The sequence below is a fragment of the Methanofastidiosum sp. genome (genome assembly GCA_020854815.1).
Taxonomy (GTDB): Archaea; Methanobacteriota_B; Thermococci; order Methanofastidiosales; family Methanofastidiosaceae; genus Methanofastidiosum.
In genome coordinates this window covers 1-57,671 of the sequence record JAHKLW010000019.1, presented here as the reverse complement: position 1 = coordinate 57,671, position 57,671 = coordinate 1, and the positions used below count along the sequence as shown (strand labels likewise).

The following is a 57,671-nucleotide window of genomic DNA, read 5'->3' as shown; positions in this document are numbered from 1 at the left end:
TAATGCATTCGGTATTGCCCTGCCCTTAACACTATTTGATAAGATTTCTAAAGAGACGCCACACCTTGTAAATCTAAGGCCAGGTGGACCTTTCTTTATGAGAGACTTTGATGATGCCGGCGGTATTCCACAAATTCTCATAAGATTAAAGAACAAACTAAATCTTGAAACAAAAACAGTTATGGGAAATACACTTGGTGACGTACTAAAGAAAGTAAAGATAATAAAATCTCAAACAATTCGAAATGTTGATAATCCTTACCACAAACAGGGTGGAATTGCCATTCTTAAGGGAAATCTTGCTCCTAAAGGCTCTGTTGTGAAACAGACTGCTGTTAGTGAGAAGATAATGAAGTTTGAGGGTAAGGCCAAAGTCTTTGAAAGTGAAGAGACAGCTACAAAAGCCATACTTTCAGGTAAAATTAAACCTGGAATGGTTGTTGTCATAAGATACGAAGGGCCAAAGGGTGGACCTGGAATGAGGGAGATGTTAGAGCCAACAAGTTTGATAGCAGGCATGGGGCTGTCTGAATCAGTGGCCTTAATTACAGACGGAAGATTTTCAGGAGGGACAAGAGGCCCATGTATAGGCCATGTATCCCCAGAAGCCTTTGACAAAGGGGCAATAGCTGCTGTAAAGGATGGGGATATAATCAAAATAGATATACCAAAGAGAAAACTTGAAGTTGCACTTACAGATGAAGAAATAGAACAGAGACTAAAAAATGCAAAACTGCCGAAGAAGAATATTCCAGGAATGCTCTTGAGATATAGAAAACTAGTGTCTTCATCTGATAAGGGTGCAGTGTTGGAATAAAATGGGGCTCGAATCTCTAGGATTTCACTATTCAATATTAAGCTCTATATTGAGCTCTTTTTTAATTATTTATTCTCTTTTTTTAAGGGAAAATAATTACAAGAAAGCAGAAGAGTTATTCCTTTTTGGCGTCATTTTTATTGGTATCAGCTGGAGCGGTATTGAGTGGTCACTTTACCTGATGGGGTATAATCTATTTTTACTAGTCACGATGCCTATATTTCCATTATTATGTTACTTTATTTCAACATCTGCTTTTGTTATCTATATTTCTGAGAAGTATTATAGAAGAAGAATTTGGATTATATTTGCAATTGCTGCATTTGTAATTTCAGTTGTAGCTGTTAATTGCATGAACTGTCTCTTTGAGTGAAGTTTTTAAACTGAATTTAATTAAAAAAGTTAATGTACTTTTATAATAGAGAAAAAGTTCAGGGTAAAGAATCCAAAGCACTTTCAATTATTCTCCCAACTGTTGGGTGCAGGTGGAGAAGGTGTAATATGTGCTCATATTTTGAGGATTCTCCAAGTGATTCTTCAATTGATATATTTAGCATATTTATTGATGAATTTAATAATGCTAATGATGAGGAAATAAGGAAGGTCAAACTGTTCACATCTGGAAGTTTTCTTGACCTAAAAGAGGTCAATTCTGATTGCGCAAAGAAAATAATTTCATTTCTTTCTGAGAATGGAATTTCAGAGGTAACAATAGAATCTAGGCCAGAATATATTGAAGAAGATTACTTGAATGAATTAATAGGAAATAATGATCTTCAAATTGAAGTTGCTATTGGATTGGAATCATCAAATAACAAAATACTAAAGCATTCAATCAACAAGGGATTTACCTTTGAAGATTATATTTCTGCAAGTGATATTTTAAAAAATCTAGGTGTTAAAAATAAGGCCTATTTGATGATTAAGCCTCCATATCTAACTGAGAAAGAAGCCATACATGATGCGATAAACTCTGCAAAAGCTATTGAAAATATTGCTGATGTGATTTCATTTAATCCTATGACAGTCCATAAGAATACCCTTGTTGAGTACCTCTGGAAAAAAGGAGAGTATTCGCCACCTTGGGGGTGGAGTATATTGGAAATTCTAAAAAAGACTTCAAAATTGAGATCGGATATTATTTGCCATCCTGTGGCATTTGGTAGATCACGTGGCCCTAAAAATTGTAAGAGGTGTAATAGAGAAATTGAAAAAAAAATTTTAGGATTCTCAATTAATAACGATGCAAAAATATTAGAGTACGATTGTGAATGCAAAAAAGAATGGGAAGAAGAACTAATGAAGTTTTGATTTGGCCCTAATTTTAAGATTAGAAATAACTATGCCGTAAAGATTTATTCTAGAAAGAAATAACATCATTGATTCTTTGAATAATATCCAAAAGTTCCATATAATGATTTTTACCTGTTTATGGAATATTTTTTTATTATTTTAGATATCTGTATAGCTTATTAGGTGAAGGAAATAATTTTAGGCAATCCTAGAATTGTCGATATTAATATTTATTTTTAATGTAATTGACGAAAAATTTATAAACATAAAAAGAAAAATTAATGTGGTGATACACATGCCAGTAGAAAAAAATTATACAGATTGGTTACTAATATTAAGAGAGAATAAATCAACGACGAAACCTAACGACATGAGTGGTGAAATTGGTGAAGCTTTGAGGGCGATAGACAAGATGTATGGTCTTGGTTCGGCAGATAGGGCAATGATGCAAGCTGAAATGCCTGAATTAGGTTGGAAAAGTTTTGCAGAGTTAAAAGATAAAAAATAATCTATTTTTCTTTAATTATTCTATTTTTTGACTAATCTCTAACTCAAAAATATTCAGGGCCATCCTTCAACTTACCCCACTCGTTCTTACATCTCTTGCAGTGATATCTTGGCGCTTCTGGTTTGGTCTTACAGCCACCCAGGATAAATTCTCCTTTTTGAGAGTTTTTTAAAAGACCATGGCCTGGAATTCCTTAGATAATTACAAAAATCTTTTCTGAGCCATATATAAGACACTTTGGTTCTTTTGTTGTAATAATACTAATTATAGTATGGGTCTTTTATAAATATTTTACTTGGATAATTAAAATTATTTTCATCACAAATGTTAATAACTAAGAGGCCATTTAAAATATGAATAAATAATTGGAAGTAGTCCGGTGTATGATTTAAGAAAAACTGCTCTGGGAAAATTAGGTATATTGGAATACAGATATTCTAAAATTATCGTAATTGTAATGTTAATACTAACTGTATTTTTCGCTGCCCAGTCTCTAAATCTTAGTTTTGAATCTGATTTAATGAAAGAAATACCTTCAAGAGTTTGATGTAGTAAAGACTCAAGAGCTAATCACAAATGAGTTTGGCGCAGAAGAGGCCATAATTATCCTTTTAGAAACTGATCTTAATGAAGTTTCAGATATAAGAAACAAAAAATCATTAGAAAGTATATATAGGCTAGAGCAGAGGTCAGAATCTCGTCCGGAAATTCTGGACTCTTTAGGCCCCGGGACAGTTTATTATTCTATTTTTGGAGAAATTCCTGATAATGATACATATTTGAAAAATTTTGCAGATACTATTCCCCAATTACTCTCAAGTGACTATTCAGCAGCAATTGTATTGGTCAGGACTACTAGCTTTGTTTATGATCAAACAAGCATTAATTCAATAATTAAAATAGTCGAGGAAGAAGTAGAAAAAGAAAATCTTTATGGGTTAAATTATAATGTTACTGGATCCCCAATTCTGATTAAAACTTTGCTAGAAATTCTATAAGAGGATATAATAAAAACTGTTGCCTTTGCATTGTTAATCATACTTATACTGTTGACTTTGATTTTTCATTTAAAATCATTTTTAGTTATAGCACCTCCTCTTCTTGGAATGATCTGGACTACAGGACAACTAGCCCTTATGGACGTACCTATAAGTATGGCCACGGGGACTTTTGGGGCCATTATTATTGGTCTTGGAACTGAGTATGGAATATTTATGATGTCAAGGTACAGAGAGGAAGCAAAAAAAGGAGCAACGAATGAGACAAGAGTAGTCGCAATGGTTGCGGGTGTTGGTAAAGGTACTATTGGATCAAGTACCACTACTATTGCAGGTTTTGCGGCCCTTACTTTTTCTAGTATGCTCTCAGTTGTGCATCTTGGTCAGACGCTATCGCTAGGCATAATAAACTGCTTGATAGGGGCTTTTTTCTTTTTGCCATGTCTAATGCCTTTGAAGGAATGGAGTGTTAGTGGAATTGAAATAAGAAATAAAAAATTAGATAAAAATATTGTCAGATTTACTGAGCTACAGGCTAAAAGACCAAAATCCTTTCTTGTGGCCGGTATTTTTATAACACTATTACTCGCATCAGGCATAAATTATCTTAAATTCATAGAAGAAACTGAAGAGAGTTCATTGCCAGAAAATTCTGAAGTGATAAAGGTATTTAATATCTTAAAGGATAAATTTCAGAGATATGACTCAATGTTAGTTCTAATAAAATCAGAAAATGTGCTCTCTTCAAATGTACTAAAAGAGGTATATCTACTAAATAATCAGCTGATTAATGTTTATGGTATTGAAGGCTCTTCATTCAACTTAGATATTAAAGACATATATCTACCAAAGGAAGATTTAAAGAGAAGACTTGAAGTGTCTGATAGTTTAGGATATCTCATCATAAGATTAGATGTTTCTAAGGGTGCTGATCAGCTTCAAGTTTATGATGATGTTAAAAAAGTATTAAGTTTGACCCCCCTTTCAGTTCAGCCTGGTGGCACTATGGCAATGATTAGAGAATTAACAGACATTATTATGCCAGAGATGTCAAAACTTTCAATTTTGGGATTAATTGGGATCTTAGCATGTGTAATGTTGACTTTTATGTCAGTTCGATATGGAATTATCCCTCTACTATCCGTAGGAGTAGGTGTTATCTGGATGATGGGTATAGCAGGATTTATGGGTACAACTATAGACTCAGGACTTGTTGGAATTATGTCAATTATGGCGGGGATTGGAATTGATTTTGCCATTCAAACAATAAACAGATTTAGATTAGAGAAAAGCCCCATTATGGTTGAAAGGATAGTAAATACTGTTAGAGGTGTATTTGAGCCAGTTATTCTCTCTTCTTTTGTATCCGGATTTGGATTTATGGCAATTCTAGCTGCAACTCTTAATTTCCTTGATGTTATGGGTAAACTTCTCTTTGTTGGTGTATTCAGCTGCGCGGGGATAACTCTGTTGTTTTTACCCTCTTTTTTAGTAATTCAAGAAAGATTTTTTAAAGATACTAAAAAATTATTCGATATTAAAAAGAAGAGAGTAGGAACATGAATTATTAATTCTCAAAGTAAAGAAGATAATAATAATTACTGTTTATTTCTTTATTGCTACAATGCTCAAACTTTCAATAGGCAATCCATAATATTGCCTTATGCTTATTTCTTCATCACTAGAGGTAGTAAAGATTTCAAATCCTGTATCTTTGATTATTTTAAGGTAATCTTCTTTTAATATTGCACCCGCAATACAGCTAACAAGAAGCATCTCATTTTTTCTTAAATCATCACTTAGATCTTGAAGCAAGACTATATCTGATATGTACATTTTTCCTCCTTTCTTTAGAACTCTGTGAGCTTCATTGAAGGCTTTGGCCTTATCAGGCACAAGATTAATCACACAATTACTTAATATGACATCTACCGAACCATCATCAATTGGAAGATTTTCTATGTCGCCATGTCTAAATTCAACGTTCTTATATCCATATTTTTTTGCATTTTGCGTTGCTTTTTGGACCATTGTCTCAGTGAAGTCGACACCTATTGTCTTTCCTTTTTCTCCAACTTTATCTGCAGCAAGAAAACAGTCAAGTCCTGCCCCTGAACCAAGATCTAGTACAGTTTCTCCTTCCTTTATCTCGCCAAGTGCAGTAGGATTTCCACAACCCAATCCAAGATTGGCCTCAGATACATTTCCAATCTGTGTGTCTGAATAACCCAATGATTTAGCAATTAGTTCATTATTATTCCCACCTCCACATCCGCAATTGCAATCACAGTTAGAAGATGCTATTTTTGAATAATTTTCTCTTACAATTCTCTTAATATCTTCATCTCTCATATTTAATCTCCCTCACAACACGCCATTCCTTCAACGCCAAAATTTTTTAACATGTCGATTGTGGCCTTGTCTTTTATACTGTAGATAATATTCCTACCTTTCTTTTCAGATTTTAATATACCCGCATCGACTAAAATCTTAAGATGCCTCGATATTGTAGTCTGGTCTTTTTGAATATCAAACGTGAACTCGCATGCACAGTACTCTTGAATTAATAGGCATTTAACAATTTTAAGACGAGTTTCATCGCCTAGTGCTTTGAATATCTCTACCTGCATATCCATAATATTTATGTATATATGCGCATATATAAATATTTCTATTATAATAAGAATTCTTTTAAATAAACCTAATAACGTTAGACAAGAGATTATGAAGAGAATAGGTATAGTTGCATGTGAAATCTTTGAAGAAGAACTGTTAAAGTTACTATCTGAATATGATAATATAGGAAGGATCATACTTGTATCAAGTGATTCTTCAAAAGAGTTTCAAAAAATGCTTGAAACTAAATACAACTATGAAAAAATTACAATTGCAAGGGAGTTATGCTCAACAAGATTTCTAAAAAGACAAGCCCCTCTTGAGGTAGTTGTTAATATCCTGCCTTTTGCACTTCACTTATATGCAGAAGATATCAAAAGAGAAGTGGTAAACGCCTCAAAAGAAATTGAAAAGCATGTTGATTATATACTCCTACTTTATGGGCTGTGTGGTAATGCCTTAGGTTCTATACGAGAATTACTGATTAATAACAAAATAATAGTCCCGTTTGATATTCTAACTAATGAAAAGGGAGAGATAATGGATGATTGTATCTGCGCCCTTATAGGGTCAAGTGAAAATTATCTAAAAGAGTTAGAACAGACCACAAATAATTTTTTTATGACTCCTGGTTGGGCAAAACACTGGGCAAGACTTTTGGAAGAAAAGACTAGAAATCTTGACTCAAAAAGAATGGCCGAGTTATCTGAGATGAATATTAAAGAAAAGTTTAATCTGACTCTTGGAAGCTCTGACTATAAAAGAGTAATAGGTATAGAACTTGATTTTATTGATAAGTCTAATTTTAGGGCCAAATGCAAAGAGTTTGCATCGCATTTTAATAGTGAAGTTGTAATAAGAGAAGGAACTATTAATTCATTAAGAGATTCATTCAATAGAGCTTTGAAAGAAATAGAAAAATAAATTAAAAAATAGATTTATTGGCACTTTTTTTGCATTGTGGCCAAGGAAGATCGCATCCTGGGAATAAGTAGCATGTTTTTTTACAGATTGAAACTAAAAGTAACATTGTTGGCACTTCTATTAAAACACCTACAACTGTTGCAAGTGCTGCACCAGATGAAAGACCAAACAAGGTAGTAGCTGTTGCAATTGCAACTTCAAAGTGATTAGAAGCACCTATCATTGATGCAGGAGCGGCATCTCTATATCCAAGTTTTAAGATTTTTGACAGAGCAAAATATCCTAATGCAAAAATAAATAGAGTCTGGATGAACAAGGGTATGGCAATCCAAAATATAGTCAGTGGATAATTAATTATTAATTCTCCTTTGAGAGAGAATAGTAGCACTAATGTTATTAAAAGAGCAATAATACTAACAGGAGTAAGTCTATGTAAGAATTTTTCTTTAAACCATTGGAGTCCTTTTGATTTAATAAGTTGTTTTCTTGTAATATAGCCTGCAAGTAGTGGCAATCCAACATATATTGTAACAGATAATAGTATTGTTTGCCAGGGTATTGGCATTGCGTTTACTCCAAGTAATAGCCCACCTAAAGGCGCATATAAGAATAGCATGGTAAGTGAATTTATGGCGACCATTACTAAGGTAAGGCCATCGTTTCCTCTAGCCAAATAACTCCAAACTAAGACCATTGCAGTACACGGCGCAATTCCCAAAAGAATTGTTCCAGATATGTAACTTCTCCAAAGTTCAACTTCTTGGCCTGTAATTAGTATTTCAGTTCCTGGTAAGTATCCTTTAAATAAAACTCCAAGAAAAAATGAAGCTATGACGAACATAGAAAAAGGCTTTATCGCCCAGTTGATAAACAATGTCATTCCAACAGGTTTTGGAGTTTTTGCTGCTTTTACAACTTCTGAAAAATCAATCTTAACCATTATAGGGTACATCATGAAGAATAGGCAGATTGCAATAGGTATTGAAACTTGATAATATGAAAATGAATCTATGGCTACTGCAACTGTCGGTGCTATTTTTCCTAAAACTATTCCAGCGCCAATACAGAGGAATACCCAAACAGTGAGATATTTTTCAAATATACCCAATCCTTTCTTATGTTTATTTTCTTCCATATATACACCGTACAAAGGATTGAATAAAAAAATATAAATATTAAAATATTATCCGCTTGCACATCTACTGCAACCGCCAGAACTGCTTCCGCCTGCAGAGTTTGAGGATACAAGACCCATGGCATCATAGTCTAATGCAAATAAGTTTGATTTTGCAGTAGTTACAGGACCATGCCCATCGTTAGTTCTAAACCAGTATTCAATTTCCCAGCCTCTTGCCTTTGGGGCCATTTTAAATAAATCGTTTTCAGATAATGGTACTACATATAAAATGCCGTCTTTTGAATTATTATCTGAAATATCTTGTTTTTCCATTAATTTCCTAGAGCCGTTAATGTAGACAAACATATATGCAGGTAAATCTCCATCGGCATCTTCATACATAACTTGAAATTTGTAAGAAAAGGTATTTCCCTGGAAAGTATAGAATAGAACCCCGCCTTCGAGAGTTGGCGGAGTATTTTGGGCTGCATATATTGGCGTTATCAACATCGAAACAGTTAATATAATTGCTACGAATATTCCAATTAGTTTTCTCATAATTTTACCTCCAATCGTAAGTTATTAAACTATTATTACTAATTATAAAAGGCTTTTTATTATAAATTAAATTAACCATTATTTAATCTACTTATTATTCCTAAGAAAGAATAAAATCTTATAGGTTTATCTTCATATAAGGAACATATAATAGACCCCAACTAAAATAAATATAAATGCAACGGCTTTTCTCATCCACTTTTCAAAAGTTTGGACTTTTTTCATAACATCTCCAATCTTTGAAACACTGAAAACTAATATTAGTGAAAATATGATTACAGGTAATCCTGTTGCAATTGCAAATATCGAAGGTATAAGGATTGGATCACTGTTCTGAAGTGCCAAAGGTATAAGCATGCCAAAGTAAAATACACCGCTTATTGGGCAGAACGCTAAAGCGAATAACATTCCCAATAATAGACTCCCAATTAGTCCTTTCTCAGACAAATATTCCTTAAGCTTAGACATTCTTTCGCTACTTTTCCCAAAACTAATATTGATGATGTTAAGCATTAAAATACCAAAAACTAACATAAGTGGCCCTAAAAGTAATTTCCCATATTTTTGAAGCATAATTGATATTGAAAATGTACTAATTCCAATCCATACTATTACTGCGGCTATACCTATGTATACAATCATTCTACCAATAGTATAAATAATACCTACCAGAATTGTGTGTTTACTATTCCCTATTTTTTTAGAGATATAAGCTATAGCGGTGATGTTAGTTGCAAGTGGGCACGGACTTATTGTAGTCATTAAACCTATGAAGAAAGCTGCTATAAGAGGAATATTACTTCTACCTAAAGATTCAAATAAAGGCATTAAAGATATAGTATTTCCTTTGGTAAAGAATAAATATCCTGCCCCAATAATTAAAACAAATAATGGAATTATTAATAAAATTTTATTTGGATATTTATTTTTTGTAGGGAGTTCTTTGTTCTCGTCTTTAATAACATCTGTCGAATATGAGGCCAGTATCCCTTTCTTTCTAGATTCAAATTCGTCTTTGGAAATAGCATGAGAAAGATATAACTTTGTCAAGTGTTGAATTTTATCATCCAGCATCTTATCATTGTTAGATTGATCCACAATATCACCAATAAAAAAGGACTATTATATTTTGGTAAGATCCCCATTCAGTCTCATTTCAATAAGCTGTTTCATATAGGGAAAAAAAGTATCTTTATTGTTAAGTCGATACCAGCCACCATAGTTTTCTTCAATGAAAAGGTGACCTTGATCATCGTATACCCCTATACACAATGCAGAGCCGGGTGGTCTATATAATAAGACAAGTTCCTGATTTTCTGTTAGCTCATAATTAACATGTCTAAAAGTAATTCTTCCAGATTGGAGCTCTTTTGAAAAATATTTATTAACTGTTTCTTCTGTGTATGCACCTAATGTAGTACAACTGACACATCCTACTCTTGGATGAAAATGAATTACTTCAACTTTTAATACATTTACTTTTTCTGGAACAGTGTTAGTGTTTCCTTGATTTGTATTTGGTTGTGTATTCGTTTGTGGCTTCTCTGCGCTGTTGCTAACACATGCAGAAAATATTAATAAAGTTGTAATTATAAGAAGGATTGATAAGTATTTTCTCATTATTTATTCCTCCAGAGTAGCATTTCATATATAAACATATAAGTAGTTATTTATAATATATTTATAAATATTTTGGTATTATCCAAAACAATACGTTTTTGATAATTCAAAATCAAAGATTGTTTTATAATTTAATCCAACAAATCATCTTTTGAAAATATTTTTGAAAAACTTTATATATCAATATATAAATAATGGCACATGACTTCAAATGAAAAAAGAAATATCCTACTTCTTAAAGGTATGGGAGAGGCTACAAGATACAAAATCCTAAGTATACTTGTCTCTGGAGAACGATGTGCATGTGAAATACCTGAATTGATAAAAAGATCTCAGCCAAATACTTCTATGCACCTCTCAAAATTACAAGATTGGGACATTATTGAATCAAGAAGAGATGGAAAAAAAATATTATATAAAATAAAAGACCCTAGGGTTGGGAAAATTCTAAATATAGTAAATAAGGAGGATTGATTCTATAAAAATAAAAGTTTTGGGAAGTGGATGTGCAACGTGCGAAAATCTGTATGAAAAAATAAAAAGAATGGCAAACGAGGAAAAAATAAATGCAAGTGTTGAATACAGCTCTGATATTAATGATCTTATCAATGAAGGTATAATGGGTAGCCCAGCAATATTAATAGATGGAAAAGTTGTAAAAGTTGGAAATCCATCAGAAGAGGAACTTAATAAGATTCTTGGAATCAAATAATTGGAGGATTATATATGAGAATGTTAGAAGAATTCTTCCCTGAATTTACAAAATTATTAGACGAGATGGACGAACTATACAAAGATAAAAGAACAATAGATGAGAAGACGTATCAGTTCATATGCTTTGCACTTTCTATTAAGGCTAGATCAAAACCATGTGTCTTAAAACATTTCAAAGGGGCTCTAGAAGCGGGGGCAACAGTAAAGGAACTCAGTTATATTTTTGCTTTGGTGATGAGAGAAGCTGCAGGCGCCGACGATTGTTGGACACATGATATACTAGGGGATTGGAAAGAAATACTAAAAGGTAACATAAACTGTGAATGTAAGAAATAATTAAATATAATTTATAATCACAGCCCTATAGGAAGTTATCTAATGAAGAATATTATTGAAACTATTATAGATATAGGAATTTTTAATACTTTTGTCAATGCAGTAAAAATTGCTGGATTAATGGATTTTTTAACAAGCCATGGTCCATTTACAGTCTTTGTTCCACAAGATAGTGCATTTGCAACAATAGAAGAAGGAGACCTAAAGGATTTCTTAAATAATAAAACTAAATTAGAAGAAATATTGAAGTTTCACATAGTATCTGGTAAATACACCGTATCTGATCTTATAAAAATAGCAGAAATAAAGAAGGAAGAAAAAAATAAGTTAATCACCCTAAATGGGAAAGATGTTAGTCTGACCCCAACAATATTATGTTTTTGCGCAAATGACGTTGAAACTGTCAAACTTGAAAATTCAACAGTTATAAGTCCGGATATAAGCTGCTCAAATGGAATAATCTATACTATAGACAAAGTTTTGATGCCATAATCATAAAATATTTATACATATTTAACAATAAGAAATTATAAAATACCAAATATAAATCCGGCGATTGTGGAGTATATAACAACTAGGATTACATAAACTATAGTTCTTTTGGAACCCAATACCCTTCTAATCACGAGCATATTAGGTAAACTCAAACTAGGGCCAGCCAATAATAAGGCCAGAGCTGGGCCTTTGGCCATTCCTTTTGATATTAGTGCTTGTAATATAGGTATTTCAGTCAACGTTGAGAAGTACATAAATGCTCCAAAGACAGAAGCGATTAGATTTCCTAAGAGATTATTTTTACCTACTATCTGCTCTATCAAATGTTGTGGGAGTAATGGCATTATGAATCCGGCTATAAAGACACCAATAAAAAGAAGAGGGATTAACATTTTTGCAAAATGCCATGTTTCATTGAGCCATGACTTTGAAGTTTCTTTAGAAAACTTAAAAATCACGATTAAAGCCACGATTAAAACTAGAATCCCTGTGAGAGTATATTTCAGAGGCAGGCCTATTGATAAACCATTTACTACTAGGATCATTATTAATGATAAGAAAAACATAGATAATATTTTTGAGGAAACTGAAACTTGTGCACTTTCTTCTAAATAAAGTTTGCCACCTTCCGATCTCTCTCTAAAAATTAAGGCCATTGATAAACCAACAATAATGGACAGCCCAACTGCAGAAATAACTCTAGCTAATCCAATATCAAATCCTAAAACACTAAAAGTAAGAAATATAGCGGCGATATTTATTGCAGGTCCTGAAAACAAGAAAGTTATTGCAGGCCCTAATCCTGCACCTCTTTTCCTAATTGATGCAAATAGTGGGAGTATGGTACAAGAACATACCGCAAGTATAGATCCTGAAACAGATGCTATTGAATAAGAATAAAGTTTACTACTTTCACTGCCAAGATATTTCAATACAACATCTTTTTTTACAAAAATACTTATTGCGCCAGCGATAAACATTGCAGGAACTAAACATGTCAGAAAATGTAATCTTGCATAGTCGTGAAGAAGGTAAAAGGCGCTAAATAATGATTCTTGAAATACTGGAGAATTGATTGGCATGAAAAATATTCCTAAGAAAAATAAAATTAAAACTATGAAAAATGATTTATCCTTCATAATAACTACCACTATTTAAACATATAATTATTAGTTTATATATAAACTTTTCTATTATTAATAAACTGAGTAATTAAAGAGATATTAATGAAATATAATATAAAAATAGTTGATTTAAAAATTAATTAAAATAGAAAAATATATTTTTTTAAGAGTACTCTTCTAATCCAAGTCTTTTTAATGTTGCCTTTGTTGGAACTCCTTTTCTGTCCCAGCCCCTAAGATCATAGTATTCATCGAGCATTTTGTCAAGTTCTTCTTGTGTAGTATACATTCCTTTTGAAGTTCCTGATGGGATTGGCTCGTTCATGACTCTCCATGGAAGCGTGTCACCAGTTCTTGCTTTTCCCGATTCTCTGATAGTAAATAATCTTTCAAGATTATATATTCTCTCTGCCATTAATTTTACTTCGTCAAGAGTTGTGTCCCACCCAGTTACTGCATTTATCCAGTCCGAATGCACTTGAGCAACAGATGTGCCATATATCTTCTCTTCAAAGTGGCAAACTACAAGTGAATCCCCTAGGCATGTCCAGTTCTGTGTATTAAAAGCATTCAATGCTCTCCCTTCTGTCGTGTTTCTCTTCTCAGGAGGTAATCCATATTCAATTGGTCTTGCATCGTGGTGGCTTCCTCCTCTTGGTGAGGTTGCATATCCTACCGACATTGTCTTTTGGGCTCTTGGGGAGTGACCTGCAGGTTCAAGGCCTTTAACATTATATGCGTACTTATAAGCGTCGCCGCCTAATTTTTCTGCTAGTGCTCTTGTCCCTTTTCCAAGTAATTCTCCAAATTTCCCTCTCTTTTCTCCAATTATTCTAACTAGTTCTAAGAGATCTTCCCCATTGCCAAATTTGTATGTTTTGCCACCAGTGTCCTTTTCTGTTAAGAGACCTCTCTCCATTAACTCCATGACCATTGAAGCAGTTACGCCTGTAGAAATGGTATCTATTCCATACTCATCTGAAAGTCTGTCTGCCGCAATTACATAATCAGCGTCAGCTATAGCTGGCATACTACCATAAGAAAATTGAGTTTCATATTCAGGCCCTTCAGAAACACTGTCCCATTTGTTGACTTTGAAGTCTTTTGCACAGTGGATACAGCAACTAAAACATGATCTATGTCTAATTAAATGTTGGGTATTAAGTGTTTCTCCTCCGATCCCATCAACATGCTCAAATATTTCGAACTGATTATTTCTTGTTCCCATACCTCCAAATGCATTAATACTTGCAGGGAGAGCGGTAGTTCCGTATTTTGAAAGACCTACTAAAGTTTCCTTCGCCTTCTGAGCAAATTCAGCATATAATGTTTTTACTTTTTCCATGTCCGCTACTTTAACGTCGTTGTCCCCATATATAGCTACAGCTTTAAGATTCTTTGATCCCCAAACAGCCCCGTTACCACTTCTTCCGGCAACTCTAGTATCAGTAATAACTGAAGTCATAGGTACCAACTTTTCACCTGCTGGTCCTATACAGGCTATTTTATATTCTGGCGTTAATTCTTTTTTGAGTCTGTGTTGTGTTTCTATTGTCAAAAGCCCCCAGAATCGCTCTGCTTCTCTTATCTCAACTTTATCGTTATTAATAACTATCATTACGGGTGAAGCAGCTTTTCCTTTAATTACAACTGCGTCATATCCTGCATATTTTAACATTGCAGAAAGCCCTCCACCAGCGCTACTATCGGCAAGTAATCCCGTCTGAGGAGATTTCGCTCCAAAGTGGGTTCTACCTGCACCGTGCGACAAAGTACCACTCAAAGGGCCAGATGCAAAAACAGAAACTGCTTCAGGAGCTAGAGGATCAGTTCCTTTTTTTAGACCATCATAAAGGTATTTTATAACAAATCCATTTCCACCAAGCCATTTTCTATAAAATTGTTCATTTGGAGTTTCTACTTCAGTTTTTCCTGTTGTAAGATCTATATGTAATATTTTACCTGTATAACTATAAATCATTTTATTCACCTACCTCAAGGGCTTTTTTGGGACATATCTTTACGCATTCGGGATCCCCTTCACATAAATTACATTTAATTGGGAGTTTGTAATCTTTATGCCAATAAATACCATCATACGGGCAGGCTCTAACACATAATCTACAACCAATACATAAATCTTCAATGAGAACGACTCTTTCTAAGTCTTGATCAATTACTAATGCATCTGTTGGACATGCTTCGACACATGGGGCATCGTCGCACTGTAAACAAACGCTATAGTTAGGCTCAACATAATCTTCCGTTTTAATTCTAATTCTAGATTTTCTTGGATTAAATGCATCGTACCACTTGGATGAACAAAATAATTCACAGAGGTTACAACCGGCGCATTTCTTTTCGTCGAAAACAATGTGTTTCATTAAAATTACCCCCTAGGATTGTGTTTTGTTAATAATTATTCATATAAAAGAGTTTCGGAATTAGCGATATGTTTAAATAAATATAACGAATAGTATATTTTATTTAAATTTTTTTCCAGTTTTTATGCATTCTTTGCAGATTTGCCCTTCTAAAACACATGATATGCATATTGTTCTTCCACAAAGTCTGCATATATATGGGTAAATGACCTGTTTTCCACAAATCATACATATCATATTATCTAGGTGTATACTTCACAGCCACTTGAAGTTACAATCAAGCTATTTTCAGCCTGAGACACCAATCCTCCTTCACTATCTAATAATACATTATAAGGATAAATAACATTTGCCCTAATAAGTGTTCTCAAAGAGAAGTTAATTTTAAGGCCAGCATGATTTTTTTCAAGCCATCTCTCTGCAAAAGGCAAAGTTCTATAGTTTTGTTTAATAACATTCAATAGTTTCTTTGAGCCAGGATCTCTTAGGGGTCTATCTTGAAGATATTTAAAAATGTAAACTTCTTCAGAAGTCTTAAGCTTTCCAGCTTTAGTGGATGCAAAAGGCTCTATTGCTAAAGTGTCTCCTTCCTTAAGTTTTGTTCCAATGTTACTATTGTAATTTGGTATTGTGATCCCTGAATGGAGAACATAAGGCCTAAGACCATGACCACAAAGTTCTTTTATCGGATTAAAATTAAAATCTTTAATTGTTTCTTCTATTATCTTTCCAATATAATTGGTCTTAACGCCGGGTTCGACTGCTGCTATTGCGTTTTTTAAGGCCTCTTGTGAAGCCTTTATAAGATCATCATCATTCTCATCGACTTTAACAGTATATGCAGTATCAGCAATACATCCATCGATATGGCATCCAATATCGATCTTTACATAATCGCCACTCTTAAGAACTAAATCTGAATCGATATTCGGAGTATAATGTGCAGCTACGCTATTAATAGAAATATTACATGGAAAGGCTGGCAGCCCACCCATTTCAATGACTTTATTTTCTATAAATTCTACCAAGTCAACTACTTTGTAATTATTTAAAACTAGTTTTCTTGATTCTTCTTTTACAATCTTAAGTATATCTCCAGCTTTTTGATAGCTTTCAAAGTAAGTATCATTGTCTTGCATAATAGAATAATGGAATATTCATTTAAATTATTATTTACAGGGATACCCCTCTACTTCCACTCGAAACAAATTTTTATTATTTGTTTTTACTAACTAATACAAATTTTTATAGATTCCTAATTAAATATGTTTTTTTAACTATATAAATTTTTCCTATCATAAAAATCATTTGAGCAAACAAACACAGATTAAATCTATATAATCTTAAATTTTAACTAAAAGATATTATTATAGAAAAGGCCAAATTAACCTCTGTTTCTTTAAAATAGTGCAGATTCTTTTCTTTTCAATCAAATTTTTTTTATTAAAGTAAATCTCCAAAGGAAATAAGGGGGTGGGAGAAATATATAAAAAGGATAGTTATTAGTAAAGTAGTAGTGTGATATAATTGAATGGTGACAACGCAGGAATACCTTTAAAATACGACGAAAATTCTAAGACAAAAACTTTCTCTGAAGTTTCAGACAAAGAGGAGCTACAATATACTATTGCTTCAAGTGTTGAAGATTTCATGTCAAATAAACAATCATCACTCGATGACTTATTTGATGAACTTCTTTTGTCTAATTCAATTTTTAAAAATAAAGAAGTTTTACGCCATTCATATACTCCTGAAATATTACCACATAGAAAAAATGAAATTGAAAAACTTGCAGCTATATTAGTATCCGCACTTAAAGGTGAAACACCTTCAAATATTTTTGTTTATGGTAAAACTGGGACAGGTAAAACAGTCGTTGTAAAATATGTTGGAAACGGCCTTGTAAAAAAAGTTGGTGGGAAGGCATTTTTGAAAACTTCTCCTTCAATTGATTGTAATACAGGACTTCCAAAACCTGATCTTAATTCAAATGTTAAAATGGATATGCCAATTACTTTTATTTATATTAATTGTGAAGTAGTAGATACTCAATATAGGCTACTATCAAAATTATCCGAATACTTTGGTCAGTCAGTTCCCCTTACGGGTTGGCCTACAGATAAAATCTATGACGTTTTCTCTCAGAGTCTTGATAGTGAAAAGAAACTTGTTATTATTATTCTTGATGAAGTTGACCAGCTCCTCAAAAAAGGAGGAGATGATGTTCTTTATAATTTAACGAGAATTAATGGGGACTTGGAAAACGCTAGGGTCAGTATCATAGGCATTTCAAATGATTTAAAATTCATCGAGTTTTTGGACCCTAGAGTGAAGAGCTCTCTTGGTGAAGAGGAAATTATATTTCCGCCTTATGATGCACCGCAACTAATGGATATATTGGAAGATAGGTCAAAAATATCGTTTAATGAATCAGCAATCACTCCTGGTGTAATACCACTTTGTGCAGCTTTCGCAGCTCAAGAGCACGGAGACGCTAGGAGGGCTCTTGACCTCTTAAGAACAGCCGGTGAGATAGCTGAAAGACAAAATGCCAAAAAAGTTACAGAACCTCACGTAAGAGTTGCAAAGGATAGAATTGAACAGGATAGAATTTCTGAAGTAATTAAAACACTTCCCACACAATCAAAACTTATTCTTTATTCTGTATACCTTTTAGAAAAATACATGCCTGGGGAGATTATTACAGGAGATGTATTTAACATATACAAAGACTTAAGCAATATTTTGAAACTTGATAATCTTACTCAAAGAAGAGTATCTGATTTGATATCAGAACTGGATATGCTTGGTATTCTAAACGCAAAAGTTGTTAGTAAGGGAAGATATGGGAGAACAAGAGAAATATCCTTGGGAGTTCCGCCATTACAGATTAAATCTCTTTTAGAAAATGATTTTAAAATCAAGAAAGTAGCTAGTTATGTACCTCCAATTCAACATAGACTTGTTTAGACTAAATAATTAAAAAAATAAAGTAAAATTATTTGACATTTACTTTTAGCGCCTTTTCTTTTTCTTCTGCTTTCTTCATCGTTATCTCTAGTATGCCATTATCAAATTTAGCTTCGGTTTCTTCAGCCTTTATTCCAGATGGCAATGGAATTGATCGGTAAAATCCTTGATATCTTCTTTCCTGGAAAAAATATCCTTTTTTCTCATCTTCTTCCTTAGTTTCATATTTCTTTTCTGCTTTTATCTCAATTGAGTCTTCTGTTACTTTTATGTCAATGTCATCTTTTGTTATACCGGGCATTTCAAGAACCATTATTAATTCATTTTCAGTTTCTTTCAAATCTGTCAATGGTCTTCTATATTTTACTACTTCTCCTTCTTTAGACTCTCCAGGAATTAGCAGAGGAGTTCTTCTCCAAAACTCAGGAAACGCTCTCTCAATTTCTTCCTGCATTTTTCTCATATCTTCCATCACATCAAACCAAGTCATTTGATTCACCTCGTGTATTTCCTACACTATATGTTAACCTAACATTAAGTATATAAATCTTTCGCTTTCAATTTATAACTCTGTAATTTAATAGAATAATTAATTATTGGAATATAAAATACAAAAACTATTATGTGATAAATAATTCACGGAAATTATTATAAATATTAATGCTTTGTGCTTTGTATGGATGAAAAATCTTCTATAAATAAGGATACATCTTGTTCAACAGTAGGATGTCCTCTATGTACTAGAGACGGAATGATATTGGCAGGTATAGGCATACTTGTAGCATTTATTATACCTCACCCATTTGGATTTTTGGGATTTATACTAATGGGCTCAGCATATTTTCTACCTTCAATAAAAAAGTTAAAATCGCAAAAAAATCTTAATTAATTTTTTTAATATCAATTCAATTGATAACCTTTTAATATTGAACTTATATTATCTTTTGTGATTAAATGAGTGAAGATTTACGCAAACTTGCACTTAAATATGCTCTTATTAATGCCTTTCAGTATGGCGGTACTCCAAATTCTAAAGCCGTTACTGGAAAAATCATGGCTGAGTTACCTGAAATGAGAAAACAGGCAAAGGATGTAATCTCATCAGTAGAAGAAGCAATTACTCAGATTTCAAAAATGTCTAACAAAGATATAGAATATAAACTAAGACAGGTATATCCTGAACATTTTTCGGAAAAACCAAGGGAAAAAGAAGGCCCAAAAGCACTCCCTCCACTTGAAGGGGCAGAAATGGGAAAAGTCGTAACAAGACTCCCTCCAGAGCCAAATGGATATCCACACATCGGGCATGGCATGTCATTTTATTTCAATTATTATTATGCTAAAAAATACGAGGGTAAAGTAATTCTAAGATTTGATGATACAAATCCCAAAAAGGAAAAACTTGAATATTATGATGCCATCAAACAAGACTTAAAATGGCTGAAAATAACTTGGGATGAAGAACGAAATATGTCAGACGATATGGAACTTTACTATAAGTATGCCTTAGATTTAATTAATTTGGGTAGGGCTTATGTTTGCAATTGTGATGCAGAGTATGTATCCAAACTTAGGTACGATTCAAAAGATTGTCCGTGTGTTTCTAACTCAATTCAAGACAATCTCTCTCTTTGGAAAGAAATGGAAACTGCCGAAGAGGGAAAATATTCTCTTAGACTTAGGGGAGATATGACTTCGAAAAATACTGTAATGCGAGATCCAACTATGCTAAGAGTCGTTGATCATCCTCACCCGATACAAGGAGACAAATACAGGATATGGCCTGTTTATGACTTTGCATGCGCAATTGAAGATTCTGTTCTTGGGGTAACACATGTACTCAGAAGTAATGAATTTACACTTAGAATAGAATTACAAGATTATATAAGAGGTCTTCTAAATTTAAGAAATCCAAAGATTATTGAATATTCTAGATTTACAGTAAAGGGAGCGCCAACATCTAAAAGACTAATTAGACCTTTGATTGAAGAACATGTTGTCTCCGGATGGGATGACCCACGACTTGTAACAATTCGTGGTCTTAAAAGAAGAGGCATAACCCCAGAAGCTATTCATATGGTGGCCGAAGAGATTGGCCTTTCAAAATCAGAACCTGAGATAGATTGGTCACTTATCGAATCTCTTAACAGAAAAGTAATCGATTCTACTTCTGATAGGTACTACTTCGTCGCCGATCCCATGGCTCTTGACGTCATCGATGCGTCATATCAAATTATTCAATTAAGGCGCCATCCAGATATAGATAGGGGCTTTAGAAATATTAATATAAATGGTAAATTTTACATTTCAGGAAATGATTTCAAGGAAATAATTAAAGGTCAGATACTCCGATTGAAAGATCTATACAACATCTTCGTTATAGATATCCAGCCTAATTTGATCAAAGCTATGCACACAGACGAAAAATCTTCTAAAGATGAACTTTCTAAAATAAAAAAGATACAATGGGTATCTAATAAATATGTCAATGTATCTGTTATAGTCCGTGGAATTTTATATGAAGGGGAGGATATTAATCCAAATTCTCTTACCACTATTAACGGATACGGAGAAGAAGGCATTGCATCTCTAAAAGAAGGCGACATCGTGCAATTTGAACGTTTTGGATTTATAAGAGTCGACAAAATAGATTCGAAGGGAGTTACAGTTATTTTAACTCATAAATAAGGTGATTTATGGAGTTTAAGGAAGCTTCTCTCAGAGAGAGAAAACTATATTACCATGAAGAATGGAAAGAGAAAGATGTTCCTGAATTTATAGTCGAACGAATAACTGAAAGGGAATTTGCGTTTGATCATGATGGAAACGGATATAATGACAGGTACAAAGGATTTGATAACGTTGGCCAATTTTCAGATTTTCTGATTAAAAACTTTCCTTATGCAGTTTGTACCAGTGTTTCATATTACTCTAAACCTAAAAATCGAGAAGATTGGAAAGGCGCAGAACTAGTTTTTGATATTGATGCAAAAGATCTAGTAGTTAAAACCTGTGATTGCAAACAAGGAAATGTATGTGAAAAATGTCTATCGGAAGCCAAGGAAATCGTTTTACATATACGGGACACAATGATGGGGGATTTGGGAATAAAACGATTATTTTTAGTATATTCTGGTAGAGGCTATCACTTAAGAGTAGTTGATAAAGAAGTACTCCCGCTTGAGAGAAGATCAGAAGTACTAGAATATGTAACAGGTTCCAAAAAACCCAAAGACCTTTTCTTGTCTCATGGGTATCCCGCCGTTTACAGAAAAATGTTTATTCTGACCTTTGGTAAAATGAAAGATAAGGATCTTCCTTTTAGTAAAAATATCGTAGATACACTTCTTTTAGAGAAAGAAAATATTATCTCAAAAATAAAAGACCGCCACGTTGATTTTTTAGATATTAAAGGGATTGGGGATAAGACAAAAAATGAATTCTTACAACATATAGAGCGAATTAATGGGTCTCTAGTTGATGGAAAAGTCACTGTTGACGTAAAAAGAATATTGAGACTCCCGTCTACGCTTCATTCTAAAGTTTCAATGAAATGTGTTGAAATAAAGAATATAGAATATTTTGATCCATTAAAACACGCAGTGCCAAAGTTCGTTTTAGAGAGAAAAGATTAGATTTACCAAAAGGCTTTAAAACATTTATAGTTATTGACTTCATGGTTTCTGAGGTTCCTGAAGACTATAATCCTGTTTCTTTAGAAACAAAAATACTAAAGGATTGGGGCGATATAGACATCTATGCTAAATTAAAGCAGTTAAGAGCAAATGGCCCTAAATATTTCTTTCTTGATGGGCCACCGTATATGAATGGATTGCCACATATTGGTCACGCTAGGACAAGAGCTTTGAGAGATCCTGTCCTGAAATACAAGTCAATGAATGGATACAATGTTTGGCATCAACCAGGATTTGATATGCACGGGCTACCCATAGAGGTAAAAATTGAAGAAATATTAGGCACCCAAACAAAAAGCGATATAGAAAAAATAGGAACTGAAAAATTCATAAAAGCATGCAAGGAGAGGGGCTTATCTTTCCTTAAGATATGGATTGATTTTTATAAGAGATTTGGAATGATTGGAGATTTTGAAAATCCTTACATGACCTTATCTAATTCATATATAGAATCCTCTTGGTACTTCTTTAAGAAAGCATGGGAAAAAAATCTTTTGTATAAAGGCAAGGCCACAGTTGCTTGGTGTCCAAGATGCGAAACACCACTCTCCGGCTATGAGTCAACTGATGAGTACAAAGATGTAGAAGATGACTCAATTTATGTCAAATTCCCCTTAGTTGACAGAAAAGATGAATATATTATTATATGGACAACAACTCCATGGACTATTCCAGCAAATGTTGCTATTGCAGTAAACTCAAGGTATGATTATGTCAGGGTAAAAGCAGGGAATGAGGTATGGATAGTTGCAAAGGAGCTTTTGGACAAACTAATGAACTTATTCGAAGTTGATGATTATGAGGTCATTGAAACTTTGAAAGGAGAGGCTCTATTGGGCCTTAAATATAGGCACATACTTGATGATGATGTACCAATACACAAACAGTTCAAAGAGCCAAATGCACATACTATTATCCTTACAAATTATGTAACATTGGAGGATGGTACTGGTTGCGTTCACACAGCCCCAGGGCACGGGCCTGAAGATTACAGTGCCGGGGTAGAATTTAAGCTTCCAATATTCTCTCCTGTAAATGGGACTGGAAACTTCACAGAAGAAGCTGGGAAGTATAAGGGCATCTACATCAAAGATGCCAATGATCTTATTATCGATGATATTGAAGACAAAGGATTTCTTGTTTTCAGAGATTCAGTCTTTCACAGATACGCTCACTGTTGGAGATGTAAATCTCCTTTGTTATACAGAGCTTCTGACCAGTGGTTTGTAAAGGTAGAGGCTATCAAAGACCAGATATTGAAAGAAAATAAAAAAGTAAAATGGGTACCTGATTGGGCCGGTGAAAAGAGGTTTCACAACTGGATTGAAGGTGCAAGAGATTGGTGTATCTCAAGACAGAGGTTCTGGGGTATACCTTTGCCTATATGGGAATGCTCATGTGGAAATATTACTGTTGTTTCTTCTATTGATGAGATAAAATCGTTAGGAGGAAAAGTTCCAGAGGATCTTCATAAACCCTATATCGATGAAGTTTCTCTAAACTGCCCTAAATGTTCTGAAAAGATGAAGCGTGTTCCTGATATAGCGGATGTCTGGTTTGATTCAGGAGCTTCAACATGGAGTTCTCTAGGATACCCTCAAAATAGTGAGAAATTCAATGAACTTTTTCCAATGGATTTCATAACTGAGGGGCTTGATCAGACCAGAGGTTGGTTTTACACATTAATGCTTGAAAGCTTCATAGTTTTTGACAGAGCCCCATACAATCAAGTTTTGATGAATGATTTCGTCTTGGATCAGTTTGGGCAGAAAATGTCAAAGTCTCTTGGAAATGTAGTTGATCCAAAAGATGTCATAGCAAAATATGGTGCTGATGTCACAAGATTCTATTTACTATGGGAGATTGCACCCTGGGATAAACTAAAGTTCAACTGGGAGAACGTTGAAAGTATTTACAGAACCTTTAACATATTATGGAATGCCTACAAGTTTGTTACCCTTTACATGTCTCTTGATAACTTTGATATCAATACACCCCTAAAGGATCTAAAAAAATATCTAAAAGACGAGGATAGTTGGATACTCTCTAGAATAAATACTCTTACAAAAGAAGTTGAAGAAAACTTTGATACACTTGATTTACATTTTATACCTAGAAAATTAAAGGAATTCATATTAGAAGATCTTTCAAGATGGTATATTCGTCTTGTGAGGGAAAGGATGTGGCTTGAGGGTGACGACAAGGAAAAGATAAGTGCTTATGTTACTTCATTTTATGTATTCAAGAGATTATCAAAACTATTAGCGCCTATATCACCCTTTATTTCTGAAGCTATATACAAAAACTTTGTCGGAGAATCCTCAATCCATCTTTCAGACTGGGATGCGCATGATTCCTCGTTGATTGATTCTGAGTTGGAATCAAACATGTCCATACTTAGAAACATAATTGAGGGCACTCTTCACGCCAGACAAAAAGCTGGTATTAAGTTAAGATGGCCGATTTCGAAGGCCATAGTTGAAACTCAAGACGAGAATGTGAAAAGAGCTGTTCAGACATTATCTGGCATAATGAAGAAACAGATTAATGTTAAAGAGATAGTAATTGGTGAAGTAATACAGGAGCTTGAAATCCTTCCAAATCATAAATCAATTGGCCCTAAATTTAAGGGAGATGCAAAAAAAGTCGTCGAGCTATTAAAGTCTCATAATCCTTGTCTCATAAAATCCGGATTTGAAAAAGACGGCCTCTTCAATCTTGATGGATTTGAAATATCCCTTGAAGATGTTAACTTTAACTATCTTATACCGCAAGGGTACGAATTAAGCGAGTTTGAGAATGGAAAAGTCTATCTTTACACAGTAATTACAGAAGAACTGAAGTCTGAGGCCATAGCAAGAGAAGTTATAAGAAGAATACAGGAAATGCGAAAACAAGCAAATCTAAATGTAGAGGAATACATCAACTCTTACGTTGAATCTAGCTTTGAATCCGACTTAAAGAATCATGAAGACTACATTATGAGAGAAACAAGAAGCAAAATCTTACTATTTTCCAAAGATAATAACTATATTGATAAAGAATGGGAAATAGACGGTGACAAGTTCTTGATTGGAATCAAAAAACTAAATTGATACAGATATATGTTTATGTTTTACTCTTCCTATATTTCTACATTACGCTATAACTTATAATCTCAATTTTTTTAAAGGGGTATAAATAAGTTTTTTATATCAATATGAATACTCTGGTTTGATATCATGCCCTCAAATGTTACCCCCGAATACCTAAAGGCAGAAGACGCATATAAATCTGCTAAATCTCCCAAAGAAAAACTTGTTGCTCTCGAACTTATGCTTAGCACTATCCCTAAACACAAGGGTACAGAAAAGATGCAGCTTCAGATAAAAAGAAATTTATCAAAGCTAAAAAAGGAAGTCGAAAAGGAAAAGGAACTTAAGAAGGGCGGTTCTGGGGGGACTAGTTTTTTTGTTAGGAAAGAAGGTGCAGCTCAAGTTGCTTTGGCAGGTCTTCCAAATTCAGGGAAATCAACCATTTTAAACAAGCTTACAGGAAAAGATGTAGATATTGGGCATTACGCTTTTACTACAGTTAAGCCTACACCTGCAATGCTTCAATACAAAGGTATACAGATACAGCTAGTTGATATGCCTGGGTTAATTGAAGGAGTTTCCCTTGGGAAAGGCATGGGCGGGCCATTGATTAGTGCAATAAGAGCTGTCGATGCTATAGTAATTCTAGTTGATTTGTCAGTTGATCCTGCAAAAGACCTTGAACTAATATTAAAAGAGCTCGAGGCAAAAGGTTTGAGGATTAATAAAAAAGTTCCTAACATAGAAATTCAAAAAATCCCAACAGGAGGCATTGAAATCATCGGTGAGAATTTTCTAGTTGAATGCAATTCTCAGGATGTTAAAAAGATTCTTCAAGAAGAAAGAGTTCACAATGCCATAATTACTATTAAAGAGCCTGTAACCTTAACTGATATCTTTGAAGTCTTGGATAGTTCTTTAGAATATAAAAAAGCTATTATAATTGGAACTAAAGGGGATTTGCCTGGAAGTAAAGAAGGCCTGGAAAGACTCGAGAAACATGTAAAAAATTTCAAAGTTATCCCAGTTTCTGCAATTAACAATGTTAATCTCGATATCTTACCTTTTGAAATATTTTCTATTTTGGGAATTATTAGGGTCTATACACGTTCTCCAGGTAGTGAAATTGATAACGAAGCCATGCCAATGAAAATAGATTCTACTGCACTCGACGCTGCCAAAAAAGTTCATAAGAATCTCTACAAAAACTTCAAATTTGCTAGGGTCTGGGGGGATTCAGCAAAATTTGATGGCCAGAGAGTAGGGCCAGATCATGTATTACGGGACGGAGACATCATAGAAATTCACATCTGATTTCTTTATTAATCTACCAAATAAGATTGGTGTAATTAGTATAGAAAGCAGCGTAACTATCACTATTGATGAGTATAAGTCACTTGATATAACACCGTTAGAAAATCCATACCTTACAATTGCAAGTTCTAGAGATCCTCGGCCACACATTCCTACCCCAATAAGAAGTGAATTTCTGTTGTTCAGTCTACAAAGTTTACTGGCCAAACCACATCCTATTATCTTTCCACCCATGGCCCCCATGAACAATAAAATTATGAGTGGAATATTTATCTGAGTATTTTCACGATTAAACAAAAGCCCGATATATACAAAAAATAGTGGCATAAATAAAAATCTCATTAAAGTATTCATCTCACTAGTTACCTCATTAAATCTAATCCTAAAAGATAACATTGGGTCCTCTTTTTCTTTTATCCTGCTAAGTACAAGGCCGGCAAGAAATGAACCAATGACTTCATGAAGCCCTATAAAAGATGCGAAAAGAGCAAAAACCAGTGTGAAAATAAATACAATCATAATGGACTGGTGTTGGTCACCTTCAACTAAATATTTAACAATTCTTTTACCCTTAGAAGAAATTAAAAATTCACTTATCAGAATAGTAATTACAAAAAAGATTATTATTTTTAGTGTCACGTTTCCTATATCTACTAGACTAAATGTTGATTGATTAACTGTAATAGTTGACAGTAATCCAACTAGGTATATGGCAATTATATCATCAAAAAAAGAAGCCCCAAGGAGGATGTGGGATACGTTCTGATTGCTTTCATTTGCTACCATCCCCCCTATAATCTCAACAGCAGTGTTTGTAAGGATGATTCCAACAAATAAGGAAGGAATTAACCCAAACCCTAAAAGCCAGGGAACTGAAAAACATAAAACAAAAGAAGTAATGACACCGAATACCCCAATAATAATGGCTGTATACTTGGCTTTTAATAATTCCTTATACTCACTTGTAAGTCCAGCATAAAGCATTATCACTAAAAGCCCGATATCGGCCAGCACTTCTATTTCTTTACCAGGATAAATTATCCCCAATACAAATGGCCCAAATGCTATACCACAAATAACATGGCCTACAATACTTGAAATATTTTTCCTTTCTGCAATATCGCCAAATATCTTTGCGAATAAAAATATCAACAAGATATTTGTAAGGTCAATCATCTAATACCTCTTCTATGGCCTTTCCAAGGGCTTTCTTTAATATATTTATGTCTCCTTTTTTATGACAAACTGGTAGATTGAAAATCTCTGAAAACTCTTTACATCTTTCATAATAAAGCTCTTTGTCTCCAAAATCAAGATCTACAGCAACAGTTCTTTTATATCCTGTTTTATCAAACACAAGCTTCATTTTATTGATGTCAAAGGACCCCACAGTCTCGCATGACAACTCTCTCCAATATTTTGCCCAGCCGTATGTCATAAACCATGTGCCAGGTTCCTCATTTATTGTTTCTACGTAGCTGTTTCTTGATCCTATCAATGCACAAACACAATCATCAACAATTTCTCCTTGACTATCTTTTAATATAACAACTGGAACTTCTACCTTGCTTTCTTTCATTAAAGCTTCAACATCCCCAAGAGAATTCCCGCAAAGTCCAAAAAACACTACTAGGTAATCAACATGTTTTTCTAACTCTTTTGCTGCCGAAGCCACTTCATTTTTTATCAATGGAGGATCTACATGCAAGGCAAGAGGGAGTAGGTACAAAAGTACTTCAAAGTCACTTTCTCTCTTCAAAAATCTCACAGAACATAACTCTCTTACTATCCTAAATTTTTCTGGAGGGAGATTTTTGGCAGCTATCTCCTGAAATGCTTTAGAGGCTTCATTATAATAAATCAATATCTTGTCTATTTCGGGGAAACTCCCAAGTATTTCTAGTAATTCATCCTCAAATATCTGGCATACTACTATCCCTATTCTTTTCATGAGAATTTATCCCCTTACCCACCTTAATACTTCATTGAAACTGGGCTTAGTTCCATATCTCAATATACCTATTTTGAATATTTTCGATGCAATTTTTACTGAAACTATCAGAGAAATAGAAAGTATGATTACTGAGATGATTATGTCGACTACTGCAACTTCAGAAAGTAGAATCCTCATCATCATTATTGTTGGAATAAAAGGGGGCACCATACCGAGCAATCTTATGAATGCCATATTTGGATTCTGAACTATCCCAAAAAACAATAATAGAGGGATAAAGACTAAAAACGATACCAATGCAGATATCTGCTGGGAGTCTCTAGTGCTAGTTGAGATAGAACCGATTATTGCAAATAATGACGAATAGAATAGGTACCCCAAAACGAAGAATACCATTATTAAGATACCTTTTTCTAGAGAAACTAAGGGGATTTTTAAGAATGAAGTTATGATTACTATCCCACTCATCCAAATACTAATCTGTAATATCCCTAAACCCCCTAAACCTAAAATCTTTCCTGAGAGTAGTTCATTAGACGATATTGTTGAAAGTAATACCTCAACTACCTTGTTTTCTTTTTCTTCAATTATCCCATTTAGGAGGTATCCTCCTGCATTCATAATTGACATGAATAAAAATAGTGGAAGAAGATAATTCCCGACAAAAGAAAAAGGCGTTTCAACTTCTTCACCTTTCTTAGTTACTGTAATTCTTTCCATTTCAATCGGATTCTTAACTTTTGTTATGATTTCTTTAGAAACCCTCTTTTCTTCTAGGAGGCCTTCAATAACGATGTCAGAGAGTATAGCCTCGAGATTCATATTAGCCGATGAAAATGTCGATAATTGAACTTTTGAATAATATGAGACTTTCCCAACGTTTATAAAATCGCTTGGAATTATTAAATAGCCTGATATGTTATTATTCTCAAGGAGTTGTCTGGCTTCTTCAGCGCTTAATAGGTCTTTTATAATATAGTCGTTATACCTTTCTTTAAGAATTGGTAAAACAATACCTGTTTCATCGACTACCCCAAGTGATTCCTTCTCGTGAGATATTGTCTGCATGAAAAATACCGGAATAATCATTGACATTACTAGTATTAAAGGAAGAAGAAAGGTGAGAATAATAAATTCCTTTCTTTTTACATTAGTCAGAAATTCAGTTACTGCAACTATTTTTGTTTTAGATCCCATTTGTCACTACCTCAACAAAGATGCTCTCAAGTGAAGATTCAGAGATTTCATACTTAGTTATATCTCCCTTGTGTATCAAGACTTCCAAAAGATCATTATAATTAGTATTTTTTCTTAGTTCTATCTCAGCTTTATTCCCTTCATAATAAACATTTTGAATTATATCTATGTCGTCTAGATTTACTAACCTATTTCTAAACTCAACCGAAATAAAATTCTTTGAATATTTCTTTTTTACTTCCTCTATAGGCTCGTCTATTATCTTTGTCCCTTTATTGATTAGTAATATGTGATCGCAAAGTCTCTCAGCTTCATTCATTTGGTGAGTAGAAAAAATTATTGTTTTGCCTGATTCTTTCAAAGAATAAATAATTTCCTTCATATTCCTTGTATTGATCGGATCAAGTCCTACAAAAGGTTCATCTAATATTACTAGATCCGGATTATTTATCAGAGATACAATAAGCTGAATGTTTTGTTGCATTCCTTTAGAAAGTTCTTCTATTTTACTATTGGCCCTATCTTTAAGGCCAACTTTATCAAGCCATAGCAACGTGTTTTTTCTAGCATCCTCTGAATTTAAACCTTTAAGTCTCCCAAAATAAAGCAAAAGATCTGAAACTTTATATTTCTTATAAAGACCTCTCTCTTCAGGTATATACCCAATTCTTTCTTTACTTTCTTCGGATAATTTTTTTCCAAATACTTGGATACTACCCGAATCTGGAGCTATTATTCCCATTATCATTCTTATTGTAGTTGTCTTCCCCGCTCCATTTGGACCTAAAAATCCATAAATTTTGCCACTTTCAGCAATAAAAGAGAAATTATTCACGGCTATTCTGTCATTGTATTTTTTCGTAACATTGTCTATTTCTATCACTTTCATTTTATTACCTGGATTATCTATTAAGTATTAAAGCTACATTTTCTATATCTTCAGGGATATCTTTCAATATAATAATTAAGTCCTTGAATGACTCGGATAAATTTTCTTTTTCTGCTTGTTTAGTATAATTATTTAATAGTAATCTAGATATCTCGTCAACTTCCATTTTCTTCTTTATTATTTTCTTAGAAAATCTATTAATTTTCTCTTCGTCAATATCTTCTACTTTTTTCATCGTAAGATATATCTCCCTTGTGATACTCTCATCAGTTTCTACTAACTTTACTAAATCTCTAATAATATCTTTAGTTAGTTTATCATTTTTCAAATTAATCAATAAGTCTGAGGCTGATCTGGCCTTTGCACCAATACTTCCCATAATTTTAGATATTTCAGCATATTTCGATCCGTTCGGACCTAGTAATCGACCCTTTTCAAAGCTTTTTTTTAGTTTATCTTCATAGAATTTGGCTTCATTTTCTAGCTCCATTACTATTTTGCATTTGTCATCCATTTCAGAAATACATTCTTTTTCTAGAAGTTTTATCGCCTCTTCAAGTGTCAAAACTGAATCTTTTACATGCTTAATTTGATGATTATAATCGTTAATATAATCCTTAGAAAAAACATCATTAATTAAGTTCATTTTGAAACTTACCATTTTATTGGCCCCTAGATATCTATAATTATGTCTACTGTTACTCTGATATTCAGTTACATTTATAATTTTATTTAATTTTTATGGTGTCTTAAGTGATAAGATGGATATATATGATTTTATAATAACCCATGATGAAAGAGTATATCCTCCAAGTGAGGATTCTTATCTACTGATAGAGTCGATTGATCCTAAAAATTCTATAAATGCTCTTGAAATAGGTATCGGAAGTGGGATTATTTCTATGCATCTTGCAAAGGAAATAGATACAGTATTCGGTTGTGATGTGAATCCGTTTTCTTTATCTCAATCAAAAATAAATGCCATGGCCAATTCAATAAATAATATTCATCTTTTTTACTCAAATATTTTTTCTTCAATTAGGCCTGGGGCTTTATTTGACTTAATTGTCTTTAATCCACCTTATTTACCAGTTGAATTGCCTCCACAAAAATTAATTGATTTATCCTATCACGGAGGTATCGATGGAGGGAAACACATACGTCTATTCTTAAAAGATTTAGGCTATTTTTTATCGACCAATGGAACTGCTTACTTATTACAATCTTCCCTTTATCCTTTGGAAAATACTACCAATTACCTACAAAACAATAATTTTGGATATAATATAATAAATAAGTTAAAGTTAGATTTTGAAACTCTATATGTTCTTAAAATCAGCTTCTTCAAAGATAAAAAAATTTAGGCCCAATTTTTCATATATTTCATCTATTTGTTGCATCTCTTTGAAATAAATTAAATGTGAAGCACAACCTTTACTGCAGTCTGATGATCCAAATCCAGGTACCAAAATTTCTGCGTCTTTTTTATCAGACATGCCTTTTGAGACATCATGCTCAAGATTTTTATTAATTTCACAAGTGATAATTTTAATTATTTTGGCCTTATCTAGAAGATAGTCTATATGCCACCTTTTAAGTTTATTTTTATTTAGATGGTATCTTACCCTGCCAAATCCACCAAGAGCGCTACCGTTATATACATAATAACCTTTCTTGAATAAAAAATTCCCTAGTTTTCCTATTTCAATATATTGGTCATTTTCAAGTATTAAAATCAATGAATAGATTCCTTTTTGCATTATTTTATAATGCAGAATATTTCTCTATAAACTTATCCTTAAGTGACAACCATTCTTCTAGTTTTTCAGGGATTTCATCAATATAATATATCCTTTTATCTCCCACAGTTTCTTTGATGAATTTAATATTGGATTCATTAAGTAAGTCTTCTACAACTTTATCCCTGTCTATTTTGTCATAAGTTCTCATCCATTCTGGCAATTTCTCACCATATATTTTAACCATAAATTGAGTATCAATCCTAGAACAATAAACAATGATTTTATGATTCTTTCTTTCTAAAGATTTCATTTTTAGAACATCTATAGTCTCATTCAAAAAAAGCCCCATGTCTTCCCAAGAGTATAATTTTGTACCTTCTAATTCTCCGGAAACCCTATAATTTTTATCAAAATAGTTTAATAGAGCTACAAGCTGTTTTGGATTCTTTATAGTAACTTCATTGGCATCAATATTTCTGTTATATACAAAGAAAAATTTCTTCATATCTCTCAAATATTCTTTGAACATTTCAGGTAATAGTTTAGTCGCAGGTTTAACAACTAGTTTTACTCCATTTCCTTCAATATATCCGTATACCTGTATCTTCAAATGAACACCAGATATTAAGATTGACATTTATAATATATAAATTTATATATAAAAGATTTTATTACTAATTTATAGCCTAATACTCTAAAAGCGGTTCTTATGCAAATTCGTGACCTAGACTTTTACTAAAATCCCTTATGCAAGTCGAGGTCTCGTTGTAAATTTATTGCAAAAAGTCCTATGCTGGTAGCAAGAACAATCATGGCGATGAAATGTCCTTAACCACTTTCAGCGGACTATTATAGATTAATTTGCTTCTTAATAAGATTAATTGAAATAATTTGAAACTTTCGCAAAGAATGTAGGGTTAAAATATAAAGTAGTTGATAAAAAAATGATGTATGTGTTTTGAAAAGGTCAAAAATTTTATTGAAGATAATTGGTTAGATCTTGGATTTATTATATTTGCTTTAGTGATTATGAATTTATATGTTTTACCAGATTTAGATAGTGTTCTAAATATCATTCCCATCGAACAAAATGAGAACGTATCCATTAATAATTTGTTGATTGATAAGTTAGTGTTGCTTAATTCTGTAATGATTCAATCTAGCCTTACAATACTTGGATTTATTTTAATAGCATTAATCTATTTATATAAAGAAGAAAGGTATAGACTAAGCAAATTTATGTATGTTGTATTAATAGCATTCTCTATTTGTATTTTCAATGTTTGTACGCGTTCAAGTTCCGCGATTATAGTTGGAGGCATATCCAATTATACTGATGTTATTGACAAAACAAAAGAGGCAATAAGATTTTTTTATTATGTACTTACCATAGCGATAATAATATTCATACTAACTGTATTGGCTCTAATCCAACAAAAAAGTAACAACGATGAAGTCAATAATCTCAACAAGAATAACTCCCCAAAAAAATGTGAGTATAAAAAATAACACTTCCCATAATTTCATATGTCTTTCATGCCCTATATTTACTTGTTTGTTTAGAATCCCAATTATTTTTCTCATACAACAACCTCCTTTTATCTTATATTTTAGGTAGTAATTCCTACCGTAAAGCTTAAATACTAGAAAAGCCTACAAGTTTATGGCGATGAAATGGTATTAACCACAAACAGTAGAATGATTAGGGGCTATGCAATCATAGCCAAGGGTGACGAACCAATCGAGGTCAGTCACGACAAGTTTAAAATCCACTCGCAAAGTGGAAAAGGGTATTATTTGGTAAGGCACGGCTACAAAGTCTGGACATGCAATTGTCCCGACCACTTCTATAGGCATGCAGAGTGCAAGCATATCAACGCCGTGAAATTCTGGATGAAGTTGAAAAACAGGATTGAAGATGAAGCAAAGGCAAGAATATTCACACCAAAAAAGGACACAAAAACAAAATGCCCGAACTGCAACTCTACCAATCTATCAAAGAAAGGATTTAGAAAGAATAAGAACAACATGAAGCAGATGTACCAGTGCAAGGACTGTAACAAGCGATTCTCTATTGATGACGGGTTCAAGTACAACACAAGCGACCAGAGGGTAATAGTCCTCTCTCTTGATTTGTACTTCAAAGGCGTGTCACAGAACGACATAGCACAGCACTTGGCACAGTTCTACAACGTGACCGTCAATCAGTCCACAGTATCACGATGGATAAGAAAATACCTATCCTTGATTTCAGACTATACAAGGACACTTACTCCCGACGTGTCCGGCATGTGGGCGATAGACGAGATGGCCTTGAAGTGTAACGGTGAATGGAACTGGCTCTGGAACTTGATGGACACGGATACACGCTTTCTTATTTCGTCCATGATTTCGGAAGGTAAGACAAGGGATGTCGATACCGCAAGACTGCCGATGAAAGAGGCAAAGCAAGTGACTGGAATTACGCCAACCATTTTAGTTTCTGACGGCCTTAATGCCTACCAAGAAGCGGTAAGAAAAGAGTTCCAGACACACCGAAAAGGCGACGGGAGGAACACAACGCACATCAGGGAAATAGCAATCACAAACAAGGAACGGAACAACAACAAGATAGAAAGGCTTCACGGTTCGATGAGGCAGAGGAACAAAGTGCAGAGAGGATTGAAGAAGGTCGAGCCTTCAAAGGACTTTGTTGACGGCTTCAAGGCGTATTACAACTTCATAAGACCACACCAAGCTTTGAATGGCAAGACACCCGCACAGATGGCAGGCATTGAACTGGGCTTGGAAGGCAACAAGTGGGAAGGTCTTATCAAACAGAGTGTTAAGGTGAAAAGATGAGTAAGGTAACAAGCAAGGTATCTTATGTAAAAAGTGGGTACAACTCCCTAAAGACAATAATCCCAACGGCAATAAGCCAGTTGATGGAACTAAAAAACGGCGACACATTGTCTTGGGATGTTGAGTTTGTGAACGGTGAGAAAGTTATTGTTGTAAGAAAGCAGTAACTTTTATTTTTTATTTTCTATTGAGTAGGTCTCCATCTATCCTCTGGATGTTTTGTTACAAGATAATAAAGTAAATATAACCCACTAGTAAGTATCAAAATTATCAAAAAAGTAGGAATCGCCCCAATAATAAACATTTGAAAAATCATTTCGATAGTATTAGACCTATTTATTTCTGTTAATCTCATTAAATCATTTTTGTAAAAATTTGAATAAATTGTAAGTGAAAATATGAATATTAATACTCCTAAAAATACTTTAATCTTTGACTCTTCTAAAAGTATTTTTAATAAGTCATTAATATCCATTAATATCCCTATCTTCGTATGAACGAAAGTATTGCTATCCCCAAAAGTGCAATGGCTAATATAACCATACCAAAACTTGATAAAAATTCAATGATGGACGATATTCCTTTTGATATGTAAACTATCGAAAAAAGAAATCCCGTCAAAAACATAGCACCTGCTACAAAAGCTATTAACACTGGGGCTATGTCCAAAGAACTTCTAAACGGTCGAGATATTGCTTTTTTTCTTACCATATTATCTCCATTTTCTTTATCTTCGTTTCTTTTTGAATTTTCTTTTTTATTTATATTTTTATCTGTTTTTTCTACATTTTCCATATTTATCACTCTCCTATTTTAATCAAATTTTTAGAAAATACATTCCAGACCTCGAAATGCATAACCAGAAGAAATTTTATTGCAAAAACGGCAAAAGCCTCGAATTTGCATAAGAACCCTAAAAGCTAACACTTATTAATAGATTAACTTCTTCTATTTCAAAATACAGAATTTTGAAATGCAGGAGGCTTATTATTGGATATAGAAACCCAGTTATCAAAAAAATATGGTATTTCCAGAGAAGAACTGATAAGAGCTATTGAACGTGAAATAAAATTAATAGAATCTAAAGGTAGCGGCGGAAGAAAAAATAGGATAATGCTTGTAGAAACAGAATTCGTTAAAAGACACTTTATTAGCCCTAAAAACGCTGAAAAATTTCTCAAAGAAGCAAAAAAACGCATTTCAACTACTTCTTTTTGGAGATTAAGAAAGAATCTTGAGAAAAAAGGTATTCTAATAGACCCAGATGGGAATCTAATTGAATAGATTAATAGCTATTAGCTAATATTTATTATTTATTAATTATTACATATAGAAGATATTTTACACTTCATTTATATACTTGGTCTAAATGTTGTTTCTTCGTTAACTAGCCCACTCTAAACAGTTAAAAACATGCATTTTTAGGGCCAAAACACTTATAAATAATGTTATTAGTTATTATATAATACATATCAATTAATAACTAATATGTGTTATATAATATTTATTAATATAGGTGATATCTTGGAAACTATTGCCATATACAATCAAAAAGGTGGAACTGGAAAAACTACCACGACTATAAACCTAGGGCATGCGCTTGCGCTCACTGGAAAAAAGGTACTCATTATAGATATAGATGATCAAGGTAACGATGCAGAATGTTTGGGAGTTAAATTTACTAAAAGCATTTATCATCTACTAAAAGACGAAGCACCTTTTGAGGAATGTATTGTGGGTGCTAGAAAGAACTTGGATTTATTGGCATCAGACGAAACAATATCTCAAGTTGCCCTAGAAATGGTAGGTTGGAGAAATAGAGAGAATGCTTTAAAGAAGCGCCTAGAAGGAATTAACTATGACTTTGCACTCATAGACTGTCAAACAGGACTCGGAATACTTAACGAAAATGCACTAAATTTTTGTAAAAAGCTACTTGTGCCAGTCTCAATGGAATATCTTTCAGTAAAAGGTCTTTTCAAAGTTGACAAACTTATTTATGATTTAAGAGAAGACTTCCAAAAAGATCTGAAAATAGACCTTATTGTTCCAACATTTGTAGATGAAAGGGTAAAAAGAACTAAAGAATATCTTGAATTCTTTGATGGGATGGACCATTTTAAGGGCATAATAAGCCCATATATCCGAATTGATACTAAATTATCTGAAAGTTTCGCTCTTGGAAAGACTATATTTGAACATTCTTTGAACTCAAGAGGAGCCTATGATTATATTCAATTGTGCAAAAGAGTATTGGAGGGGATATGATGGCCTTAACTGACGGGTTAAAGAATGATTTGGAGAAAGAAATACAAAGAAGAGTTATCCTAACTAAAGAGGAAATTGATCACGAGAAGGAAAAAAAGGAAATAATGACCCAACGCTTTACACATAAAGAAGAAGAAAAGTCTCTATATAAAAAGAAAAAGATAATTAAAAGTTTTTCACTTGACGAAGAACTTGTAAATGCTCTAGACACGTTAATAAAAGATAAGTTGGGCATTCCAAGATCCATAAAAGTAGCACTAAATACTGGGGAAAGAAGTTCAACTGTCGAAGAAGCAATAAAAGAATATATCGATAAAAGAGATCCTGCACTTTTAAAATAAATATTAATTAATATTTATTATATAATAGATATTATTTAATATATATTAGTTAATAACTATTATATACGTAATCTCTTAATTCTCTCCTTCTCAGATAGTACTTCTCCATTATTTTCATCAATACATCGAACCATTCCATCTATCACGGCTGTTTTAATTGTCCCCTTTGCGGGATCAAATCCCTTCAAATTTTCTGCATCCATAAGGCCAACTTTAACAGCTTTATAGAGAGAATAGGGATCTTTTAAAGGATCTGAACTTTCGCCAAGTAATTTCAAAGTTTCAATAATCAATCGAGTGTCCTCGATTATCTCTTCTTTTCTTTTTAGTATCCTCTTGTTATCTTCTATGCTAGGTAATCCTTTAAGACAATTTTTTATTACGCCTCTTGCAATTTTTGAGCTTTCAATGATGACGTATGGCGTTGCTACGTTATATGCTTCTGAATATCCCACTACATGAACAATATGTGGTTTTAGATACATACCAATTGTAATTGACGAAGCAAGTTCTCCTTTTGCTATGTTTTCATCGACAGAAAGAGAGGCAAGACCTGTTCTTATCATTTTTAGAATTGTAAAATCTTCATTTGATAATTCGGATATAATCTCTAGTTTTGCTAACATTTTTGCAATATCCATCTCAGGAGAAATTTCTGGGGGCACATTCATCATAAACTGTTGGATGTAGTACTTAACTCCTAGTTCTCTAGCATTATATGTTGCGATATAAGCAGAGGCAACTTCAATGGGGTCAGTAGTTTTTCTAAGGGCCCATTGGTGTGAATCATTAATCTCAACTGGAACATTGTTCTCTGCATGCCATTTTATAGTTTTTTGGTTTTCAGTAATTGCACTAACTAAATCCCTTTTTGACCTCCCATCCAGTTCTGAATACCAGAACAGGGGTATTGCTCCCCAAGCGTTATTAATTGTTTCTTTTAACATATCGCCCCATTTTATCAAATCATTTGTGCCAGCATAGCATCTCAAAAGAGGATAGTTACCCACTCTTGATGACTCATATATAGAACCTAAGTCTTCCTTTTTTCGAAGGGGTACCCCACCACCACCTTCGAACTCTTTACAAATATTTCCTTGATTAAAAAAACATTCTTGTGCTATTTGATCTGGCCCTATGGATATGATATCAAGAGTTTTACTATTTGCAATTTCTTTAACACCTTCAATTGTTTTTTCAAGAGAAGGTAACCCAAAATGATGTCTTATCAAAGGAAAGGGATAAGATTTTTGAATTCTTTCATAGAGATCTTGAGAATACTCTACTGAATTAAACTCGCCCTCTCTCCCAAGGACTTTATCAAGTATCTGTTCTTCAGTTTCTATTCCTCTAAAAACCCCTGAAAATAGTCCAGATTCTTCAGCAATTTCACACACAGCAGGAGTTCCTCCAAAGAAAAACTTAGATTTAATTTTATTATCTTCAATAGAATTCTTCAACTTTTTGAATAATATTTTAGCAGTTTCGGGTTCAAGCCTGTAACTTAGACCTATAATATCGGGATTTTTTTCTAAAATGATTTTTATCAGTTTGTCTGTATCAACACATACTCCAATAAATTCTGTATCAATATTATTTCTAATCAACAAATTTTCAAAGTTTTTTATTCCTTGAACGTGAATACAATTCCCTATTGTTGCAAGAACTGCCCTCATACTATCTCACCTGCGATTAGCCTCTTTATTGTTTTTAAGTCGAAGTTCTTAATCCCCATATGCTCTACAGTTCTGCCTTCAGACCAAAAATCCCTTTCTTGCTGGCAACATGCTATATTAATAAGGGAATCAATACATTTTGTTTCAACACCAAATTTTTTACCAAGTGATGACATTGGAACAAGACTCATTGGAACGTCTTCTAAGATGTATCTATGGTGGATAGTTGGAGGGGCCATTACACCTTTATACGCAGGGGTAGTTTGTACTGATTCGTAGAGATCAGAACCAGTTGAACCGTAAGAGAAATAGAGCCAATCTTTCAAAGAAGGAACTCTTATGCCAACTGCCTCTGCAATTTTTATTCTTTCCATATCTATATGTTCCAATAATTTAGCAACTCCTGGTGAAATCCCTTCTAAATAATATTCAAAATTACCATGATTTTCTACCCAGCCAGTATTAAGTAGCATTACTCCAGGGTGGAACATAACTGCAACATTTCCCAAACTTGTGTGAAGAACGTCTGATGTAGGAGTAAACTGTGGAAATGCCATTCTCAATATTTTAATAAGATCAGGATTCTTATAGGACCTAACTGCAGAAACTGGAACTGATCTTTTAATATCAAATATCCTAACTTTATGGACTCCGAGTTTTCTAGCGACAAATAAGAAAGTCTGAGCTTCTGCGATTATAAGGTCTTCTCTTATTTTTCCTTCTTTCCTAAACATGTTGTAAAGCTCTAACGCTCCACCTGTTCTGCCTGGATTTAAAACAATAGTTTGCCCAGGCCTTACATATTTTACAAGTTTTTCACCAATCTCCCTGTGACCGTTTGCAGGTATGACGACCATTATTACATCTACATCTTCAATTGACTTTTGAAAATCTACATCTGTTTTATTTAGCTCTCCAAACCCTTCTATTTTTCCCTCAACTTCAATGCCACCTGCAGCTGCCAACGCCTCCATCTTCACCTTGTCTCGGGTCCATATGTTAACTGAAAAACCATAATATGCAAGATATCCTGCCATTGCAAGACCGCCATTTCCGGCACCTATTACACAAAAAGTTGGTTTATTACCTGTAGCACTTTTTATTTTTTCCATTATTTCATCTCTCAATTTATCGGCCATTAAAATACACCTCAAGATATCTCTAATCTAAAAAAATAGGATTCCTTATAGATTAAAGAGATTTATATTTATATATTTAATGGGACCGCCGAGATTTGAACTCAGGTTTCTGGCTCCCGAAGCCAAAAGGATGGGCCAAGCTACCCCACGGTCCCCTGTTTTACTAAAAGATATTATTAAAATATTTCCTCTATTCAAGGAGAGAATGCATTTTTTTCAAATCTTCTTCTTTTCTATTAGTTCTTTCCATTAGAGATCCTATTAATCCTTCAAAGAATAGAAACGTAGAAACTTCAAAGAGCGTACCTAGCGGGGCAAATGAAGGTACTTCATTATGAAATCCTTTTTGCACAAATCTAGCAGGATCTGTCCTATGTTTTGCATCTATTATTATTGTTTTTGTAGATTTTTTTGCTAACTTAGAATTTTTGTTGGAAGTAATTCCAACTATGTTTCCTTTAATTGTCATAGCTATTTGCGATGCCAAACAAACACTTTTTGTTTCTCCAGAATTTGATATCGCAATAAGTAAGTCTCCTTCTTCCATCGATGGGGTTATAGTTTCCCCCACAACATAGACTCTGAAACCTATTTGCATAAGTCTCATAGCAAATGATTTTCCGACAAGGCCACTTCTACCAGCACCTACAATAAATATTTTGTTTGCTTTCAAAATCTCAGATATTACTTCTTCAACAGTATTTTCATCAATTTCTTCCATAACGGAACTTATTTCAGATATTATGTTCCTTACAGAGGATTTTACATTCATTGTTTTTCACCCATTGCTTTTACAAGACCATAGAACGTTGGTGCAACTGCCTCCACTCTTGATTTAAACTCAGGATGAAATTGAGTTCCCAAGTAGAAAGGATGGTCTTTAATTTCTAGAACTTCCATCAAACCATTTGGCGATTTACCTGAAAATATTAAGCCTTTATTCTTTAGTATGATATCAACATACTCTTTGTTAACTTCATACCTATGTCTATGCCTCTCATATATTTTATCTGTGTTATACAATGAATATATCATCGAACCTTTATCAAGCAAAATTTCTGAAGCCCCAAGTCTCATAGTTCCACCTTTGGCTGAAATCTTTTTTTGTTCTGGCAGTAAATCAATAACTGGCTGTTGCGTATCACAAACTTCGGTAGTATTGGCACTTTTAAGACCACAGACATTTCTAGCGTATTCTATAACAGCAAGCTGGAAACCAAGACATATTCCTAAAAAAGGAATGTTGTTTTCTCTAGCGTTTTTTATTACGTTTATTTTTCCCTCTACACCCCTTGATCCAAATCCTCCAGGTACCAATATACCATCAAACCTGTCAAGTTCATTTGATATTTCTTTATTTTCAAAATCTTCAGCCTCTATCCATGATATTCTGGTCTTGTAACACGTTTTAAATGAAGCATGCTTAAGTGCCTGGGATATACTGAGATAGGAGTCATGGAGATCCGCATATTTCCCTACTATTGCAAGATTTACGTCTTTTTTATAGTCTCTACAAAGAATTGATTTCCACAACGAAAGATTTGGTTTCCCATCCATTTTGAATTGATCCAAAATCTTCTGCCCTATCTTTTCTTCATTAAAAATAAGAGGTATATAATGAATATCTTCAACATCAGGAGCGCTAATAACATGATCAACTTTCACATTTGTAAAAAGTGCAATTTTTTCTTTTGATTTTTCATTTAACTTTTCAACACTTCTACAGACAATTATATGCGGGCTAATTCCGACTTCCCTTAGTGCTTTTACTGAATGTTGAGTTGGTTTTGTCTTTGGTTCTCCAACAACACTTAGGGTAGGCACTAGTGTAACATGAATAAAAACAACATCTTCTTCAATAGAAAGCTGCCTTAAAGCCTCAAGAAAGGGCATACTCTCAATATCCCCCACAGTTCCCCCAACTTCAATAATAGTTACATCATGACCTCTTGCAACATTTCTTATTTCAGTTTTTATCTCGTCAGTGATATGAGGGATAATCTGAACAGTTTTACCAAGATAGTCTCCCTTTCTTTCCTTTTCAATGACTTTAAGATAAGCTTTTCCTGTAGTGATATTGTGTGCTTTAGTCAGGTGTATATTAAGAAATCTTTCATAATTTCCTAGGTCTAGGTCTACCTCTCCTCCATCATCTAAAACAAAAACTTCTCCATGCTCAAAAGGAGACATAGTTCCTGCATCTACGTTAACATAAGGATCTATTTTAACAACAGTTACTTTGTGTCCCATTGATTGAATTATTTTTGCTATAGAGGCAGTAGTCACCCCCTTGCCCAGACCAGAAATAACTCCTCCGGTAACTACCACATATCTCATAAAGTTTGATTTAATTTATTCCTTATATAGGTTGTTGTAATTTGTAGAAGAGAAAAAAATCCAATAATAAAAATTAAAAATTATAAAGCTGGCGCATTCATTGCTACAAGTGATAATTCTCCATCTGTTAAATTCTTTAGTTTATGCTTTCTCCCCATTGGGAAAATTACCATATCACCAGGACCAAGGTCCGCATAGTTGTCTTCACTATCCATCCAAACTCTTACTTTTCCTTTTATGACATAGTATGCTTGGTCTGCACTTGCATGATCATGCCAGTCTGCCCAGCCGCCTTTTTTAAAATCAGACCTCAGGACAGACATAGTTCCAGTTGGCTCACCCTTCTTAAAATACCAACGAGAATCACAGTCAAAATGTAGATTTGGAGTAAATATTGTTGTATCTTTCTCATATTTAACTATCATTCCCATATAACTCCTCCTTATGGAACAATGGTAGTCCCAGTCTTTTCCATAAGTGCATCTTCTGCCTTGTTAAGAGATGTAATAATAGCTTTTTTCCCCTTTGCTTCTTCTATGAATCTAATACAAGCTAAAACTTTTGGCCCCATACTACCTGCAAGAAAATGACCTTCTTTTAAGTAATTCTTAGCTTCGGCAACTGTCATCTTGTTCACAGGCTTTTGATCAGGTTTTCCAAAGTTTAAGTAAGCCACTTCTACATCTGTTAGTACTAAAAATATATCAGCTTCAACCGCTTCTGCAAGTCTTTCTCCGGCCTTATCTTTATCTATTACCCCATCAATTCCCATCAACATACCATTTTTGTCCTCTACGACAGGCACTCCACCACCGCCTGATGCAATAACAACAACGTTACTGTCTACAAGTTTTTTTATTGCAACAGCTTCTGCAGGTCTAACTGGATCTGGAGAAGGAACAACTCTTCTGTATGGTTTGTCTCCGGTAGGTTTTACTTTCTTAATCACGTGTCCTTTCATCTTTTTGTCAATATGATCTTGACCGGGTTTTGGATCAATCACATACCCTGTTTCAGCAGCAATTTTTTTTGCTTCTACCTCTGTGAAAAAATTACCTACAGGTTTCGAAGGGTCTTGGAAATCAGGGTCATCTTTTGATACTACCACTTGGGTGACAACAGTGGCAACTGGTATATTCATCTTCTTCTCTTTCATCATATTCTGAAGAGTTTGTTGTATCATATACCCTATTTGTCCCTGTGTCATGGCACCCACAGCGTCCATTGGCATCGGTGGAACAATGTTTGAGGCAGCATCTTGCTGAACCATCAGATTCCCTGACTGAGGCCCATTACCATGTGTAATCACGACTTCATATCCATCTTTTATTAATTTTAAAATAGCTTCACAAGCAATTTCGACGTTTCTGAACTGCTCTTCATGAGTTCCTTTTTCGTCAGCTTGTTTTATGGCGTTTCCACCAAGTGCAACAACAATAGTTTCGATAAAGTCACCTCCTATTTTTAACCTATAAACTATGATTTCTTTTTAAATTTTTCCAACGAATATAGAAGCTAGACTTCTTATCATACTAGTAATTGTTTTTAAGCTTCATCAACTACAATAGTTCTTATTAATCAATATTTCAAGTTTAGCTTCTCGTACACCTCTGACCTCATTGATATACATAGGAAATCTTAAATCTTCTTAGTCTCTGTCCGCTTTTAATACTGCATTCAGCATAACTGTAGCACCTTCCGTGCAATGCTCAATTGTGGAATACTCTGGTTCACAATGGGATAAGCCGTCTTTGGACTGTACAAAAATCATTGTTGTCGGGATCATATAAGATGCAAACTGAGCATCATGTCCTGCCCCGGAATGAATATACTGATGTTTGATGCCTGCTTTCTCTGCAGACTCTTTTACATATCCAACGAGCTTCTTATCAAAGTAAACAGTATCTCTGTTCCATGCCTTTTCAACTTCGCATTTGCAGCCTACCCACTCTCTGTCTGCACAACTCTTGACAATTGCAAGCACTTTTTCAAGTATCTTAGGATCTTCGTGCCTTACATCTATACAAAAATCAAAGAAGTCAGGAACACAGGTATGTACACATGGATGGCATGTCACCTCACCAGTCGTATAAACTAGCTCCGGTATATTTAATTTATCGATCTCTGCATGGATATAACAAAGTGCCTGTCCGGCAGCAAAGAAAGCATCTTTTCTCTTTGACATTGGGAAGGTGCCTGCGTGTACCGTCTGCCCATAAAATCTAAGTCTATAATTAAACATTCCCAGTACGCAGTCAACAACACCCACATGATTACCTGCATCCGCAAGAATTGGTCCCTGTTCAATATGTAATTCAAACATGTACAAATAGTTTTCCGGATTGAGCCTATATTTCTTATCTCCTTGAAATCCTGATTTGGCCAGAGCCTCTCTAAAAGTTTTTGTTGGATCTAAGACACTCTTTGAAGCCATCATATCTTCATATTTGAACTTTCCACGGATTTTCTCAGGTAAGTAATCATAACATACGATACCGGATGCCATCATTGCAGGTGGGTATAGGGAACCTTCCTCATTTGTCCAGATCATAGCAGTCAGCGGATGTTTATGAGGAATCTTTTGTTCTTTAACAGTTTCAAGAATTTCCATTGCAGACACAACCCCCAAGATGCCATCATAGTTACCTCCATTTTTAACAGAGTCCACATGAGAGGCCATTACAATTCTCTTAGCGTCTGGGGATGTGCCTTGAATTGTTGCGTACATGTTGGCGATATCATCCACTTCAATTGTTGCACCAATTGCCTCCATTCTTCTTTTAAATTCGTTTCTTGCTTGAATTGCCTCTGGGGAAAGTGAATATCTTGTAATTCCCCCGTGTCCAGCATCACCATATTCAGAAAATGTTTTTATTTTATCACGCATTCTTTCCAAATTACATTTATACATAAGAAACCTCCAACATAATTTATACATATTCTAATTTTTAAGTTTTTCTAATTTTGCTTGATTTTATCAATAAAATATTAAACTTTTATTTTGTATTGGGCTTCCTGCACGCCTATAGTAAAAGTAATATATGAAACTGTATTATAATAACTAAGAGATGGGTGGATGTTAGTTCAAATTATTGAGTATATTTCTTTGGCCATAGGACTAGTAGGAATAGCAGTCATTATTTATGGTAGTATAATATCCTTTGTGAAATTTCTTAATAATGAACTTAAAAGAATCAAAGCTAAAATTTATCTAAAAGATAATGATATACTTAGATTATCATTTGGAACATATTTATTACTCGGATTGGAGTTTCTTATAGCCGCTGATATAATAAGAACTATTTTAAAACCTAGTTTAGAAGAAGTTGCAATTTTAGGTGCAATAGTTGCCATAAGAACTGTAATCAATTACTTTTTAGACATTGAGATTGACGAAGTTCAACATCATTCTGATAGTAATACTGAAATTAAATTATGATCTACTTTTCATATCTAATAAAAAATAGTATATATTAAAAATGTAAAAAAAAAGATATTTTAATTAAGGGACAACTGTAACTCTGCACGGAGCATATTTAGCTACATCTTCTGCCACATGTCCCATGGCCAATCTCTTTATTCCGGTAAGCCCTGTTTTACCAACAATAATATGGTCGCATTTTTCATCTTCTGCTGTTTGTACAATTGTATCGACAACTCTTCCGAGTTTCATCATTGTCTTTGGCTTAACGCTAAGTTTTTCAGCATATTTTGTCATTTCTTTTAGAATATTGTTTGCCCTCTTACATAATGGATCTTCAAGCATACAATTAAGCTGCTCATCAAAAAAAGGAGAGTATCTCTTTATGTCGTCTGTTCCTTTTATCTTATCTTCCCACTCAGGCAAGAATCTATCCATTGCTTCATATGTTAGTTTTAATTTATCTGCGTCTACTACTTGGAGCAACATTACCTGAGCCCCAGTCTTACTTGCTACCCATGCAGCATATTCTACAGCCTTTTGAGAAGGTGTAGATCCATCTACTGGAACTAATATTTTCTTTATTAATTCACTCATTATATCACCGTTATCTATACAATCATTATACTATATAAATTTTTCGGTTATCCTAATTTTATTAGAATTAGCTAATAAAATATTTAAGATTATTTTCAAAACCAAAACAAATTTCAATAATCAAGAAATAATCATAAAAAAACCATATATCAAACCCAAAATCCAAAAGAAATGATGCGGGGGAAGGGATTCGAACCCTCGAAGACCTGCGTCACCGGATCTTAAGTCTGTATTTTGCCTAAACTAAAAAAGAGGTAAAATATGCTTTATTTTAAAAATAAAACTAATAATAAAGCTCTTTTAATGGAATACACAAAAATTCTGGCTTTAAAAACAAAATGGCTTGGAGGAAAATCCTTTGGAAGAAGATTTCTATAGGTTTCTTAGGGGAAATAAAAAACTTGCAAGCACAACATCAATGAATTTAATTACAAGGCTGCCAAGGGGATGGATGGATTGGTCTGAAGATGAGTTGCATGAATTATATTTTGAAATACTCGATTCTAATAGACACTCATCTTCAAGCAAGCACAGTGCTCATTACGCAATAAAATATCTATGCGAATTCAAAGGGTATAAATTCGATTATAAACCACCTAGAGTTCACCATAAGAGAAGACAGTCAATAGAGCCTGAAGACGTGTGGAAGATTTTGGACAAAATAGACAATGATAGGGATTTGGCCTTAATTTTAACTCACCTATATACTGGCTTAAGGCCTACAGAAATTTTGGCCTTAAAAAAAGAAGATCTTGATCTTGACAAAGGTACAATTATAGTAAAAAATACAAAAACATACCAGGACCGCATAGTTCCAATTCACAAAAAACCTATGATGGCGTTAAGAAAGTATCTTTCCAAAAGAAATGATGATTGCCCTTCACTATTCTATTCTTTTAGAGAAAAAACTCCAATGACTTTGTTCGCATATAGATTTGCATTGAAAAAATATTGTAAAATGGCTAGAATAAAAAGAGTCACACCTTATCAGCTTAGGCACACATTTGCCACACAGTTTATTGAAAATGGTGGAGATGTCCTTATTCTAAAGAGCATAATGGGCCATTCAAACATTAAAACTACTGAAGGCTATGTTCATGAGAATACGAGGATGATTATGAAGGGATATGAGAAAGCATGCCCTGAATTTTAATTTTATTTGAATAAATAAAAGGATATAGCCCTAAACTCTAAAAATATCCCCTTAATAATGCTAATCCCCTATATCGGTCTATTGTTCTTTTTTTCCAATTCTTGGGCGAAATGCAAAATAAAATAATAATGGAATTAATGGACCAAAGAATTGATAGTAAAAAATTCCCCCTTCAAATATATCTAATTCGACCAATAGGATATCATATAATGCAAAGATTATGCAAATATGAAAATAGAATTCTGCATAATTTTCAATTTCTAAATTTGATTTATTACGTTTATACGAGATTATTAAAATAAAAATTAGAACACAAATATATAAATGATGGAATGAAAGAAGATCTATCTTAATAAAAATCAGAAATAAATGTAATACAAATACAATAATCAAAATATGAATCAAATATTTTTTTAATAAAGATACTTGTTTCAAACTAAGATTTTCCCAATAAGTTTTCAATTTGAAAGTATTATTCTTCCAAAAATATTGGAATGTATCATTACCAAATGATAAATAAATAAGAGCTAAAGAAAATCCTTGTAGTGGAACAAGGTAGTTAATAGGATAATTTTTTATGATGGCATATTTGATAGTAAGGTAAATAAAAGGGGCAAAAGAGAACGGAAGTTCTACATAGTGATGTTTTTCCTTTAAACGCAAATTATATATTTTTACAAAAATCGAATATATTACTACTCCCGTAACTATAAAGAATAATAACTTAATTTCATTATAGAACTGCCAAAAATCTTTGTTTAATAATTCTGAATATATAAAAATAATTGTTCCTAAAATAGCGGGAATAATTTCTAACATTCTAATTTTTTTATAAGCAAACATGAGTTTATTAGTTGTTTCCACATATATAAGAATATAGAAAAAAAATGGAAAGCCTAATTTATATAAAAATAGTCTTATCTGAAGATTAGATCTAGTCTTCTATAGATGGGAAAGAATTGAGAAAATGATTTTATTAATAAACTGAATAGCTAAAATAACAATATAAAAGGATTAATTCAATTACTGGGTAATATAATTTTTAAAATTATTAATGAACTCTATATCTACAATCTCAATAATATTGTCAATATAATTTTTTTCTTTTTCTTTCTTATTAAATTCATCTTTTAAAAATTTCTTCTGATCATCACCAGATATTAAATATAATAGAGCAGTATTGGCTCCAATATCTGTAGAATCGAAAATAATTTCAAGAAATATTTTATTTTGAATCTTAGCTTGACATCTCCAAATATATTTAGGCATACATTCTGATAATAATTTTATTTTATATTCTTTAGATAATATTTCATTTTGGATAAGTTCTTCTTTGAATTTATTAGATGTATATAAGAAAATATCCCAAATAATTTCTGATTTAATCATTGTTCTTAGAAATGTGTTAATCCTATTTACCTCTTTATAGATACTACTAAAATTAATCCTTATTTTTTCATATAAAGGAATAATTAAGATATCTGGCGTGACTAATTTATTTGCTGAATTTTTAGCGTCTATTTCTAAATTTCCTGTTTCAGGATAAACTAACTCCAGTTTCAACCCAGGTTTTGATGAAACATATTTTTCAGAGAATAAATAGAGGGGAACAAGTCGAACATCTTTTAGAATATCCTCTTGATTTTTATCTTTTGGAAATTTAATTAATACTTTTGGGATATCGTCTGCCGATTTTTCACGAATATACACACGGCTAAATGGCCCAATTTGATCATCATGAATGTATAATTCAGATATATTATTAGATATCATCTTAATATTTTTAATCCCTTCTTTTTCTTCATTTTCTTGAACTTTATTTTCCTCTTTTTCTTTTAATTTTTCTAATTTATATCCCGTAATAGTCACTGCGTGATATTTGTTATCAGGTCGTAAAAATCCCATAATTATAGGTAAATTCATTTTTAAATAGGAATAAATTATTCCCAAAAAGCTTTCTTTATCCATCACACTAAAAGTTTCATAAGCAAGTCCCACATGTCTTACAGCGTCACATATTTGTCCAGGAGTTAAGCCCTGTGAGGGTATTATTCTTTGTTTATCAATTATGTTAGTAGTAGCAGATTTAGTTATTTGTCCAGGAGAATGAACGTAATGTCCAAATAATTCTGAAGTTTGTTGAAATGCACACCATAATGAAACGGTAGCACACGCCGCCATTATTGTATCTTGTTGTTGAAATGCAAGAGTATTTACCTTGAAATTAATTCCAAAAAGATTAGAAGAATATTCTTTTATTGATAAAAAATGTCTTATCTCTTCTGCCGGATAATGTTTAATACAAGTTTTTCCAATTACTTTATCTGGCAAAGGTTTTATAACTGAAAAACCTAGATATTTTTTTTGTAGTTCTTCAATCTTTTTTGTTTGTTGTAAAGGAGATTCAATTATTTTTATAATGTCCTCTTGTTTCACGTCACACGAAAAAAAGTGAGCTCTTTTACATTTTTTATCGTAGGGCCTTGAACATCTAACGTAAAAATCCTGGTAATCCATCAAATAATCTCTATCTATATATTTACTTTCTATTAGAATACTTTTGCATTCCAAATGGGAAAGATACCCTTTTAGAAAAGAGATTTGAAGACTATTTTTAATATTATTTTGAATAGAATATAAATTTATAAATAACTCATGAAAGTTTGTTTTTGAAAAATCTTCGATAATATAAAAAGATTCTTCAGTTTTTATTTTGGTCATGTATTATATGTTAAATTTTTGTTTCCAAATTCTAGGGGATATCTCTTCAATTTTTTCTACATTCTCTTCAAACTTTTTTATATTCGCTATTGTTTTTTTGAATACACTAGAATCGAATTTCTCTCTTTTTTCTATAACAAACTCGCCACAGCTAACAGTTGCCATTTATATGAGCCTCCATGGGAAATTAATAATCATTCTTGCAAATAATTGAAATTTAAATCTTTATAAACTTTTCTAATTAAATTTTGAATTAAGTTTGTAATCGTTAAATTTATTTTTTTAAGATAAAATATCATATATATTTTTATTATATTGTTTTGGCTAATTAAATGTGTGGCACCACACTAATTAACTTAAATAAAAATAAGGCTAACTTACCTATTGCGCATAAGGCTAATTATGCGAAATAATTATACATTTGTGTTTTATTTTAAACATTTTTGTTGGGATTAAATAGTGATTATTATAGCTCTAATACTTTCCAATCTGAAAGATCATTTGGATTATATTGATATTTTTGTTTGTCATTATACCTCCAACTCCCCCGGGATTCTATTACAATTCCACCCCAGAGTTTTTTATTCTTTTTAGAGTTAATATATTTCTGCAGCCCTTCTGCCTTTGGACCAGCTTCTTTTGCGGTAATTCCGCTTTTAGTATCAAAAAGTCCAATTGTTTCATCGTTGAATTTTACAATGAAATCAATATAAAATGGTCTTTCTATTTTGTTCTCATCTTCATAAGGAACTGCAAAATATTTAATCTCGCTATCTCCATTTTTGTACCACCATTCAACATTTTTTGAATTGTCTAATGTTTCCATAAATAATTGTTCTGGTCGACTCGGAGACCTAGCATAAAAAGGTTTCATTATTGAATTTGGATGGGATTCTCTTTTGTATTTACTATTGTAGCTAATTATAATAGGTACTTCCCATTTTGGAATATCTATTTTATCTCGTTTCTCATTAATAGTTTCGACCACTTTTAATTTGTATTCTTCTTTTGAAAGATTTATTAAATCAACAAATGTTTGGACGTTCTCTTTACCCAAAACAATTCTTTGTGTTCTTGGATCATATTTTTCAAATTTGTAATTTTGCCTGAAGAATTGATATATTGCAGTTTTCATTCTATCGCTTGAATCTGCTGGAGCGTAAGGCATACAATTATCGTAGATGAATTTATCAAATTTCTTTTGGATTTCGGATTCATTTAAACTAACTTCAATTTGGCCTTTATGTTCAACTTCGCCAATTTTATCTATATCTAAGATTTTGCCATCTGCAATGATTGGACTTACAATTTCTAAAGGTTCAAGATTAATTTTATCTTTTAGATTTGTTTCCTCTGCTAGACCAATAAATATCCTAGTAAATTCTCCAGACAGTCTTGTTCTTTGTCTTTGTCTTTTCAGAAAGATAGACGACAATTCTATATTTTTGTATTTGCCACTATCACGTTTAGATTCGTATACCGTAACGTAATCTTTTGCATAATCTTCTGTAATCTCTATGTTAGGAAGATTTGTGAATACAAAGCCTTTATTTAATTCTTCTTCAGCATAATACTTTAACTCGGGCATTCTCATAATTCTGCCTATTGTTTGAATTGTAAAGGTAAAGCTCTTTGATTCCCGAAATATAACTAAGATTGATGCTCTGGGACAGTCCCACCCTAGTGCAATCGCTTGTTTAAAAATCAATACTTCTGTGTCATCATCGTTTTTTTCTATATTTAGCAGATTATCTGTTTTTTCTTCGGAGAGCCATACTGCAAGTTTTTGATTTTGTTCCGTTATTTTTTCTTTTCTTAGAATTTCAATAACTTCATCTTTTTTATTTGACAAGTCCGCTTTACTATCTGGAAGTTGGATAAGAACAAGGGGATTGATATTTGAATTTTCTTTTTGGTAAAGATTTTTTAATTGTTCTCTCTTCTTAAGAGCTTCTTCTATGATTATAGTATCAGAATCTTTAGATCCTACTTTTTTCCCTAAAAATTCAGGGTTAATAGAAACTTCAGATTTGATCATCTCTTCCGCTTTTACTTTTGCAAGACTAATATTCTCAATTTCTGAAACACTTTCTTTTAAATGGGGCGTTGCAGAAACTTCAATTGTAACTTTTGGCCCTATTACCTCAATTAGTTCTTTTGATTTATCAGATTTTGCAGTGTGGTGACTTTCATCAATAATTAGAATAATTTCTCTGTCCTCTTCTTTTGTGTTTTGAATTATTGCATTTAGATTATTGTCTTGTTCATTTTCTCTAACGTATATGTTAATATCTTTTTTATTTATACTGTGCCAATTAATAAATAAAATTTCATTTTCCCTTATTTTTCTATCTTGTAAATCCTCAAAATATGAGCATTCTATTAATCTGTCATCTTCATAGTATTTCTCTAATTTTTCTTTACTTTGCTCGTGCAACATCCTTACAGAAATCCAAACAAAAGAATATTTTGTAGGATTATCTCTCGCGAGTTTTTTCAACATTTCAGACACCATTACAGTTTTTCCACTTCCTGTAGGTGCTTGAAATATTACAACTCCATTGTCAGGCGTATCTAAAACATTTTGAACTTTTCTTTTTAAACTCTCGGCTGCTTTTTGTTGGTAATCTCTTAGCTCTATCATCTGAATATCCTCTTATACGCATTTAATATTCCTATTGGAATGGGTTTTATCTCAACTATATTGGAAATGTCCTGAAATTCTTCTTCTCTTGCGCTATTATCAAGAGAAAATACATACAAAACAAACATTTTACTTATATTAATTATTTCATTTTTAATGGGCTCAATGCCTTCATCATCAAATACTATTCCCAAATATTTATCTCTAGAATTTTTGAATATTTTATAGTATGTATCTGATTTTATATTATTAAAACAATCTTCTTTTAAACATAATATTTCTGTTGATTTGTCGACCAATTTTTTCTTATTTTCGTCAGTCGGGTCTGAATCAACGAAATCAGTTTTAAAATATTTAATATTTGATTTAATCCCTGTTATGTCCATATAATCTAAATTCCCATCTATAACTGATTTTATTCGAGGATAACAAATATCTTCAGCTATTCCATTTTCATTATTAGTACATAATATAAATTTTCTGCAACCTTCTTTAGCTTTATTTATCATCATAACTGCATGGCCTGTAGTACCAGAACCAGCAAAAAAATCTAGAATAATACTTTCTTTTCTTTCAGATATTATTGGAAATAAACAATCATAAACATTATAGACTGACTTTGGAAAATCGAAATGATTCCCTGGAACAAGAGCATGTACTAATTTAGTGCCATATTCTGAAGCATCATATTTAGGATCTTGCCAAACAGTTTTTATTGTTCCAAAATCTTTGCCAATTATAATCTCAATTCTTCCTTTGTTATTCTTAATAGACAATAAATTTGAAATAGATTCAATGCTCTGTCTAGCGTATCGCCATTTCCTTTCAATTCCTTTTATATCTATAGGCCAGACATAATATTGCCCATTTCTTTCTTCAGTTTGACTATTTGGATGAAAATCCTCATCAGGCACTTCCCCAAATCCAACTATTTTGTCATCTTCAATTATAATCGGATAAAAACAATTACGAGCAGTTGATCGAGTTGATTCACCACCCCACGTTCTTAAATTACTATAATAAATTTCCTCTTCGTTTAATTTCCTAGAGCCAATTATTTTTTGTCCTTTTGGTAAAACAAAATAAGCAAACTCATTAGTATAAGAAAAATTTTTTCCTTGAACTCCTCGAGGATTATGAACAATAGTAACTATATGAATTTCAAACCCAACAAAAATTTCTTCTAAAAGAGGGCCTAAATGCCATAATTCGTTTTCATCAATTGCACATATCAAAACTCCATTTCTTTTTAATAATGGTTTAGCAAGCTTTAATCTTTTTTCCATAAAAGATAACCATTTACTGTGTCTAAAGGCGTCTTCTTTGTCTACATAATCGTTATTGTATTTCCAATTTTTAGCTCCTGTGTTGAAAGGGGGATCAATATATATAACATCAATCATTCCTCTATGGGTATAATTTAAAACTGAAAGAGCATGATAATTGTCTCCTTCTACTATTATATCAAATCCATTATCATCAGATATTATTTCTTTTGTTTTTTCTTCTTTCAAGACAGGAAGTTTTTCCTTACACAATTCAGCCACTTGTTCAGGTTTATCTTCCCAAACAATACCGTACTTCTTTCTTTTTTCTAATTTTTTGATTTCTTTGATTAATTCTATTTTAGACCAATTATCATAATCTTTTTTAGGCATATGCTAAACCTTAACCGTATCCATTTTTAATTCTTTTCTATCTTTTAAAATATTTTGACACTAAAAAATATCACCCTCTAATTTGGCCTTAAAAATTAGCCCTCGTTCAGCAAGTATAATTTACATTCAAAAAAATCCCGTTTGCAGTAATTATTAGTTTGGCCTTGGCCTTAAAATTACAATAATTTCTTTTTTATTATTTTAGTTGTTTTCCAATTCTCCATCCTTCCCTCTAAAACAATATAGTCACCATAGCAAGCTTATTGATACTTGCCGGTGTTAAAATGACTGATGAAGATCCTAAAAAAGAGCCTGATTCTGATTTTCTTATAGAAATACTTTCTGATATTGAGGAGTTTATCGGGGACGATGGAAGATCATATGGGCCTTACAGCGAAGGCCAGATAGTTAACGTCCCAAAATCTGCTGCCAATGCCTTTGACATACTGCTAAAGAACGGTTTTGCGAGGGCATACGATGATGTACCTGAGCGCGTATGGATCAATCCCCTTTTTGACCAGGCCATAAAGTATTTTTATCTAGGCCTAAATATAATCCCCCTTAGGGAAAAGGACAAGATATCAATTATCCCCTGGAGAAGGTACCAAATTGAGAAGGTAGATATAAGGGATATAGACGGGTGGTGGAGCCAGTGGCCTAATGCTAATATTGGCATTGTCACAGGTTCAATCAGCAGGCTCTTGGTGTTGGATATTGACGGGGAAGAGGGGCGCCAATCACTAAAGATTGCTTCTAAAGATGTGCCGATAAACACGCCAGTTGCAAGATCTAGCCGTGGCAAACACTATTACTTTAGGGCCAATAGGATCTTTCGCACATGTGCTGGCATTCTTCCAGGCGTTGATGTAAGATGCGAGGGAGGGATTATTGTAGCACCTCCAAGCATTCATCCTTCCGGCAAGGTCTACGAGTGGGAGAAGTCAATCTTTGGTAATGATTTAGAGGACACGCCTACCTGGCTATCCGAGATACTTTCTGATAAGGAGGGTAAAGATAAGGTCAAAGAAGCTACAATCCCCTTGGGGAAAAGGAATTCTGAGCTTACAAGGATATCCGGCATATTGAGAAACAGGGGCCTTTCGCAACAGGCTGTTAGGGACACAATATCAAGGATCAATCAAACACAGTGCGAGGAGCCTCTCGGCCAGGGGGAAGTGAACAGGATAACGACAGACTTCCCGAAGAACACTTTTGCCATGACTGACCTTGGCAATTCTGAAAGATTGATCTACCACTATGGGGACGTCATAAGGTACTGCCACCTCTGGAAGAAGTGGATCGTCTGGGATGGAAGAAGGTGGCTAAAGGATGATAGCGGTGCCATATACAGGCTTGCCAAGGACACTGTAAGGAGCATTAATGCAGAGGCTGCCATAGAGCAGGATTATTCCAAGAAAGGAGAGATATCAAAGTGGGCGTTCTTATCAGAAAGCTCCTATCGCATTGAATCTATAGTAAAGCTTGCAACAAATGAGCTGCCTATATCGCCTGATGATCTTGACCAGGATGTGTGGTTTCTGAATGTTGAGAACGGCATAATAGATCTAAGGACTGGGGAGTTCTCTGAAGACCACCTGAAAGAGAAGCTCATCACAAAGCTTGCCAATGTCAAATATGATCCGGATGCAAAATGCCCTATGTGGGAGAATTTCCTTCATGAGATCTTTGAGGGAAACGAGGAGCTTATCGATTACATCCAGAAGGCCATAGGCTACAGCTTGACATCCGATGATCGTGAGCAGGTCCTATTCTTTCTTCATGGATTAGGCCAGAACGGTAAGACCACTTTTCTAAACATTATCATGACGATGCTGGGCGAGTATGCCAAGGATGCCGACCCTTCCACCTTCATGGACAAGAAGTTTGATGGAGGCCCTAAAAATGACGTTGCAAGGCTCAAAGGAGCCAGATTTGTAAGATCATCAGAGATCGCAGAAGGCAAATTCCTAGATGAAGACTTCATAAAGAGGGTGACTGGCCATGAAGGCCTTACTGCCAGATTTCTATATGGGGAGATATTTGACTTTGCCCCTAAGTTTAAGCTTTGGATGATCTCAAACAACAAGCCTACGATTCGGGGAAGCGACTTTGCCATATGGCGAAGATTGATGACCATCCCATTTAACTACCGCGTGCCTAACGAGAAAAGGGACAAGACCTTGGAGTCAAAGCTTGACGAGGAGCTCCCTGGGATATTGAACTGGGCCATCGCTGGCTGCATGAAGTGGCTCTCGGAAGGCCTGAATCCTCCAGAGATAGTCGTCCTCGCAAACACCGAATACAAGGACGAAATGGATCCATTGAAGGACTTCTTAGATGACGTGTGCAACGTAGGTGTTATTGCCAAAACACCAGCAGGAGAGCTTTACGGCGCATACAGGACCTACTGCTACTGCATGAGGGCTGAAACCATATCCCAGCAGTCATTCGGGAGGAGACTTTCCCAGCTTGGCCTTAAGAAATCAAGGGAGTTTGACGGCAGGTACTGGGAAGGCATAGAGATCAACAAGGCTAG

General features: G+C 33.4%; 60 protein-coding genes and 1 tRNA gene (1 of these 61 running past the window's edge). 27 read left to right on the top strand and 34 right to left on the bottom strand.

Annotation, left to right across the window (positions count from 1 at the left end; genetic code table 11):
* The 6 genes from ilvD to KO464_01785 form a co-directional block, all read left to right on the top strand.
* Positions 1-817, top strand: partial view of a dihydroxy-acid dehydratase gene (gene ilvD / locus KO464_01810; protein ID MCC7572107.1) — the end only. Its footprint begins 833 nt before the window's first position; 817 of the gene's 1,650 nt are visible here — the last part of the coding sequence; its start codon lies off the left edge, out of view; it ends in the stop codon at positions 815-817.
* A 1-nt stretch (position 818) separates the two neighbouring features.
* Positions 819-1,190: a hypothetical protein gene (locus KO464_01805; GenBank protein ID MCC7572106.1), complete on the top strand. Its 372-nt coding sequence runs from the start codon at positions 819-821 to the stop codon at positions 1,188-1,190.
* 32 nt (positions 1,191-1,222) lie between these two features.
* Positions 1,223-2,128 (top strand): archaeosine biosynthesis radical SAM protein RaSEA, encoded by a 906-nt coding sequence (locus KO464_01800; protein MCC7572105.1) that lies wholly within the window; start codon positions 1,223-1,225, stop codon positions 2,126-2,128.
* A 277-nt stretch (positions 2,129-2,405) separates the two neighbouring features.
* Positions 2,406-2,618, top strand: a complete 213-nt coding sequence (locus KO464_01795; protein MCC7572104.1) for a hypothetical protein — start codon at positions 2,406-2,408, stop codon at positions 2,616-2,618.
* 779 nt (positions 2,619-3,397) lie between these two features.
* Entirely contained in the window at positions 3,398-3,616 is a 219-nt protein-coding gene (locus KO464_01790; GenBank protein ID MCC7572103.1) for a hypothetical protein, read from the top strand.
* A gap of 30 nt (positions 3,617-3,646) precedes the next feature.
* Positions 3,647-5,179, top strand: coding sequence for an MMPL family transporter (locus tag KO464_01785; GenBank protein ID MCC7572102.1), 1,533 nt, complete (start codon positions 3,647-3,649; stop codon positions 5,177-5,179).
* A 42-nt stretch (positions 5,180-5,221) separates the two neighbouring features.
* Here the strand turns inward: KO464_01785 and arsM are convergent, their stop codons facing one another.
* Both arsM and KO464_01775 read right to left on the bottom strand, forming a co-directional pair.
* A complete protein-coding gene (arsM, locus tag KO464_01780) occupies positions 5,222-5,968 on the bottom strand; it encodes an arsenite methyltransferase (GenBank protein ID MCC7572101.1) in 747 nt (248 codons plus the stop codon).
* Positions 5,969-5,970: 2 nt separating this feature from the next.
* The gene (locus KO464_01775) at positions 5,971-6,285 is read right to left on the bottom strand and encodes a metalloregulator ArsR/SmtB family transcription factor (protein MCC7572100.1); all 315 of its coding nucleotides are present in this window, start codon (positions 6,283-6,285) and stop codon (positions 5,971-5,973) included.
* A 181-nt stretch (positions 6,286-6,466) separates the two neighbouring features.
* On the opposite strand from KO464_01775, the gene KO464_01770 reads away from it, so the two are divergent.
* Positions 6,467-7,156 (top strand): DUF1638 domain-containing protein, encoded by a 690-nt coding sequence (locus KO464_01770; GenBank protein ID MCC7572099.1) that lies wholly within the window; start codon positions 6,467-6,469, stop codon positions 7,154-7,156.
* A gap of 1 nt (position 7,157) precedes the next feature.
* On the opposite strand, the gene arsB is transcribed toward KO464_01770, so the two are convergent.
* From arsB to KO464_01750, 4 genes are all read right to left on the bottom strand, one after another.
* Positions 7,158-8,291, bottom strand: a complete 1,134-nt coding sequence (gene arsB / locus KO464_01765) for an ACR3 family arsenite efflux transporter (GenBank protein MCC7572098.1) — start codon at positions 8,289-8,291, stop codon at positions 7,158-7,160.
* Positions 8,292-8,339: 48 nt separating this feature from the next.
* Positions 8,340-8,831 (bottom strand): hypothetical protein, encoded by a 492-nt coding sequence (locus tag KO464_01760; protein ID MCC7572097.1) that lies wholly within the window; start codon positions 8,829-8,831, stop codon positions 8,340-8,342.
* Positions 8,832-8,963: 132 nt separating this feature from the next.
* Positions 8,964-9,659, bottom strand: coding sequence for a sulfite exporter TauE/SafE family protein (locus KO464_01755; GenBank protein ID MCC7572096.1), 696 nt, complete (start codon positions 9,657-9,659; stop codon positions 8,964-8,966).
* 294 nt (positions 9,660-9,953) lie between these two features.
* Complete coding sequence (locus tag KO464_01750; GenBank protein MCC7572095.1) at positions 9,954-10,451, bottom strand: hypothetical protein; 498 nt, start codon at positions 10,449-10,451, stop codon at positions 9,954-9,956.
* Between the two features lie 201 nt (positions 10,452-10,652).
* On the opposite strand from KO464_01750, the gene KO464_01745 reads away from it, so the two are divergent.
* Genes KO464_01745 through KO464_01730 form a run of 4 tightly spaced genes read left to right on the top strand, consistent with a single transcriptional unit; the run spans position 10,653 to position 11,993 of the window.
* Positions 10,653-10,925, top strand: a complete 273-nt coding sequence (locus tag KO464_01745) for a metalloregulator ArsR/SmtB family transcription factor (GenBank protein MCC7572094.1) — start codon at positions 10,653-10,655, stop codon at positions 10,923-10,925.
* 19 nt (positions 10,926-10,944) lie between these two features.
* Positions 10,945-11,163: a thioredoxin family protein gene (locus KO464_01740; protein MCC7572093.1), complete on the top strand. Its 219-nt coding sequence runs from the start codon at positions 10,945-10,947 to the stop codon at positions 11,161-11,163.
* 14 nt (positions 11,164-11,177) lie between these two features.
* Positions 11,178-11,501 carry a carboxymuconolactone decarboxylase family protein gene (locus KO464_01735; protein MCC7572092.1) on the top strand — a complete coding sequence of 108 codons (324 nt, stop codon included), beginning with the start codon at positions 11,178-11,180 and terminating at the stop codon, positions 11,499-11,501.
* Between the two features lie 42 nt (positions 11,502-11,543).
* Positions 11,544-11,993, top strand: a complete 450-nt coding sequence (locus tag KO464_01730) for a fasciclin domain-containing protein (protein MCC7572091.1) — start codon at positions 11,544-11,546, stop codon at positions 11,991-11,993.
* Positions 11,994-12,028: 35 nt separating this feature from the next.
* Here KO464_01730 and KO464_01725 read toward each other — a convergent pair whose 3' ends face one another.
* The 4 genes from KO464_01725 to map form a co-directional block, all read right to left on the bottom strand.
* Positions 12,029-13,135, bottom strand: a complete 1,107-nt coding sequence (locus KO464_01725) for a permease (protein MCC7572090.1) — start codon at positions 13,133-13,135, stop codon at positions 12,029-12,031.
* Between the two features lie 148 nt (positions 13,136-13,283).
* Entirely contained in the window at positions 13,284-15,101 is a 1,818-nt protein-coding gene (locus KO464_01720) for an aldehyde ferredoxin oxidoreductase family protein (GenBank protein MCC7572089.1), read from the bottom strand.
* A gap of 1 nt (position 15,102) precedes the next feature.
* On the bottom strand, positions 15,103-15,504 hold the full coding sequence (locus tag KO464_01715) for a 4Fe-4S dicluster domain-containing protein (GenBank protein ID MCC7572088.1): 402 nt from the start codon (positions 15,502-15,504) through the stop codon (positions 15,103-15,105).
* A 242-nt stretch (positions 15,505-15,746) separates the two neighbouring features.
* Entirely contained in the window at positions 15,747-16,643 is an 897-nt protein-coding gene (gene map, locus KO464_01710; GenBank protein MCC7572087.1) for a type II methionyl aminopeptidase, read from the bottom strand.
* A 511-nt stretch (positions 16,644-17,154) separates the two neighbouring features.
* On the opposite strand from map, the gene KO464_01705 reads away from it, so the two are divergent.
* A complete protein-coding gene (locus tag KO464_01705; protein MCC7572086.1) occupies positions 17,155-18,474 on the top strand; it encodes an orc1/cdc6 family replication initiation protein in 1,320 nt (439 codons plus the stop codon).
* Positions 18,475-18,502: 28 nt separating this feature from the next.
* On the opposite strand, the gene KO464_01700 is transcribed toward KO464_01705, so the two are convergent.
* Positions 18,503-18,964 (bottom strand): Hsp20/alpha crystallin family protein, encoded by a 462-nt coding sequence (locus KO464_01700; protein MCC7572085.1) that lies wholly within the window; start codon positions 18,962-18,964, stop codon positions 18,503-18,505.
* 186 nt (positions 18,965-19,150) lie between these two features.
* On the opposite strand from KO464_01700, the gene KO464_01695 reads away from it, so the two are divergent.
* From KO464_01695 to KO464_01675, 5 genes are all read left to right on the top strand, one after another.
* Entirely contained in the window at positions 19,151-19,363 is a 213-nt protein-coding gene (locus KO464_01695; protein MCC7572084.1) for a hypothetical protein, read from the top strand.
* 65 nt (positions 19,364-19,428) lie between these two features.
* Positions 19,429-21,162 (top strand): glutamate--tRNA ligase, encoded by a 1,734-nt coding sequence (locus KO464_01690; GenBank protein ID MCC7572083.1) that lies wholly within the window; start codon positions 19,429-19,431, stop codon positions 21,160-21,162.
* Between the two features lie 8 nt (positions 21,163-21,170).
* Positions 21,171-22,109 (top strand): DNA primase catalytic subunit PriS, encoded by a 939-nt coding sequence (gene priS / locus KO464_01685; GenBank protein ID MCC7572082.1) that lies wholly within the window; start codon positions 21,171-21,173, stop codon positions 22,107-22,109.
* Between the two features lie 41 nt (positions 22,110-22,150).
* The gene (ileS, locus tag KO464_01680; protein ID MCC7572081.1) at positions 22,151-25,264 is read left to right on the top strand and encodes an isoleucine--tRNA ligase; all 3,114 of its coding nucleotides are present in this window, start codon (positions 22,151-22,153) and stop codon (positions 25,262-25,264) included.
* A gap of 126 nt (positions 25,265-25,390) precedes the next feature.
* Entirely contained in the window at positions 25,391-26,557 is a 1,167-nt protein-coding gene (locus KO464_01675; GenBank protein MCC7572080.1) for a 50S ribosome-binding GTPase, read from the top strand.
* Here KO464_01675 and KO464_01670 read toward each other — a convergent pair.
* From KO464_01670 to KO464_01650, 5 genes are read right to left on the bottom strand one after another with little or no spacing between them, the layout of a single operon-like run.
* Entirely contained in the window at positions 26,522-27,733 is a 1,212-nt protein-coding gene (locus KO464_01670; protein ID MCC7572079.1) for a cation:proton antiporter, read from the bottom strand. The two genes, KO464_01675 and KO464_01670, sit on opposite strands and share 36 nt — an antisense overlap.
* Positions 27,726-28,508 carry a DUF1638 domain-containing protein gene (locus KO464_01665; protein MCC7572078.1) on the bottom strand — a complete coding sequence of 261 codons (783 nt, stop codon included), beginning with the start codon at positions 28,506-28,508 and terminating at the stop codon, positions 27,726-27,728. The genes KO464_01670 and KO464_01665 overlap by 8 nt, the downstream gene beginning before the upstream one ends.
* A 6-nt stretch (positions 28,509-28,514) precedes the next feature.
* Positions 28,515-29,708, bottom strand: a complete 1,194-nt coding sequence (locus tag KO464_01660) for an ABC transporter permease (protein ID MCC7572077.1) — start codon at positions 29,706-29,708, stop codon at positions 28,515-28,517.
* Positions 29,698-30,597 (bottom strand): ATP-binding cassette domain-containing protein, encoded by a 900-nt coding sequence (locus tag KO464_01655; protein MCC7572076.1) that lies wholly within the window; start codon positions 30,595-30,597, stop codon positions 29,698-29,700. The genes KO464_01660 and KO464_01655 overlap by 11 nt, the downstream gene beginning before the upstream one ends.
* A gap of 13 nt (positions 30,598-30,610) precedes the next feature.
* Positions 30,611-31,258, bottom strand: a complete 648-nt coding sequence (locus tag KO464_01650; protein MCC7572075.1) for a hypothetical protein — start codon at positions 31,256-31,258, stop codon at positions 30,611-30,613.
* 100 nt (positions 31,259-31,358) lie between these two features.
* Between KO464_01650 and KO464_01645 the strand changes: the two genes are divergently transcribed.
* Complete coding sequence (locus KO464_01645; GenBank protein MCC7572074.1) at positions 31,359-31,961, top strand: methyltransferase; 603 nt, start codon at positions 31,359-31,361, stop codon at positions 31,959-31,961.
* Here the strand turns inward: KO464_01645 and KO464_01640 are convergent.
* Both KO464_01640 and KO464_01635 read right to left on the bottom strand, forming a co-directional pair.
* The gene (locus KO464_01640; protein MCC7572073.1) at positions 31,917-32,357 is read right to left on the bottom strand and encodes a GIY-YIG nuclease family protein; all 441 of its coding nucleotides are present in this window, start codon (positions 32,355-32,357) and stop codon (positions 31,917-31,919) included. The two genes, KO464_01645 and KO464_01640, sit on opposite strands and share 45 nt — an antisense overlap.
* A 4-nt stretch (positions 32,358-32,361) precedes the next feature.
* Positions 32,362-32,976 (bottom strand): hypothetical protein, encoded by a 615-nt coding sequence (locus tag KO464_01635; protein ID MCC7572072.1) that lies wholly within the window; start codon positions 32,974-32,976, stop codon positions 32,362-32,364.
* A 314-nt stretch (positions 32,977-33,290) separates the two neighbouring features.
* Here KO464_01635 and KO464_01630 point away from each other — a divergent pair, with 314 nt between their 5' ends.
* The 3 genes from KO464_01630 (at position 33,291) to KO464_01620 (ending at position 35,347) form a co-directional block, all read left to right on the top strand.
* Complete coding sequence (locus KO464_01630) at positions 33,291-33,848, top strand: hypothetical protein (GenBank protein ID MCC7572071.1); 558 nt, start codon at positions 33,291-33,293, stop codon at positions 33,846-33,848.
* 165 nt (positions 33,849-34,013) lie between these two features.
* Positions 34,014-35,180: a DDE-type integrase/transposase/recombinase gene (locus tag KO464_01625; protein ID MCC7572070.1), complete on the top strand. Its 1,167-nt coding sequence runs from the start codon at positions 34,014-34,016 to the stop codon at positions 35,178-35,180.
* Positions 35,177-35,347, top strand: coding sequence for a hypothetical protein (locus KO464_01620; GenBank protein ID MCC7572069.1), 171 nt, complete (start codon positions 35,177-35,179; stop codon positions 35,345-35,347). Before KO464_01625 ends, KO464_01620 begins: the two co-directional genes overlap by 4 nt.
* Positions 35,348-35,364: 17 nt before the next feature.
* Here the strand turns inward: KO464_01620 and KO464_01615 are convergent, their stop codons facing one another.
* Together KO464_01615 and KO464_01610 are read right to left on the bottom strand one after the other, a co-directional pair.
* Positions 35,365-35,655 carry a hypothetical protein gene (locus KO464_01615; GenBank protein ID MCC7572068.1) on the bottom strand — a complete coding sequence of 97 codons (291 nt, stop codon included), beginning with the start codon at positions 35,653-35,655 and terminating at the stop codon, positions 35,365-35,367.
* 8 nt (positions 35,656-35,663) lie between these two features.
* Positions 35,664-35,975 (bottom strand): hypothetical protein, encoded by a 312-nt coding sequence (locus KO464_01610; GenBank protein MCC7572067.1) that lies wholly within the window; start codon positions 35,973-35,975, stop codon positions 35,664-35,666.
* 195 nt (positions 35,976-36,170) lie between these two features.
* Between KO464_01610 and KO464_01605 the strand changes: the two genes are divergently transcribed.
* The 3 genes from KO464_01605 to KO464_01595 all read left to right on the top strand — a co-directional run bounded on the left by KO464_01605 (position 36,171) and on the right by KO464_01595 (position 37,789).
* Entirely contained in the window at positions 36,171-36,464 is a 294-nt protein-coding gene (locus KO464_01605) for a hypothetical protein (protein MCC7572066.1), read from the top strand.
* A gap of 240 nt (positions 36,465-36,704) precedes the next feature.
* On the top strand, positions 36,705-37,448 hold the full coding sequence (locus tag KO464_01600) for an AAA family ATPase (protein MCC7572065.1): 744 nt from the start codon (positions 36,705-36,707) through the stop codon (positions 37,446-37,448).
* A complete protein-coding gene (locus KO464_01595; protein ID MCC7572064.1) occupies positions 37,445-37,789 on the top strand; it encodes a hypothetical protein in 345 nt (114 codons plus the stop codon). Before KO464_01600 ends, KO464_01595 begins: the two co-directional genes overlap by 4 nt.
* Before the next feature lie 59 nt (positions 37,790-37,848).
* On the opposite strand, the gene KO464_01590 is transcribed toward KO464_01595, so the two are convergent.
* The 8 genes from KO464_01590 to KO464_01555 all read right to left on the bottom strand — a co-directional run bounded on the left by KO464_01590 (position 37,849) and on the right by KO464_01555 (position 45,852).
* On the bottom strand, positions 37,849-39,465 hold the full coding sequence (locus tag KO464_01590; GenBank protein MCC7572063.1) for a cobalamin B12-binding domain-containing protein: 1,617 nt from the start codon (positions 39,463-39,465) through the stop codon (positions 37,849-37,851).
* Positions 39,462-40,604, bottom strand: coding sequence for an NAD/NADP octopine/nopaline dehydrogenase family protein (locus KO464_01585; GenBank protein MCC7572062.1), 1,143 nt, complete (start codon positions 40,602-40,604; stop codon positions 39,462-39,464). The genes KO464_01590 and KO464_01585 overlap by 4 nt, the downstream gene beginning before the upstream one ends.
* A gap of 80 nt (positions 40,605-40,684) precedes the next feature.
* A tRNA-Pro gene (locus KO464_01580) sits at positions 40,685-40,759 on the bottom strand.
* Positions 40,760-40,794: 35 nt separating this feature from the next.
* On the bottom strand, positions 40,795-41,376 hold the full coding sequence (hxlB, locus tag KO464_01575) for a 6-phospho-3-hexuloisomerase (GenBank protein MCC7572061.1): 582 nt from the start codon (positions 41,374-41,376) through the stop codon (positions 40,795-40,797).
* Positions 41,373-42,941: a CTP synthase (glutamine hydrolyzing) gene (gene pyrG / locus KO464_01570; protein MCC7572060.1), complete on the bottom strand. Its 1,569-nt coding sequence runs from the start codon at positions 42,939-42,941 to the stop codon at positions 41,373-41,375. The genes hxlB and pyrG overlap by 4 nt, the downstream gene beginning before the upstream one ends.
* 80 nt (positions 42,942-43,021) lie before the next feature.
* The gene (locus tag KO464_01565; protein ID MCC7572059.1) at positions 43,022-43,372 is read right to left on the bottom strand and encodes a cupin domain-containing protein; all 351 of its coding nucleotides are present in this window, start codon (positions 43,370-43,372) and stop codon (positions 43,022-43,024) included.
* Between the two features lie 11 nt (positions 43,373-43,383).
* The gene (gene arcC, locus KO464_01560) at positions 43,384-44,388 is read right to left on the bottom strand and encodes a carbamate kinase (GenBank protein MCC7572058.1); all 1,005 of its coding nucleotides are present in this window, start codon (positions 44,386-44,388) and stop codon (positions 43,384-43,386) included.
* Positions 44,389-44,589: 201 nt separating this feature from the next.
* A complete protein-coding gene (locus tag KO464_01555) occupies positions 44,590-45,852 on the bottom strand; it encodes a Zn-dependent hydrolase (GenBank protein ID MCC7572057.1) in 1,263 nt (420 codons plus the stop codon).
* Positions 45,853-46,017: 165 nt separating this feature from the next.
* On the opposite strand from KO464_01555, the gene KO464_01550 reads away from it, so the two are divergent.
* Positions 46,018-46,380, top strand: coding sequence for a DUF1622 domain-containing protein (locus tag KO464_01550; protein MCC7572056.1), 363 nt, complete (start codon positions 46,018-46,020; stop codon positions 46,378-46,380).
* Positions 46,381-46,443: 63 nt separating this feature from the next.
* Here the strand turns inward: KO464_01550 and KO464_01545 are convergent, their stop codons facing one another.
* The gene (locus KO464_01545) at positions 46,444-46,959 is read right to left on the bottom strand and encodes a universal stress protein (GenBank protein ID MCC7572055.1); all 516 of its coding nucleotides are present in this window, start codon (positions 46,957-46,959) and stop codon (positions 46,444-46,446) included.
* 358 nt (positions 46,960-47,317) lie between these two features.
* Between KO464_01545 and KO464_01540 the strand changes: the two genes are divergently transcribed.
* Entirely contained in the window at positions 47,318-48,112 is a 795-nt protein-coding gene (locus tag KO464_01540) for a site-specific integrase (GenBank protein ID MCC7572054.1), read from the top strand.
* Positions 48,113-48,190: 78 nt separating this feature from the next.
* On the opposite strand, the gene KO464_01535 is transcribed toward KO464_01540, so the two are convergent.
* The 5 genes from KO464_01535 to KO464_01515 all read right to left on the bottom strand — a co-directional run bounded on the left by KO464_01535 (position 48,191) and on the right by KO464_01515 (position 55,135).
* Positions 48,191-48,955: a hypothetical protein gene (locus tag KO464_01535; protein MCC7572053.1), complete on the bottom strand. Its 765-nt coding sequence runs from the start codon at positions 48,953-48,955 to the stop codon at positions 48,191-48,193.
* Positions 48,956-49,135: 180 nt separating this feature from the next.
* Positions 49,136-50,833 carry a hypothetical protein gene (locus KO464_01530; GenBank protein ID MCC7572052.1) on the bottom strand — a complete coding sequence of 566 codons (1,698 nt, stop codon included), beginning with the start codon at positions 50,831-50,833 and terminating at the stop codon, positions 49,136-49,138.
* Between the two features lie 3 nt (positions 50,834-50,836).
* Positions 50,837-50,998 carry a hypothetical protein gene (locus KO464_01525; GenBank protein MCC7572051.1) on the bottom strand — a complete coding sequence of 54 codons (162 nt, stop codon included), beginning with the start codon at positions 50,996-50,998 and terminating at the stop codon, positions 50,837-50,839.
* A 301-nt stretch (positions 50,999-51,299) separates the two neighbouring features.
* Entirely contained in the window at positions 51,300-53,477 is a 2,178-nt protein-coding gene (locus KO464_01520) for a DEAD/DEAH box helicase family protein (GenBank protein MCC7572050.1), read from the bottom strand.
* The gene (locus tag KO464_01515; protein ID MCC7572049.1) at positions 53,474-55,135 is read right to left on the bottom strand and encodes a site-specific DNA-methyltransferase; all 1,662 of its coding nucleotides are present in this window, start codon (positions 55,133-55,135) and stop codon (positions 53,474-53,476) included. Before KO464_01515 ends, KO464_01520 begins: the two co-directional genes overlap by 4 nt.
* A gap of 284 nt (positions 55,136-55,419) precedes the next feature.
* Here KO464_01515 and KO464_01510 point away from each other — a divergent pair.
* The coding region (locus tag KO464_01510; GenBank protein MCC7572048.1) for a bifunctional DNA primase/polymerase at positions 55,420-57,671 on the top strand (2,252 nt) is incomplete at its 3' end.

Bases quoted from the DNA above. Each gene is read 5' to 3' on its own strand.
- KO464_01700 (MCC7572085.1), bottom strand. From the start codon at position 18,964: ATGACTTGGTTTGATGTGATGGAAGATATGAGAAAAATGCAGGAAGAA.
- KO464_01670 (MCC7572079.1), bottom strand. From the start codon at position 27,733: ATGATTGACCTTACAAATATCTTGTTGATATTTTTATTCGCAAAGATA.
- KO464_01515 (MCC7572049.1), bottom strand. From the start codon at position 55,135: ATGCCTAAAAAAGATTATGATAATTGGTCTAAAATAGAATTAATCAAA.
- KO464_01730 (MCC7572091.1), top strand. From the start codon at position 11,544: ATGAAGAATATTATTGAAACTATTATAGATATAGGAATTTTTAATACT.
- KO464_01745 (MCC7572094.1), top strand. From the start codon at position 10,653: ATGACTTCAAATGAAAAAAGAAATATCCTACTTCTTAAAGGTATGGGA.
- KO464_01725 (MCC7572090.1), bottom strand. From the start codon at position 13,135: ATGAAGGATAAATCATTTTTCATAGTTTTAATTTTATTTTTCTTAGGA.
- KO464_01630 (MCC7572071.1), top strand. From the start codon at position 33,291: ATGTGTTTTGAAAAGGTCAAAAATTTTATTGAAGATAATTGGTTAGAT.
- KO464_01635 (MCC7572072.1), bottom strand. From the start codon at position 32,976: ATGTCAATCTTAATATCTGGTGTTCATTTGAAGATACAGGTATACGGA.
- KO464_01770 (MCC7572099.1), top strand. From the start codon at position 6,467: ATGCTTGAAACTAAATACAACTATGAAAAAATTACAATTGCAAGGGAG.
- KO464_01735 (MCC7572092.1), top strand. From the start codon at position 11,178: ATGAGAATGTTAGAAGAATTCTTCCCTGAATTTACAAAATTATTAGAC.
- KO464_01620 (MCC7572069.1), top strand. From the start codon at position 35,177: ATGAGTAAGGTAACAAGCAAGGTATCTTATGTAAAAAGTGGGTACAAC.
- KO464_01595 (MCC7572064.1), top strand. From the start codon at position 37,445: ATGATGGCCTTAACTGACGGGTTAAAGAATGATTTGGAGAAAGAAATA.
- KO464_01755 (MCC7572096.1), bottom strand. From the start codon at position 9,659: ATGCCTTTATTTGAATCTTTAGGTAGAAGTAATATTCCTCTTATAGCA.
- KO464_01555 (MCC7572057.1), bottom strand. From the start codon at position 45,852: ATGTATAAATGTAATTTGGAAAGAATGCGTGATAAAATAAAAACATTT.
- KO464_01655 (MCC7572076.1), bottom strand. From the start codon at position 30,597: ATGAAAGTGATAGAAATAGACAATGTTACGAAAAAATACAATGACAGA.
- KO464_01530 (MCC7572052.1), bottom strand. From the start codon at position 50,833: ATGACCAAAATAAAAACTGAAGAATCTTTTTATATTATCGAAGATTTT.
- KO464_01665 (MCC7572078.1), bottom strand. From the start codon at position 28,508: ATGAAAAGAATAGGGATAGTAGTATGCCAGATATTTGAGGATGAATTA.
- KO464_01625 (MCC7572070.1), top strand. From the start codon at position 34,014: ATGGTATTAACCACAAACAGTAGAATGATTAGGGGCTATGCAATCATA.
- KO464_01690 (MCC7572083.1), top strand. From the start codon at position 19,429: ATGAGTGAAGATTTACGCAAACTTGCACTTAAATATGCTCTTATTAAT.
- KO464_01590 (MCC7572063.1), bottom strand. From the start codon at position 39,465: ATGAGGGCAGTTCTTGCAACAATAGGGAATTGTATTCACGTTCAAGGA.
- pyrG (MCC7572060.1), bottom strand. From the start codon at position 42,941: ATGAGATATGTGGTAGTTACCGGAGGAGTTATTTCTGGTCTGGGCAAG.
- KO464_01795 (MCC7572104.1), top strand. From the start codon at position 2,406: ATGCCAGTAGAAAAAAATTATACAGATTGGTTACTAATATTAAGAGAG.
- KO464_01615 (MCC7572068.1), bottom strand. From the start codon at position 35,655: ATGGATATTAATGACTTATTAAAAATACTTTTAGAAGAGTCAAAGATT.
- KO464_01705 (MCC7572086.1), top strand. From the start codon at position 17,155: ATGTCAAATAAACAATCATCACTCGATGACTTATTTGATGAACTTCTT.
- KO464_01660 (MCC7572077.1), bottom strand. From the start codon at position 29,708: ATGGGATCTAAAACAAAAATAGTTGCAGTAACTGAATTTCTGACTAAT.
- ileS (MCC7572081.1), top strand. From the start codon at position 22,151: ATGGTTTCTGAGGTTCCTGAAGACTATAATCCTGTTTCTTTAGAAACA.
- hxlB (MCC7572061.1), bottom strand. From the start codon at position 41,376: ATGAATGTAAAATCCTCTGTAAGGAACATAATATCTGAAATAAGTTCC.
- KO464_01750 (MCC7572095.1), bottom strand. From the start codon at position 10,451: ATGAGAAAATACTTATCAATCCTTCTTATAATTACAACTTTATTAATA.
- KO464_01565 (MCC7572059.1), bottom strand. From the start codon at position 43,372: ATGGGAATGATAGTTAAATATGAGAAAGATACAACAATATTTACTCCA.
- arsM (MCC7572101.1), bottom strand. From the start codon at position 5,968: ATGAGAGATGAAGATATTAAGAGAATTGTAAGAGAAAATTATTCAAAA.
- KO464_01715 (MCC7572088.1), bottom strand. From the start codon at position 15,504: ATGAAACACATTGTTTTCGACGAAAAGAAATGCGCCGGTTGTAACCTC.
- KO464_01805 (MCC7572106.1), top strand. From the start codon at position 819: ATGGGGCTCGAATCTCTAGGATTTCACTATTCAATATTAAGCTCTATA.
- KO464_01550 (MCC7572056.1), top strand. From the start codon at position 46,018: ATGTTAGTTCAAATTATTGAGTATATTTCTTTGGCCATAGGACTAGTA.
- arsB (MCC7572098.1), bottom strand. From the start codon at position 8,291: ATGGAAGAAAATAAACATAAGAAAGGATTGGGTATATTTGAAAAATAT.
- KO464_01535 (MCC7572053.1), bottom strand. From the start codon at position 48,955: ATGTTTGCTTATAAAAAAATTAGAATGTTAGAAATTATTCCCGCTATT.
- KO464_01545 (MCC7572055.1), bottom strand. From the start codon at position 46,959: ATGAGTGAATTAATAAAGAAAATATTAGTTCCAGTAGATGGATCTACA.
- KO464_01640 (MCC7572073.1), bottom strand. From the start codon at position 32,357: ATGCAAAAAGGAATCTATTCATTGATTTTAATACTTGAAAATGACCAA.
- KO464_01585 (MCC7572062.1), bottom strand. From the start codon at position 40,604: ATGGCCGATAAATTGAGAGATGAAATAATGGAAAAAATAAAAAGTGCT.
- KO464_01720 (MCC7572089.1), bottom strand. From the start codon at position 15,101: ATGATTTATAGTTATACAGGTAAAATATTACATATAGATCTTACAACA.
- KO464_01610 (MCC7572067.1), bottom strand. From the start codon at position 35,975: ATGGAAAATGTAGAAAAAACAGATAAAAATATAAATAAAAAAGAAAAT.
- KO464_01520 (MCC7572050.1), bottom strand. From the start codon at position 53,477: ATGATAGAGCTAAGAGATTACCAACAAAAAGCAGCCGAGAGTTTAAAA.
- KO464_01800 (MCC7572105.1), top strand. From the start codon at position 1,223: ATGTACTTTTATAATAGAGAAAAAGTTCAGGGTAAAGAATCCAAAGCA.
- priS (MCC7572082.1), top strand. From the start codon at position 21,171: ATGGAGTTTAAGGAAGCTTCTCTCAGAGAGAGAAAACTATATTACCAT.
- KO464_01760 (MCC7572097.1), bottom strand. From the start codon at position 8,831: ATGAGAAAACTAATTGGAATATTCGTAGCAATTATATTAACTGTTTCG.
- map (MCC7572087.1), bottom strand. From the start codon at position 16,643: ATGCAAGACAATGATACTTACTTTGAAAGCTATCAAAAAGCTGGAGAT.
- KO464_01675 (MCC7572080.1), top strand. From the start codon at position 25,391: ATGCCCTCAAATGTTACCCCCGAATACCTAAAGGCAGAAGACGCATAT.
- KO464_01695 (MCC7572084.1), top strand. From the start codon at position 19,151: ATGGATGAAAAATCTTCTATAAATAAGGATACATCTTGTTCAACAGTA.
- KO464_01525 (MCC7572051.1), bottom strand. From the start codon at position 50,998: ATGGCAACTGTTAGCTGTGGCGAGTTTGTTATAGAAAAAAGAGAGAAA.
- KO464_01645 (MCC7572074.1), top strand. From the start codon at position 31,359: ATGGATATATATGATTTTATAATAACCCATGATGAAAGAGTATATCCT.
- KO464_01650 (MCC7572075.1), bottom strand. From the start codon at position 31,258: ATGGTAAGTTTCAAAATGAACTTAATTAATGATGTTTTTTCTAAGGAT.